The sequence below is a fragment of the Pseudoalteromonas umbrosa genome, assembly GCF_030125375.1.
Taxonomy (GTDB): Bacteria; Pseudomonadota; Gammaproteobacteria; order Enterobacterales; family Alteromonadaceae; genus Pseudoalteromonas; species Pseudoalteromonas umbrosa.
Genome location: NZ_JASJUU010000004.1, coordinates 228,568 through 286,238 on the forward strand (window position 1 = coordinate 228,568; position 57,671 = coordinate 286,238).

Annotated in this window: 57 protein-coding genes (2 of these 57 only partly in view); 21 read left to right on the forward strand and 36 right to left on the reverse strand. The window is 41.5% G+C overall.

Annotated features, from left to right (window positions below; translation table 11 throughout):
• A protein-coding gene (locus QNM16_RS15905) for a S9 family peptidase (RefSeq protein WP_417710051.1) crosses the window boundary here: on the reverse strand, positions 1-1,015 show its 5' portion. 1,025 nt of this gene lie to the left of the window's left edge; 1,015 of the gene's 2,040 nt are visible here — the first part of the coding sequence; it begins with the start codon at positions 1,013-1,015; the stop codon falls past the left edge of the window.
• A 395-nt stretch (positions 1,016-1,410) separates the two neighbouring features.
• On the opposite strand from QNM16_RS15905, the gene QNM16_RS15910 reads away from it, so the two are divergent.
• A complete protein-coding gene (locus QNM16_RS15910; RefSeq protein WP_284021430.1) occupies positions 1,411-1,554 on the forward strand; it encodes a hypothetical protein in 144 nt (47 codons plus the stop codon).
• 83 nt (positions 1,555-1,637) lie between these two features.
• Here QNM16_RS15910 and QNM16_RS15915 read toward each other — a convergent pair whose 3' ends face one another.
• The gene (locus QNM16_RS15915) at positions 1,638-2,066 is read right to left on the reverse strand and encodes a GNAT family N-acetyltransferase (RefSeq protein ID WP_284021431.1); all 429 of its coding nucleotides are present in this window, start codon (positions 2,064-2,066) and stop codon (positions 1,638-1,640) included.
• A gap of 10 nt (positions 2,067-2,076) precedes the next feature.
• Positions 2,077-2,697 (reverse strand): LysE family translocator, encoded by a 621-nt coding sequence (locus QNM16_RS15920; RefSeq protein WP_284021432.1) that lies wholly within the window; start codon positions 2,695-2,697, stop codon positions 2,077-2,079.
• 161 nt (positions 2,698-2,858) lie between these two features.
• Between QNM16_RS15920 and QNM16_RS15925 the strand changes: the two genes are divergently transcribed.
• The gene (locus tag QNM16_RS15925) at positions 2,859-3,068 is read left to right on the forward strand and encodes a GntR family transcriptional regulator (protein WP_284021433.1); all 210 of its coding nucleotides are present in this window, start codon (positions 2,859-2,861) and stop codon (positions 3,066-3,068) included.
• 39 nt (positions 3,069-3,107) lie between these two features.
• On the opposite strand, the gene QNM16_RS15930 is transcribed toward QNM16_RS15925, so the two are convergent.
• Positions 3,108-3,530, reverse strand: coding sequence for a GNAT family N-acetyltransferase (locus QNM16_RS15930; protein WP_284021434.1), 423 nt, complete (start codon positions 3,528-3,530; stop codon positions 3,108-3,110).
• Positions 3,531-3,540: 10 nt separating this feature from the next.
• Positions 3,541-4,161, reverse strand: coding sequence for a LysE family translocator (locus QNM16_RS15935; RefSeq protein ID WP_284021435.1), 621 nt, complete (start codon positions 4,159-4,161; stop codon positions 3,541-3,543).
• A gap of 96 nt (positions 4,162-4,257) precedes the next feature.
• Between QNM16_RS15935 and QNM16_RS15940 the strand changes: the two genes are divergently transcribed.
• Positions 4,258-5,643: an aminotransferase-like domain-containing protein gene (locus tag QNM16_RS15940; protein WP_284021436.1), complete on the forward strand. Its 1,386-nt coding sequence runs from the start codon at positions 4,258-4,260 to the stop codon at positions 5,641-5,643.
• Positions 5,644-5,677: 34 nt separating this feature from the next.
• On the opposite strand, the gene QNM16_RS15945 is transcribed toward QNM16_RS15940, so the two are convergent.
• The 7 genes from QNM16_RS15945 to QNM16_RS15975 form a co-directional block, all read right to left on the reverse strand.
• On the reverse strand, positions 5,678-6,034 hold the full coding sequence (locus QNM16_RS15945; RefSeq protein ID WP_284021437.1) for a RidA family protein: 357 nt from the start codon (positions 6,032-6,034) through the stop codon (positions 5,678-5,680).
• Positions 6,035-6,271: 237 nt separating this feature from the next.
• A complete protein-coding gene (locus QNM16_RS15950; RefSeq protein ID WP_284021438.1) occupies positions 6,272-6,484 on the reverse strand; it encodes a hypothetical protein in 213 nt (70 codons plus the stop codon).
• A 219-nt stretch (positions 6,485-6,703) separates the two neighbouring features.
• Complete coding sequence (locus tag QNM16_RS15955) at positions 6,704-7,333, reverse strand: hypothetical protein (protein ID WP_284021439.1); 630 nt, start codon at positions 7,331-7,333, stop codon at positions 6,704-6,706.
• Positions 7,334-7,494: 161 nt separating this feature from the next.
• A complete protein-coding gene (gene pbpC, locus QNM16_RS15960; protein WP_284021440.1) occupies positions 7,495-9,651 on the reverse strand; it encodes a penicillin-binding protein 1C in 2,157 nt (718 codons plus the stop codon).
• 50 nt (positions 9,652-9,701) lie between these two features.
• Positions 9,702-14,231 (reverse strand): alpha-2-macroglobulin family protein, encoded by a 4,530-nt coding sequence (locus tag QNM16_RS15965; RefSeq protein WP_284021441.1) that lies wholly within the window; start codon positions 14,229-14,231, stop codon positions 9,702-9,704.
• Positions 14,232-14,467: 236 nt separating this feature from the next.
• On the reverse strand, positions 14,468-15,340 hold the full coding sequence (locus tag QNM16_RS15970; protein ID WP_284021442.1) for an AraC family transcriptional regulator: 873 nt from the start codon (positions 15,338-15,340) through the stop codon (positions 14,468-14,470).
• Positions 15,341-15,488: 148 nt separating this feature from the next.
• Positions 15,489-16,541, reverse strand: coding sequence for an alpha/beta hydrolase (locus tag QNM16_RS15975; RefSeq protein WP_284021443.1), 1,053 nt, complete (start codon positions 16,539-16,541; stop codon positions 15,489-15,491).
• Between the two features lie 103 nt (positions 16,542-16,644).
• Between QNM16_RS15975 and QNM16_RS15980 the strand changes: the two genes are divergently transcribed.
• Positions 16,645-17,517 (forward strand): LysR family transcriptional regulator, encoded by an 873-nt coding sequence (locus tag QNM16_RS15980; protein WP_284021444.1) that lies wholly within the window; start codon positions 16,645-16,647, stop codon positions 17,515-17,517.
• Positions 17,518-17,521: 4 nt separating this feature from the next.
• Here QNM16_RS15980 and yacG read toward each other — a convergent pair whose 3' ends face one another.
• The 7 genes from yacG to nadC form a co-directional block, all read right to left on the reverse strand.
• Positions 17,522-17,761 carry a DNA gyrase inhibitor YacG gene (gene yacG, locus QNM16_RS15985; RefSeq protein WP_063361085.1) on the reverse strand — a complete coding sequence of 80 codons (240 nt, stop codon included), beginning with the start codon at positions 17,759-17,761 and terminating at the stop codon, positions 17,522-17,524.
• Between the two features lie 76 nt (positions 17,762-17,837).
• Entirely contained in the window at positions 17,838-19,514 is a 1,677-nt protein-coding gene (gene pilB / locus QNM16_RS15990; RefSeq protein ID WP_284021445.1) for a type IV-A pilus assembly ATPase PilB, read from the reverse strand.
• Positions 19,515-19,637: 123 nt separating this feature from the next.
• Entirely contained in the window at positions 19,638-20,243 is a 606-nt protein-coding gene (gene coaE / locus QNM16_RS15995; RefSeq protein WP_284021446.1) for a dephospho-CoA kinase, read from the reverse strand.
• 1 nt (position 20,244) lies between these two features.
• Positions 20,245-21,132: a prepilin peptidase gene (locus tag QNM16_RS16000; protein ID WP_284021447.1), complete on the reverse strand. Its 888-nt coding sequence runs from the start codon at positions 21,130-21,132 to the stop codon at positions 20,245-20,247.
• A gap of 36 nt (positions 21,133-21,168) precedes the next feature.
• Positions 21,169-22,404 carry a type II secretion system F family protein gene (locus QNM16_RS16005; RefSeq protein ID WP_284021448.1) on the reverse strand — a complete coding sequence of 412 codons (1,236 nt, stop codon included), beginning with the start codon at positions 22,402-22,404 and terminating at the stop codon, positions 21,169-21,171.
• 70 nt (positions 22,405-22,474) lie between these two features.
• Positions 22,475-22,948 carry a pilin gene (locus tag QNM16_RS16010; protein ID WP_284021449.1) on the reverse strand — a complete coding sequence of 158 codons (474 nt, stop codon included), beginning with the start codon at positions 22,946-22,948 and terminating at the stop codon, positions 22,475-22,477.
• A 247-nt stretch (positions 22,949-23,195) separates the two neighbouring features.
• Positions 23,196-24,035 carry a carboxylating nicotinate-nucleotide diphosphorylase gene (gene nadC, locus QNM16_RS16015; protein WP_284021450.1) on the reverse strand — a complete coding sequence of 280 codons (840 nt, stop codon included), beginning with the start codon at positions 24,033-24,035 and terminating at the stop codon, positions 23,196-23,198.
• A 167-nt stretch (positions 24,036-24,202) separates the two neighbouring features.
• On the opposite strand from nadC, the gene ampD reads away from it, so the two are divergent.
• Both ampD and ampE read left to right on the forward strand, forming a co-directional pair.
• Positions 24,203-24,766 (forward strand): 1,6-anhydro-N-acetylmuramyl-L-alanine amidase AmpD, encoded by a 564-nt coding sequence (gene ampD / locus QNM16_RS16020; RefSeq protein WP_284021451.1) that lies wholly within the window; start codon positions 24,203-24,205, stop codon positions 24,764-24,766.
• A gap of 5 nt (positions 24,767-24,771) precedes the next feature.
• A complete protein-coding gene (gene ampE / locus QNM16_RS16025) occupies positions 24,772-25,656 on the forward strand; it encodes a beta-lactamase regulator AmpE (RefSeq protein ID WP_284021452.1) in 885 nt (294 codons plus the stop codon).
• 17 nt (positions 25,657-25,673) lie between these two features.
• Here the strand turns inward: ampE and QNM16_RS16030 are convergent, their stop codons facing one another.
• On the reverse strand, positions 25,674-28,172 hold the full coding sequence (locus QNM16_RS16030; protein ID WP_284021453.1) for a PilZ domain-containing protein: 2,499 nt from the start codon (positions 28,170-28,172) through the stop codon (positions 25,674-25,676).
• Between the two features lie 140 nt (positions 28,173-28,312).
• Between QNM16_RS16030 and radA the strand changes: the two genes are divergently transcribed.
• Together radA and QNM16_RS16040 are read left to right on the forward strand one after the other, a co-directional pair.
• Positions 28,313-29,683, forward strand: coding sequence for a DNA repair protein RadA (radA, locus tag QNM16_RS16035; RefSeq protein WP_039611945.1), 1,371 nt, complete (start codon positions 28,313-28,315; stop codon positions 29,681-29,683).
• A gap of 9 nt (positions 29,684-29,692) precedes the next feature.
• Complete coding sequence (locus tag QNM16_RS16040) at positions 29,693-30,616, forward strand: hypothetical protein (RefSeq protein ID WP_284021454.1); 924 nt, start codon at positions 29,693-29,695, stop codon at positions 30,614-30,616.
• Positions 30,617-30,675: 59 nt separating this feature from the next.
• On the opposite strand, the gene QNM16_RS16045 is transcribed toward QNM16_RS16040, so the two are convergent.
• A complete protein-coding gene (locus QNM16_RS16045) occupies positions 30,676-32,013 on the reverse strand; it encodes a peptidoglycan DD-metalloendopeptidase family protein (protein WP_284021455.1) in 1,338 nt (445 codons plus the stop codon).
• Between the two features lie 151 nt (positions 32,014-32,164).
• Here QNM16_RS16045 and tyrS point away from each other — a divergent pair, with 151 nt between their 5' ends.
• A complete protein-coding gene (gene tyrS / locus QNM16_RS16050; RefSeq protein WP_284021632.1) occupies positions 32,165-33,364 on the forward strand; it encodes a tyrosine--tRNA ligase in 1,200 nt (399 codons plus the stop codon).
• Between the two features lie 38 nt (positions 33,365-33,402).
• Here tyrS and QNM16_RS16055 read toward each other — a convergent pair whose 3' ends face one another.
• From QNM16_RS16055 to folE2, 4 genes are all read right to left on the reverse strand, one after another.
• Positions 33,403-34,347 carry a cobalamin biosynthesis protein CobD/CbiB gene (locus tag QNM16_RS16055; RefSeq protein ID WP_284021456.1) on the reverse strand — a complete coding sequence of 315 codons (945 nt, stop codon included), beginning with the start codon at positions 34,345-34,347 and terminating at the stop codon, positions 33,403-33,405.
• Positions 34,348-35,055: a 5'-methylthioadenosine/S-adenosylhomocysteine nucleosidase gene (mtnN, locus tag QNM16_RS16060; RefSeq protein WP_284021457.1), complete on the reverse strand. Its 708-nt coding sequence runs from the start codon at positions 35,053-35,055 to the stop codon at positions 34,348-34,350. It lies immediately after the preceding gene.
• 117 nt (positions 35,056-35,172) lie between these two features.
• Positions 35,173-35,763 carry a DUF2726 domain-containing protein gene (locus QNM16_RS16065; protein WP_063361072.1) on the reverse strand — a complete coding sequence of 197 codons (591 nt, stop codon included), beginning with the start codon at positions 35,761-35,763 and terminating at the stop codon, positions 35,173-35,175.
• A 104-nt stretch (positions 35,764-35,867) separates the two neighbouring features.
• A complete protein-coding gene (gene folE2, locus QNM16_RS16070) occupies positions 35,868-36,788 on the reverse strand; it encodes a GTP cyclohydrolase FolE2 (protein WP_284021458.1) in 921 nt (306 codons plus the stop codon).
• Between the two features lie 262 nt (positions 36,789-37,050).
• Between folE2 and arcB the strand changes: the two genes are divergently transcribed.
• Positions 37,051-39,378, forward strand: a complete 2,328-nt coding sequence (arcB, locus tag QNM16_RS16075) for an aerobic respiration two-component sensor histidine kinase ArcB (protein ID WP_284021459.1) — start codon at positions 37,051-37,053, stop codon at positions 39,376-39,378.
• Between the two features lie 4 nt (positions 39,379-39,382).
• On the opposite strand, the gene arcA is transcribed toward arcB, so the two are convergent.
• From arcA to trmB, 5 genes are all read right to left on the reverse strand, one after another.
• The gene (gene arcA, locus QNM16_RS16080) at positions 39,383-40,108 is read right to left on the reverse strand and encodes a two-component system response regulator ArcA (RefSeq protein ID WP_063361069.1); all 726 of its coding nucleotides are present in this window, start codon (positions 40,106-40,108) and stop codon (positions 39,383-39,385) included.
• Between the two features lie 107 nt (positions 40,109-40,215).
• Positions 40,216-40,743, reverse strand: coding sequence for a YfiR family protein (locus QNM16_RS16085; protein ID WP_284021460.1), 528 nt, complete (start codon positions 40,741-40,743; stop codon positions 40,216-40,218).
• Positions 40,743-42,362, reverse strand: a complete 1,620-nt coding sequence (locus QNM16_RS16090) for a sensor histidine kinase (RefSeq protein ID WP_284021461.1) — start codon at positions 42,360-42,362, stop codon at positions 40,743-40,745. The genes QNM16_RS16085 and QNM16_RS16090 overlap by 1 nt, the downstream gene beginning before the upstream one ends.
• 145 nt (positions 42,363-42,507) lie before the next feature.
• Positions 42,508-43,545, reverse strand: a complete 1,038-nt coding sequence (locus QNM16_RS16095) for a methyltransferase (protein ID WP_284021462.1) — start codon at positions 43,543-43,545, stop codon at positions 42,508-42,510.
• A 72-nt stretch (positions 43,546-43,617) separates the two neighbouring features.
• Positions 43,618-44,343, reverse strand: a complete 726-nt coding sequence (gene trmB / locus QNM16_RS16100; protein ID WP_284021633.1) for a tRNA (guanosine(46)-N7)-methyltransferase TrmB — start codon at positions 44,341-44,343, stop codon at positions 43,618-43,620.
• A 125-nt stretch (positions 44,344-44,468) separates the two neighbouring features.
• Here trmB and mutY point away from each other — a divergent pair, with 125 nt between their 5' ends.
• A complete protein-coding gene (gene mutY, locus QNM16_RS16105) occupies positions 44,469-45,527 on the forward strand; it encodes an A/G-specific adenine glycosylase (RefSeq protein ID WP_284021634.1) in 1,059 nt (352 codons plus the stop codon).
• 38 nt (positions 45,528-45,565) lie between these two features.
• Positions 45,566-45,838, forward strand: coding sequence for an oxidative damage protection protein (locus QNM16_RS16110; protein WP_046356858.1), 273 nt, complete (start codon positions 45,566-45,568; stop codon positions 45,836-45,838).
• Positions 45,839-45,872: 34 nt separating this feature from the next.
• Here the strand turns inward: QNM16_RS16110 and ispB are convergent, their stop codons facing one another.
• Positions 45,873-46,847 carry an octaprenyl diphosphate synthase gene (gene ispB / locus QNM16_RS16115; protein WP_284021463.1) on the reverse strand — a complete coding sequence of 325 codons (975 nt, stop codon included), beginning with the start codon at positions 46,845-46,847 and terminating at the stop codon, positions 45,873-45,875.
• Positions 46,848-47,225: 378 nt separating this feature from the next.
• On the opposite strand from ispB, the gene rplU reads away from it, so the two are divergent.
• The 7 genes from rplU (at position 47,226) to galU (ending at position 51,704) form a co-directional block, all read left to right on the forward strand.
• On the forward strand, positions 47,226-47,537 hold the full coding sequence (rplU, locus tag QNM16_RS16120) for a 50S ribosomal protein L21 (protein ID WP_023399739.1): 312 nt from the start codon (positions 47,226-47,228) through the stop codon (positions 47,535-47,537).
• 19 nt (positions 47,538-47,556) lie between these two features.
• On the forward strand, positions 47,557-47,814 hold the full coding sequence (rpmA, locus tag QNM16_RS16125; protein WP_063361063.1) for a 50S ribosomal protein L27: 258 nt from the start codon (positions 47,557-47,559) through the stop codon (positions 47,812-47,814).
• Positions 47,815-47,943: 129 nt separating this feature from the next.
• Positions 47,944-49,089 (forward strand): Obg family GTPase CgtA, encoded by a 1,146-nt coding sequence (gene cgtA / locus QNM16_RS16130; protein WP_284021464.1) that lies wholly within the window; start codon positions 47,944-47,946, stop codon positions 49,087-49,089.
• Positions 49,090-49,140: 51 nt separating this feature from the next.
• Positions 49,141-49,632, forward strand: coding sequence for a type 3 dihydrofolate reductase (gene folA, locus QNM16_RS16135; RefSeq protein ID WP_284021465.1), 492 nt, complete (start codon positions 49,141-49,143; stop codon positions 49,630-49,632).
• 78 nt (positions 49,633-49,710) lie between these two features.
• On the forward strand, positions 49,711-50,085 hold the full coding sequence (locus QNM16_RS16140) for a DUF3718 domain-containing protein (protein WP_237136974.1): 375 nt from the start codon (positions 49,711-49,713) through the stop codon (positions 50,083-50,085).
• Between the two features lie 248 nt (positions 50,086-50,333).
• On the forward strand, positions 50,334-50,690 hold the full coding sequence (gene hpf / locus QNM16_RS16145; protein WP_063361059.1) for a ribosome hibernation-promoting factor, HPF/YfiA family: 357 nt from the start codon (positions 50,334-50,336) through the stop codon (positions 50,688-50,690).
• 138 nt (positions 50,691-50,828) lie between these two features.
• Positions 50,829-51,704: a UTP--glucose-1-phosphate uridylyltransferase GalU gene (galU, locus tag QNM16_RS16150; protein WP_284021466.1), complete on the forward strand. Its 876-nt coding sequence runs from the start codon at positions 50,829-50,831 to the stop codon at positions 51,702-51,704.
• 52 nt (positions 51,705-51,756) lie between these two features.
• Here galU and QNM16_RS16155 read toward each other — a convergent pair whose 3' ends face one another.
• Together QNM16_RS16155 and QNM16_RS16160 are read right to left on the reverse strand one after the other, a co-directional pair.
• A complete protein-coding gene (locus QNM16_RS16155) occupies positions 51,757-52,434 on the reverse strand; it encodes a site-specific integrase (protein WP_284021467.1) in 678 nt (225 codons plus the stop codon).
• Between the two features lie 129 nt (positions 52,435-52,563).
• The gene (locus tag QNM16_RS16160) at positions 52,564-52,827 is read right to left on the reverse strand and encodes a ribbon-helix-helix domain-containing protein (protein ID WP_284021468.1); all 264 of its coding nucleotides are present in this window, start codon (positions 52,825-52,827) and stop codon (positions 52,564-52,566) included.
• A gap of 13 nt (positions 52,828-52,840) precedes the next feature.
• Here QNM16_RS16160 and QNM16_RS16165 point away from each other — a divergent pair, with 13 nt between their 5' ends.
• Positions 52,841-53,236, forward strand: a complete 396-nt coding sequence (locus QNM16_RS16165; RefSeq protein WP_284021469.1) for a VOC family protein — start codon at positions 52,841-52,843, stop codon at positions 53,234-53,236.
• Here the strand turns inward: QNM16_RS16165 and recG are convergent.
• The 3 genes from recG to asnC all read right to left on the reverse strand — a co-directional run bounded on the left by recG (position 53,233) and on the right by asnC (position 56,573).
• Entirely contained in the window at positions 53,233-55,317 is a 2,085-nt protein-coding gene (recG, locus tag QNM16_RS16170; protein ID WP_284021470.1) for an ATP-dependent DNA helicase RecG, read from the reverse strand. The genes QNM16_RS16165 and recG overlap by 4 nt on opposite strands.
• Positions 55,318-55,325: 8 nt before the next feature.
• Positions 55,326-56,021, reverse strand: coding sequence for a tRNA (guanosine(18)-2'-O)-methyltransferase TrmH (gene trmH / locus QNM16_RS16175; RefSeq protein ID WP_284021471.1), 696 nt, complete (start codon positions 56,019-56,021; stop codon positions 55,326-55,328).
• 93 nt (positions 56,022-56,114) lie between these two features.
• On the reverse strand, positions 56,115-56,573 hold the full coding sequence (gene asnC / locus QNM16_RS16180; protein ID WP_284021472.1) for a transcriptional regulator AsnC: 459 nt from the start codon (positions 56,571-56,573) through the stop codon (positions 56,115-56,117).
• Between the two features lie 176 nt (positions 56,574-56,749).
• Here asnC and asnA point away from each other — a divergent pair, with 176 nt between their 5' ends.
• Positions 56,750-57,671, forward strand: the 5' portion of a protein-coding gene (gene asnA / locus QNM16_RS16185) for an aspartate--ammonia ligase (RefSeq protein ID WP_284021473.1). Its footprint extends 74 nt past the window's final position; 922 of the gene's 996 nt are visible here — the first part of the coding sequence; its start codon is at positions 56,750-56,752; the stop codon falls past the right edge of the window.

A 57,671-nucleotide genomic window follows, 5' to 3' on the forward strand; every position in this document is an offset into this window, starting at 1 on the left:
CATCATATTGAATAACAAAGTCACCTTTGCCAGCCCAGCGGTAATCCGCAACGGAGCGATCTAAGCCCTCAGTCAGTGACTTAAGCTTTTTATCTTTGATTGACAGTAAGGTTAATTGGTTATTTACGTAAGGCACTGGCGCATTGCCGCGACTAATAAATGCTAATTTATCGCCTTTAGCAGAGAAGGTTGGGCTGTATTCAGCTCCCGGCAAATCTGTTAGCTGCGTTAGTGTCTGGCTCTCTAGATTAACCTTGTACAAATCTGATTCTGTAGTTCGGTATTCCCATTCAGGATGTTGATCTGATGAGAAAACAATGTTTTGGTTATTTGGACTCCAAGCCAAAGGCCCACGGTGTTGAAAGTCCCCTTTAGTAAGCTGTCTTGGTGTACCGCCGTTAGCTGGTAAGACAAATACATGTTTGAAAGCTGGTTCAAGATAACCTCGTCCATCAGCTTGGTATCTGGCTTTTTCGAAAATTTTAACCGGCTCAGACCACTGGGCACCCTTTGGCTTGCTTGGTAATTTAACTGATTTTGCAAACTTAGATTTACCTTGGGGTACATTCATGGTGAACGCAATTTGTTCCCCGTCAGGTGACCACGTTATATCACCAATGGCTTTGGGTAGCTGAGTGAGTACAGCTTGTTTATCTTGCTCTATCCAATACACATGTAATTGGCGAGAGCCGCTACTATTACTGGTAAATGCTATTTTACTGCTATCAGGAGACCAACGAGCTTGGCTGTAGCTATATTGATCAGCAAAGAGTGGATAGTGACTCTTTTTCGCTATGTCATATAACCATAAAGTACGTTTTGGCACATCACGCATGATGTCATAGCTGCTGCGTTCATAAACAATTTTTTTGCCATCTGGGCTGATCTGTGTGCTGGCTGCATATTCAAGGGCAAAAATATCATCAGACTTAAATGTTGTAGTGCTTGCTGAGCTGTCTGTTGCTGCTAAGGCAAGCATCACGCCGCTGAGGGCGAGAGAAGTGATTGGCTTCATAAGTAGAACTTTTATTTTTAATTTTCTCTACAGTAAATTTGAATCGTCTGATTAACAAGCATTATGAGATGGGCTGACCCAGCCTGTGGTCGAATGAAGGAGATGGGATGATTTAAATCAATCTTAGCGTACTTTGGATTATTGCTAATTCTAAAGTATTGATTCAGCGGCTCACGTGCTCTGAACTCATCAAAACATACGGGGTAGCTGAAGTAGGGTCAAAATGACCTTTTATCATTATTAGGAATAGCACACTTTTTTGTTTTTTAATTAAACAGTTATTCCATATCAGTTAAATTTAAAAGGTAGTTTATTTGTTGATTTTTGGTTTTTTTGGGGTATTTTATTCCCGTCATTTAGATGGTGTATTAATTTAATTAAATAAGGAAATTATTATGAAACTAAATCTTAAAACTAAAAAACTAGCTAATTTATCTAATAAAACTGTAACTCAACAACTGACAGACAAAGTTGCAGGTGGTGCGGTGATTACAGGTTGTTACTTTCCATGCAAACCACAAACGAATACAGGTAAATAGGCACGTGCTGATCAAGACGCAATAAAGTGAGGTGCGCTGTGCGCACCTATGTATGAGTATACCTTGTATGCGGCTGTATAACTTTAACGCTGATCTTGTGATATGTAGGCTGCAGTGATATGGCGCTTCATTATAAAACCGGGAGATTGCACATCATCAAACCCAAATTGTTGATAAAGCGTATGGGCATCGTGTGTTTCCAGTGCAAAGCGTATAAGCCCTTGTAGTTTAGGATGTGTGATCACAGCATCTAGCAGCGGTTTGCCATGCCCCATTCTTCTAAAAGGTTCCAAAACAAATACATCGAGTAGATTTGCAAATGTTGCACAGTCTGTGACGACACGGGCAAATGCAATGAGCTGATTAGTTTGTACCGGTGCAAAACACAGCGAATTATCGATGGCTGTTTGTAACCTCTCAGCGGTTATGACCTTACTCCAATAGCTCCGTTCTGAGAAAAATGCATGAACTTGTTTTAATTGCGGTTGCGAAAGTCGATTGACAAGCTGCATCTTTAAACTCCTATTGCGAACTGAGGTGGATAAGTGGAAGGCAAGCGAGTAACAGACTGGCCATTGCATAGTTAAAACGCTGCATATGAGCGGGGTTTTGTAATTTGTTATTGAGTACCTTGCCAAAATAGATCCAGCTTAAACCACTGCCAAAGGCCACGATGTTGAACACCACAACACCGAGTATGGCTGAGTGCCAATAATAATCTCCAGGGAGTGTTAAAGCTGTCGTCAATGATAGTAAGGTCGCTATCGATTTTGGGTTAATAAGTTGAAAGAGCGCACCTTGTATAAATGAAAGCGGTTGTGCTTGTTGTTGTTTTTGTGAAGATTTGGTGTGTTTAAATGCAATTTTATAAGCCAGATATACGATATAGCCACTCGCCAACAACTTAAAGGTAAAGTGTAACGGCGGTATGGCCAACACTAAGTGACCGAGCCCCATCAGCATCATAATGTGAATGATGGTCATTCCTGCTCGGATCCCGACAATATGAGGAAGTGTTTTTTTAATGCCAAATTTTGACCCTGAATATGTCAGTAAAATATTATTTGGCCCGGGTGTAATTGAAGCGGTGAAACTGAAGAGTATCAGCGCAGGTAACAGTGTTGATAGTTCAATCAATGGCAAAATAACCTCTCATAATTGTATTGATACAATTTTACTTTTTGTTCCATATTTAATTATTGTCATAACTACAAATAGGCATCAATTTATTTATTGTTATAGGTACAATTTGGCACCCCCGTAAAGAACAATAGCTACGCTTAGCTGCCTCGCAACCAAAATACATGGCGTTAGCTGAACTCATTGAGCGGGCGGTTGAGCATAAACAGCTGGCATATGATCAGCGTCTTCCTGCGCAAAGAGTTCTTGCAGATCTTTTGCATATCACCCATGGCACGGTGACAAGAGCTTATGATTTATTGGAGCAGGCGGATATGTGCGAGCAAAATGAGGAACAGGCACTTATGTGTCAAAGACAAATAAGCGCGTGCTGATCAACACGTATTAAAGTGAGGTGCGCTGTGCCCACCTATTTAATAGACGGTCTTGTACGCAGTAGGGATGTGGCGCTCCATTAAAAACTCGGGAGATTGCACATCATCAAACCCAAATTGTCGATAAAGCGTATGCGCATCATGCGTTACCAGTGTAAAGCGCCTAAGTCCTTGTAATTTAGGATGTGTGATCACAGCATCTAGCAGTTGCTTGCCATGCCCCATTCCTCTAAACGGTTCCAAAACGAAAACATCGAGAAGATTTGCAAATGTTGCGCAGTCTGTGACAACACGGGCAAATGCAATGAGCTGATTGTTTTGTACCAGTGCAAAACACAGCGAATTATCGATGGCTGTTTGTAACCTTTCAGCGGTTATTCCCTTACTCCAATAGCTCCGCTCTGACAAAAATGCATGAACTTGTTTGAATTGTGATTGCGAAAGTTGATTGATGAGCTGCATCTTTAAACTCCTATTGAGAATTGAAGTGGATAAGTGGAAGGCAAGCGAGTAACAAACTGGCCATTGCATAGTTAAAACGCTGCATATGAGCGGGGTTTTGTAATTTTTTACAGAGCACTTTGCCAAAATAGATCCAGCTTAAACCGCTGCCAAGAGCCACGATGTTGAATACCACAACACCGAGTATGGCTGAGTGCCAATAATAATCTCCAGGGAGTGTCAAAGCCGTTGTCAACGATAGTAAGGTCGCTATCGATTTTGGATTAATAAGCTGAAAGAGCGCACCTTGTATAAATGAAAGCGGCTGTGCTTGCTGTTGTTTTTGTGAAGGTTTAGTGTGCTTAAATGCAATTTTATAGGCCAGATATACGATATAGCTACTCGCCAACAGTTTAAAGATAAAATGTAAAGGCGGTATGGTAAGCACCAAGTGACCGAGCCCCATCAGCATCATAATGTGAATGATGGTCATCCCCGCTAGGAGCCCAACAATATGAGGGAGTGTTTTTTTAACGCCAAATTTCGACCCTGAATATGTCAGTAAAATATTATTTGGCCCAGGTGTAATTGTAGCGGTGAAACTGAAGAGTATCAGCGCAGGTAACAGTGTTGATAGTTCAACCAATGGCAAAATAACCCCCTTTAATTGTATTGATACAATTGTTGCTTTTTGTTCCGTATTTAATTATTGTCACAACTAAAAATAGGCATCAATTTATTTATTGTTATGGATACAATTTGGCACCCTAGTAAAGAGCAATACCTACGCTTAGCTGCTTCGCAACCAAAATACATGGCGTTAGCTGAACTCATTGAGCAGGCGATTGAGCATAAACAACTGGCATATGATCAGCGTCTTCCTGCGCAAAGAGTCCTTGCTGATCTTTTGCATGTCACCCATGGCACGGTGACAAGAGCTTATGATTTATTGGAGCAGCGCGGATATGTTCGAGCAAAATTAGGAGCTGGCACTTATGTGTCAAAAAATAACAGCTTGCACTACGACATGCAGATAAGCGACTTGGCAGCCAGTGTTCAGCCTTTAATGGGCCAAGAAAGCATCATAGCGAGAGCAATGCAGTCTTTGTCGCAAAGTCAAACGGAGCTTGGGGAGCTACTGTCATACAAATTGAATGGTCTGCCTAGGCATCAAAAATTTTATCGGGATTGGCTATTGCAACGCGGCTTTGCCTGTGAACAACACGAAGTTATCTTCACCCAAGGCGCGCAGCAGGGGATTTACAGCTGTTTATCAGCCTTATGTGAATCTGGGGATCTCGTCTTACATGAATCACTCACGTATCCTGGTTTTTTTAGAGCATGTAAAAGCCTAAAGTTGCAATCTCAAGGGGTGCCTGTTAATTCGCAAGGTATCGATTTGGATAGGCTTGAGTCTATTTGTCAAAGTAACATGGTTAAAGCGATTTATATTACCCCAAATTGTCAAAACCCAACTAACGTGCAATATAGTGACGAAACATTGCAAGCGATACTGGCATTGAGTCGTAAATATCATTTTTTTATTCTCGAAGATGATGTGAACTATTGCTTACCAGAAAACTGGCGCTTGCCATTGTGGCAACAAGCACCGGATCGTGTGTTCTATTTAGCTAGTTTCTCAAAATATTTTAGTGGTGGCCTGAGAACTGGTTATATGTTGGCACCTCTGCTGTGGCAACAGCAGCTCATTGCAACAGTACATGCTCAATGCTGGTCTGTATCTATGACAAACTTTGAGTTGATGATGCGCGCACTGCAAAGTAAAGAGTATCAGTATGTGCAAGTGAAATTAGAAGAAGAGATCCGTTACAGACAAACTGCACTTGAAAAGGCCCTGATCCGATATGGCTTTGAAGCGGTGTTTTTTGGCTTGAATGTGTGTTGGTATCTACCAGCACATCTGAATATGCATTATGTCGCGGCGCAGTTTAAGGCTCAGTTAGTTGAGTTGCGAACACTGGACGTGTTTGCCTCGCCGAATGAGGTGTGTGAGATAAATGGTATTCGCTTTACACTGGGTGGGCCGACGACAAGAGCCGCCTTTGATGTTGCGATAACTCGCATTGATGCTGTACTAAAAGAGCTGCTGGTTCGTAATGATGTGGTGATATAAAAAGTTAGCCGACATATCGGCTAACTCATCAAGATTAGTCTTGTTTTACGGCTGCAACAACAGAGACTTCTACTAATAATTCAGGTCTTGCCATAGCCGCTTGCACACAGGCTCTTGCTGGTGCGTGTCCCTCTGGCACCCATGCATCCCATACCTCATTCATTTGCGCAAAATATTGCATGTCGCTGATATAAACTGTGGCGCTTAAAATATGCTTTCTGTCACTGTTCGCTTCTTCAAGGAGTGCATCAACCTTGTCTAACATGGTTTGCGTTTGCTCTTTGATCCCCTGCGTTGCGTCTTTACAAACTTGGCCACACAAATAAACCGTACCATTATGTACGACAATTCGACTCATTCGTTGGTTGGTGTGCTTGCGAGTAATACTCATGTTTTTACCCTCGGTAACGGGCAGACTAGAGGCCCTAATTTACTGACTGTTGCGAGGTGGAGCTATTTAAGGTGTAAATACTTATTAGCCACCTAGCGGTTTATATGGCTATGATTATATGGTAAGTCAGAGAGTTATTTAAGCACTAGAAATTGAATATTGTTAAGAAGTGATAAAAAGAGGTGCCATCAAGACCAAACGGAGTGAGCTGTTTGGTCTCATTTAATCAATGCTTTATCAGCAGTAGCAGGTAGGGATATTGGTGGTTGCCGTTGTTTTGCATTTTGACTCATCCGTTAGACACAGATATGGACCAAATGAAAAGTCTCTGCAAAATTGATCATGTGTGTATTGATAGCCACCAGCAATCGCTGGGGTTGCCTTGGCTGGTAGTGACTTTGCATCTGCAGTTAGTGATTTGATCTTCTTTTTATTAAGCTTCAATTTCATTTTTTGACCTTTTCCTTAGTTTAAATGATTGGTTTGTCTAATATTTAGACGGTGTTAAGCTATCGTGTAAGTAATCAATTTACAATTATTTATTTCATTTTTATTACATTCTGTGAGGCTGAGACGCAGAATAAATCGTTATCTAGAAGGCGAGGATAACTAGTGTAGGAACATGATTGACCAGCTATTTTCAACTGGTCAAATGCTTTATAGACATGTTTATACAGAAATCATTAATAAGCCAATGGCACAGATAATAGTTAGGCCAATAAAAATATTGGCGAGGTTACCTGTATCAGCTATCGGTTCTGGGACAAATTCGGGTTGGGGGATGTCTTGCTGCGTCATCCGGTAGTAAAACCCTTCACCATAACGTGCTTTTAAATCTTCTCGTGTAGTCCATTCAAGTTGCTCAGTCAGAAAAACCAGCACTTCACTGGTAACCATTTCTTTGTCAATTTGGCAGGTTTTTTGATGATTCAACACTTTATCAAATACCAGTGCTGCTAGGTCATTTCTCAAAGACATAACTTCGCACGCAGGATGATCAACCAGTAATTGCCATGAAGATACTTGTGTATGCCGATGTGCATTGCCAAGCAGCTCGGTGAGTTCATCACTAAATTCGTTAAACAATGGATTGTCTAAGCTGTCATCAGATGGAGTAAAAGGCGCTACTAGGCTGTTTAAAATTGACTGGTATGCAGCATGGAGCGCAGATTCTCTCTCTGCGCGAATGTCATCTGATTCAGTACTTAAATTTTCGAGTTTTTGTTGATACGCCGCTTCAATTGCTTGTTTGTCTGAAGTTGGCGTCAATTCTAATTCATTCCAAGGATCTGTCGACACGGTTTAGCTCACCTTTTTCAATCTGTTAGTTTACGCTGTCATAATTTATGACATTAAGACTACAGTCATGAGGTGAGTGTAGCAGACTCACCTTACTTTTCTAAACTAGAGGCGATGGGTTGTGTGGTGATTTTCGGTAAATCCACAAAACAAGCGTTAAATTAAGGGTGAATATAGATGGTTTGCTTATCACATTGTGACTGCACGCAAGCAGATATTGTTGTCTCGCCTAAATATTGGTTGAGTGCGATTTCGGGTTTTTCGATGGGTTTGTGGTTAATAAACCAGCTAACCTGATCTGCATGCGTTGACGTTAATGGCAGTGCACCGATCTGCGAACGATAGTAATGCTGGCCGCTGCGCACCGATGTAATGGCAATCGTATGGTGTGAAGCTGAATCCAAATGGTGAGTGTGTTTACTGCCCATCCAATGGCTGAGCTTTTCTGGCCAGCTGAGTGTGGTCGTGAAGTCACCATAAATATCCATACTTGGGGGGGTCATTTGGTTAATTGTCATTGCTTGATGTTGTGAGTCACATTTCTCTTTTGGAATATGTGCAAGCGCTAAACCACTGGGCCAGCAAATCAGCGTGTGGGTGACAGAATCAGGTTGGACGAGCTGTTGACGGTCAGGGGGCAATAAGTCAAATGCGTCGAACATTAAAGGTGCGGCTTGTGTGGCACCCAGATAACCAAGCATCGGGCTTGCATCTGGACGACCAACCCATACCGCAACGGTAAAATCATGGCTTACGCCAACTGCCCAAAAGTCACGATAACCATAACTGGTGCCTGTTTTCCACGCTATTTTACGACGTACTGAGGGTACGACACGATCTGGCGCACTCTGTGTACTGAGCATTTGAAACGTTATCCAGCTACTTTGCGGGCTTAGTATTTGCTTGCTTGTAATTGTGCTTGGTTCATGACTGAGCACTTTTAGTGGGGCGACGCGTCCTTGACTGGCCAATGCGCGATACAGTTTTGCCAGTGTTAATAATTGTGTGCCTGTGCCGCCTAACCCAACAGATAAGTTAGCATGTTGATGGGTGAGGTGAATACCTGCACTGGCAAGGTTTTGCTCAAAGCGGGCAGGCGTAATGCGATTAAGAAGTTGAATAGCTGGCACATTTAACGATTGCTGCAATGCGCGCTGGGCACTGATTGGCCCGCTAAAAGTGCCATTTAGGTTTTGCGGCTTATAACCATCAAAATCAGCAGGTATGTCACTTAACAAGCTTTGACTATGAATAAGGCCTAAATCTAAAGCTTGAGCATAGATAAAGGGTTTCAGAGTTGACCCCGGTGAGCGCGTTGCGCGTACCATATCAACGTGCGCAAAGCGGCTCAGATCACTGAAATCGACAGAGCCTTGGTATGCGCGGATCTCAGCGCTGGGATTATGCAAAATGACCAATGCAGCAGATGCTTTGTGCGGCAAGCGTTGACTGGTTTGTTGCAGCAGCGAGGACAAACGTTTTTGCAGGGCATAGTCTATTGTGGTGTGCAGTTTGTGTGCATTTGGGTAGCGCATTTTTAAATAACGGCTTAGTAGAGGTGCAAGGACTGCTGGCCTGCTAGGTTGAAGGTTTATCTGTTCCTGTACCATTAGGCTGTGTTGCTCAGTGCTGATTAAGCCTCCTTGATAGAGGCGTGTCAGTACTTTATTGCGCATCGCGATTGCACGCACAGGATATTTATCTGGACGGTATTGTGAGGGTTTTTGCGGTAGTACAACCAACAAGGCGGCCTCATTTTTAGTGAGCAACAGTGGAGACTTGCCAAAATACTTATTGGCCGCTGCAGCAACGCCCTCGATATTGCCGCCAAATGGAGCCAAATTGAGGTAAAAAGTGAGGATTTCCTCTTTGCTGTAATGCCACTCAAGTTGTATTGCTCTGGCTATCTGGTGCAGCTTACCAGCAATGGTTCTTGAATGTGGGTCGATAAGGCGTGCAACCTGCATGGTCAACGTTGAGCCGCCAGATATCACCCGACCATATCTGACCCATTGCCCTGCTGCGCGTAATAATGAAAACGGATTGACGCCATAGTGACTATAAAACCAGCGATCTTCATAGTGTAGCAAGGCCTGTAAATAAAAAGGGTGAACCTCTTTGGGTGTGATGTGATATCTATGTACACCTTGCTTGTCGCCAAAAGAGCGCAAAGTTTGCTGATTACTCGCCGTGATGAGGGTTGCTGGACCATCAGGATAGATAGAGGGCAAGGGATTATTGGTATGCCAAACAATCGCACCCATCACAATAAGTAGGCAAGTATAAGCTGCAATGAGTAGTGTTTTTTTAAAGGTCATTTGGCATCAATAATTGGCAGTGGAGAGCGCCCATATCTGGGCGCTTGAAGTTACCTTTCGACAGTGAGTGTAGATGGAAATTGACTATAGAGCACATGTTTTTGCGGTTTATACATCGATTCCATGAAGCTGGGTGGGTTGGCATAAATGCCCGGTACTTCTGCACGCAGCAAGTAGGCAAACTGTTGCCTTGGTCTATCATCACTATACCTATGATACTGCTGGCGCGGTTTCAGGTCGGTGACAGCGACATATCTATCATGACGATATTCTTGGTGCTCAATTTGGCTCAGTACTACGCCTTCAGGGAGTAATTTTTGAATATCTAAATCTTGTAGCAAAGCTGGGTTTTCAAGTACAAATCCTGCAGGGATCCTATCTACAATCATGGCATCATGAATGCGTTCTTTACTTTCCACATCGAGTACCACTAGGACGCGATCACCTACTTTTAAAGATACTTGTTCATCAATCGGCTTGCCATCAAGCGTAAACCAGCGCCTTAAGAAATGCTTCATTTTAACGGTATTAAAAGGGTTAATTTGGTTAGCGATAGCAGGATTAAAATCTAGGTAACCGGTATGCAGCTGCTGTACATGTAATGGACTATTAGTGGTATTTTCTAACACCAGCCCTGCTGTAAGCGGGTGCGTTAATAGCCCTTGATGCTCAATTGTATTGCCATTAATCACCACGCTCAGAGGTTGTTGATTTTGCTCATCAATGGCAATGGCTGAGCGCAATAATGCCGCTTGTTCCTGTGTACTGAGCCATTGCTTATTGATGGCGAGAGTAGGTAAAGAGGTTGCCAGTGTATTTGCAATACGGCGTGCTTTGCTTTGTATACCTCTTAATTGCGCCATTTGATTCAAAGCGATAATAGCCATGGCATCGTCACGCACTTGGCTGCCATAATCGTAGATATAGTCGTCGACTCTGGCTTGCGCATCAAATTGGTTGAGTAGCGCAGATGCTTGTGCAATAGCGCCAGTATTTGCCAGTGCAGCGGCAAATTGTATCAAACTCAATTGCGATGGGAATGTGCTAATTTGCAGTGCTTCGAGGTCACTATAACTGAGCTTTCCAAGGCTACTCGATAGGTAGGCCGCATAAGTTGTCGCGGCTATGGCGGCCTCGGGTTGTGAGGTCAAAGTATTTACAAAATCGCCCCTTGCGTAGCGTAATACGCGATATTGGGCTTCTTGAAGCATGTCTCTTGGTACAATTTCTGGGTATTGTGCACTGACTTGAGTGAGAAAATCAGTGATATAAACGCTCAGCCAAGGAGATTCTTGACTGTAACTGCCCCAAGTACCAAACCCGCCGGTGGTTTTTTGCATGGTTTTTAATCGGCTCACAGCGGCACTGAGGTAGTCTTGGCTGCTGGTTAATTTGCTACTTTGTTGCAGAGCGCTTTGCTGAAATTTATCAAGTTGCGGGTTCTGTAAAATAAAAGGCCAGGCCTTACTGGTGGTTTGCTCAGCGCATCCGTATGGGTAGCTATGCAGACCTGATGCAAATTGCGCAATATTAAGAATAGGGGTATGGCTGATAAGCAGTTTGCCTTCTTTGCCGCCAATAATTTTTAGGCCATCCCAGTTGGATATGTCTGCCGTTAACGCCTCATTTGGCTGTAATTGCGTGTTTTTAGCTTGGGTTACCCAAGGCTCGATGTAGCCAACAGGCACCCGCCAACTGCGCTTTACATCCAAGTTGCCTCCAGTGACATGGAGAGTAAATGTAGCGATGCCATCTGGATTATTAGCTTGGGTAAGAATGGCAGCTGTTTTGCTCCAATGTTGCCCCTCATCTAATGTCACAGTATGTGTCGTTTGCTCTGAAATTGTCACATGATTATCAACGCTGAGAGCCACATTTAATGTTTGAGTTTGACCACTTAGGTTATGAATATCCAATGTGACGGATGACGCATCACCTGGCACCAAAAAACGTGGCACACTGAGCTCTGCCACCAGTGGCATTCGGATTATTTGATCTTGTACGAGTTGACCTACTTGGCTGTCGTTAAATGCGGTAACAATAAGTTGCGCTTGTCCGTTATAGTCTGGCAGTGTGAGTTCAACGAGGGCTTTGCCCTGTTCTAATCGCACAGGTCGTGACATTAATTGAATGGTTTTACTTTCGACCAAGTCATCGTTCCGGTTGGTATTATTTTCAATACTGTCACTGCCAAATCTGGATTGTGCAAACGGGTTAGGGCGCGGATCGTATTGTCGAGAGTAGAGATCGATAATGTCGCCACTGTAGCGGCGCTGTGCAAAAAAGTAATCAAACGGGTTTTCTGGTTTAAAGCGGCTGAGATTAATGATCCCTTTGTCAACCATAGAGACGGTTACCCAAGTTGAACCTTGATCTGTTAAACCATCTGCTGTCACTGGGATCTGTAATGTTTGCAGTGGCTCAACATGATCTGGGAGGTCGACTTTTAGCTGGATCTGACGCGCGCTTCTTTCTAGAGGAAGTGGTATCACGCCTAAATAGCGTTTAGGAGCACCTTGCTGCTGACCAAATACGGTGGCAGTGACATACAGATCATGGCGACTCGGTAGCTTGTTAAGTGGAATGGCAACTTGGTTTTGGCCTTTTTTTACAGCAAGCTTTTGTGACCAAATAACTTGATCGGACTCAAGGGTCACCATGAGCTCGCCACTGATGGGAGAGGTCATAGTCAGTGTCGCTTGCTCACCCGTGTTGTAAGCTTTTTTATTGAGAGTGAGTTGCAGGTGCTCTGGCTTAACAGCATATTGCCCATAGCCTCGATACCAGCCAGCATAGAATTCATAGTGAGTTTTACTCCCTGTGTTTAGATCTGTGGCTTCAAGGCGGTAATTTCCCCATTTAACCGGCAATTCGATGCGAGCGATATCGGCATTTAAATCAATAACACTCTGATGCTCCTGTCGCCATCTATCTTGCTTTTTGCGCTGCCATCCGATGCCTTCTTCGTACATCCAGTAGTAGTTGCCCTGATCATAATAAAGCTCTAATTTGACGCTACCAGTAGAGAGAGTTTGGCCATCTGCGGAGAGTAAAGCGATTTCAAAGCCTGCATCTGAGCTGTATTTAACGTTTTTGCTTAGCGGTTTGATCCCTGGAATTGTACTTTTTCGCCAGCTAGTGAAAGTACTTGTGCGTTGCACAGCTGCGCCACCGGCTTCTTGCAGGGCAATAAAAACTTGGGTCTTTATCGGGCTTTTAATTTGCCCCGCACGGGGTGTGCTTATTTTAACTTGTGCTTCGCCTTGCTTAGAGAGTCGTTTATTTTCGAGAGACTTATAACGACCAGATAAATAAAAATCTTGGCCGACAACAAATGCTTTGTAAGGGCCTGTATAGTGCCTTACTGGCTGATGGTTTACATCTGTTTTAAACGTATTTCCCGCAGCTGGGCTACCAAATAAGTATTTACCATTTAATGTGAGGGTATTTTCTTGGCCAGCGAAAACAAAGGGAGCTTGTTCTGTTACCTTGAGGTCCATACGTTCAGGCACGAACTCTTCCAATTGAAAGGTCATCTCAGCGATAAAATTGTGGGCGCTTGGGTCAAGTTTAACGCCAATCGTGTAACGACCTGTTGGCCAGTCATTGGCGGTTTTGAGAGACTTGCTGAAAAAGCCGGCTTCTTGAGCATGCAAAGTTTCTGTAAGTATTTGCTCTTGGCGTGAGTTTTTGACCGATAGGGTCAGTGTCTCAATATTGGTTTTATGGCCATCAAAGTCGCGCAGTAAGATGTTGATAGGCAGGCTGTCTCCAGGTCTTACGAGATCTCGATTACTATAAATAAAGGCTTCGGTTTCTTGATATAAGCGACCGCCAAGCTGATAGGCTGACAGATCAAGTGGCACTTCTTTAAGTGGTAAAATGGCCAAATGGGGAGTGCTGTCGTCTCCTTCTAATTCCGCAACAACTATGTCGTTTTGCGCTAAGGAGACTGTAAAGTCAATGTTGCCTTGTGCATTTGTTGTACCCTGTCGTATGAGCTCGTGTTTACGATAAATACTGACTTTGGCACCTTTCGCGCTGCGGCCATTTGCTAAATAATTGACGCTGAATGTGGCATGATGCTTTTGTACTCTTGCTTGAATGCCTAGCTCTGTTAGGAGCATATGCTTTGCTTGCAAGTCACCAAATTGACCAGCTGCTTTGAGTGTCACAATATACCATCCCGATGGTAAATTTTTTGGAATAGGCAATTTCGCTGAGTGTATTTTATCTTCTTGCCCTGCAGGTAAGGTATAGCGGTCAGCAAAGACACTTTCGTAACTATAACTCAATCTATCTAATGAACTTGGATAGATTTTATCGTTTAAATAGTAACCTTGTAAGAAATCATGGGCACTGGTGATATGTAAAATTTCAATATCGACTTCACGGGTATTTTTGTAACTAATGGGGAGCGCTTGTGTGCTACTTTTTGGTACCAATGGTCCCGAACCGACAATTGCAATTTGAGGTGTTTGCCGCTTTTTAGACTCGGCTATCGCGGCGTGATGCCAGCCAATAGTGACAAATAATAAAGAGATGATTAACCAGCTGGTATACACACTCCCTGCGTTCATGATTTTCCCCTAACAATACTGATATTAAATAAGTTTACGCAACTTACATGAATATAGCGTGATTATCATATTAATATCGTATACGAGTAAAGGATTAGTACAAAGTTATCAGTGATTTAGTGATTTTTAGCGCGAAATTTATACTGTATAGCGAAAATACTGGTGCCCGTGCGTCTAAATCATAAAAAAGGATGTATATCAGCCACAGGTATAGGTGGCTGATATGAAAATATGTTTTATGCGACTAAAAAATTAATGCGAGTAAGTAACTCTTGCGGTGCGGTGTCTTTTAAATCGTTTAAATACTCTTCAAATGGCGGGAAATTAGCAAGCTCAAATTCGCTCTGGGGAAGCCATTGGCCGTATAGCCAGTTGTAAGGTTTTTCCAGTTCTGTGTAATCACCTTTAAATAGAATGCTGACTGTTTTTCCTGCAGGGATAGTCAGGCGTTCAAAATCATGCTGCTCTGGCAGCTTATTTTTATCGACTGCTATACAGGCCATAGATTTGAGATTGGCATGGGGCACTGACTCAGGATCATCAAAGTAAATGCCAAAAAAGCGCGTATCTTGGTCAATTAAATTTGCTTTTGCAGCCATAACCGATAGCTTTTCGAATGCTTGGCCAATTTGCATGTAATCACCGTGATGATTTAAGCCAATTAATTCAATAGATTCAATGTTTTGTTGTTCAACTGTATACATGGGGTGATACTCCTTCGAAGACGTTGGGTACAACGCAGTGACCTCAAGCGTGGCATAAGCACGTCGCTGGCGATATTGATTCGGTGTTTCGCCATAATGCTTGGTGAAGGCTCGGTTAAATGCCTCAACGCTGCCATAGCAAACTTGCTTAGCGATTTGCTGTTGATTTAAGTCGCTGCGAACTAGATAAGTTGCCGCCTTCAACATACGCATTCTTCTCACTGTGACATTGATAGTCTCTCCCGCATATTCACGATAAATACGATGAAAGTGATAAGCAGACATACAGGCGATATCTGCCAATGTATTCACATCAAGTTCTGAACCTGCATGCTCGTATAGATAGTCGATAACTCGGAGCATTCGGTCTTCGTAGTAATGTTGTGTACTTAACTTGTGTTTCATCTATCGCTACTCGTTACGGTTAAGTGTTGCAATGCGTCTAGTTGATTTTGACGACATGGCTAAAGTAGCGCAAGCTGGATTGATAATGTTTGCGAATTTTGGCGATGAGGAAAAATAGGGGCCCGACATGGGAACCCCTCAGGAAGGATTACAAACGTGTATTGAAAAACGGCAGCATATGGTGCTCTAAACGCTCAAGTGCTTTATTACTGTGGCCACCCGGGAACACTTCAAAGTGAATGGGCACCTTGTTAGCCTCTGCTTTTTCTTTGAGTGCAAGGACACCTTCAGTGATCCAGATATAATCATCTTTGTTACCCACATCGATACGTACAGAGCTGAGCTGCTCAACAACAGAAGGGGTTGAATATAGTTCTACCAGCTCTCCAAACCCTTTGTACCACAGCGGTTTTTGAGATGCGTCAACGCTGTAATGCACACCAAAAGGCTGTCCTGAATGACCAGCAAAGGCGCCTGCATAAGCCATTAAGTATGCGCTGTAGCTATTTTCTTGACCATTGTTCCAAATTTCACGACCTTGGAAAGAGGCGAATTCAGCTTTCATAACTGCTTTAGGATCTTTTGTTGTCGCGAGCTTTTGCTTAAATGCTTGGTAGCGCTTAATCGCTGCCTCTGAAGTTAGATATGATTTAGCCATGCCTTTTTCATCAAACATGCCAGGGCTTAATGCGTATACATGTGAGAATAAGTCAGGGTGTTTTGCTGCAAATCGAAGCGCACCCGTACCGCCCATTGAAAACCCAGCGATCCCGCGATGTTTAGCTTGGGCTTTAGTGCGATAGGTACGATCTACCCAAGGTAATACTTCTTTGATGACGTAGTCGCTAAAATTACCATGGACTTCTGAATTGACGTAAAAGCTGCCTCTGAGCGGTGTGTTGCCTTCCAACATAACAATGATCATCTCTATGTTTTGGCCATTTTTTTTATGGTTTTCTAGCATGGGTTCAATACGCGCACTGTATTTTACTGGCCAACTATAGGCGCCTAATAAATATAAGACAGGGTAGCGTTTGTCGCTCTCGTGGTAGCCATCAGGCAAATAGATATGAATATCACGGGTACTTTTGGTGCCAATTAAGCTGTTTTCCAATGCTTTTGAGTGAAAAGGTACGTTGATGATTTCGGCTTTAAGTGTACTACTGGTAAATATAAGCAGTAAAAATATTAGTGTTTTCATTGTTATGACTCCTGCTGATAAAGCTTGCAGTTAAGTTACAATGTGCCTAAATTAATAACAAATATAAAAATAGATTGATTTATATGTAATGAATATAAATTGGATGGATATAAAAAAGCTTCACTATGTGGTGACCGTGGCGCAGGAACTTAGTTTTAGTCGAGCAGCATTGAAATTGCATATGTCTCAGCCACCTTTGAGTCAACAGATCCGCCAAATAGAAAGTCATTTAGGCATGGCTTTATTTGAGCGCTCAACCCGTTCGGTGAGCTTGACGCCTTTTGGGGTGACATTTGTTAAAAAAGCCCAGCGTGTATTAGCTGCGCATGCAGAACTCGGTGAGTGCGTGCAAAGCTTTCAAACGGGTAAGCAGCAGCCGATTAAGCTAGGCTGTATTGGTTTAGCATTTGAAGCGCTGGTGGCAAGTAAGATGACTGTGTTATCTGACCAATCTCCTAAATTAAATTTGGCATTGGAAGAAGGGACAAGTGCAGAATTGGTAGCACGATGTCAATCTGGACAATTACATGGGGCGATTATTCGCTTGTTTGACCCAGAATTACCTGCAAATGATATTCACTATTTATGCAGTGAGAAATATGTCTTTGCCTGTCCCAAGCAGTGGCAGCTAAACCTGACAAAGACATCGATAAAAACCTTTAGCGGCAAGCCATTTATTCACTACCCGAAGGCATTACAGCCTAAATTATATGAGACGATAGCAGCGGCGTTCACTCAGGCAAAGGCGACAATGAATGTTGTACAAGAAGTCAAAACCAAGTCAACGACTCTGTCTTTGGTGGCGGCGGGGATGGGGTTTGCGATTGTGCCTCAATCTATGCAGGGCAAATATGCATCTCAGGTTGATTTTATTGAGATAACTGAGCACTTGCCGAGTGTGGACTACTTTCTCTATTGCCAAGATTGGCAAGTGCATGAGCGAATGACATGTTTATATGAGCTGCTCAGGGCTTAATGCACTATTTAAAAAAGTCATCTTCGTTTTTCGCGAGCATTGCCTCAATGTCTTCAATGAGCGCTTGTGGGTCAGGCTGGGCAAGATCTGTACTTTGCACGGGACTAGAAATTTTATTGTTTTCTTCAGACCACTCACCTAAGTCGATAAGTTGACAGCGCTTAGAGCAAAATGGACGGTGCGGGCTTTGTGCCGACCAGATCACCTCTTTTTGACATGTTGGGCATTGGACAGCTGTTGGCATAATAGATACTCATGGTGTGATAGACCAGTATAGTTTACTGCTTTGCAGCAAACTATACTAGTGAGTCTGAACGTAATTAATAGTTTGTTACGCGGTTGATTTCAGCTAAAGAAGTCACGCCGGATGCCGCTTTTTTCAAACCAGATTTACGTAGATTATCAAAACCTAATTTATCCGCGAGTGCAGCAATTTCCAAAGAGTTCGCCCCCTCCATTATTTTATGCGACATTTCAGGAGTAATTTTTACCACTTCATATACCCCGACACGGCCTTTATATCCGTCGGTGCAGTGGTCGCAGCCTTTTGGTGCATATAGAGTAAGGTCTTTAACTTGTTCTTCAGTAAAGCCTTGTTTGAGTAACTCTTCTTTTGGTAACTCTTCCGGTTCCTTGCACTTTGGACAAAGGCGTCTTGCTAGACGCTGAGCGATAATTAAGCTTACAGAACTTGCCACGTTATAGGCTGGTACACCCATATTGAGCAATCGTGTGAGTGTTTCTGGCGCTGAGTTGGTGTGCAGAGTACTCATTACTAAGTGACCTGTTTGGGCTGCTTTGATAGAGATCTCAGCCGTTTCTAGATCTCGGATCTCACCTACCATGACCACGTCAGGATCTTGTCGTAAAAATGCTTTAAGCGCGTTAGCAAAAGTCATATCGGCTTTTGTATTGATCTGAACTTGGTTGATCCCTTCAAGGTTAATTTCAACCGGATCTTCCGCGGTACTGATATTGCGCTCGGGCTTATTTAAAATATTGAGGCCAGTATAAAGAGATACGGTTTTACCTGAACCTGTGGGGCCGGTAACTAAGATCATGCCTTGAGGCTGCTCAAGGGCGTTTAAATACAAGTCTTTTTGTTCAGGTTCATAACCCAGTACATCTATTCCCAATTTAGCAGCAGAGGAGTCGAGTATCCGCATTACGATTTTTTCACCCCACATGGTGGGAAGAGTACTGACACGAAAATCGATGCTTTTGCGCTCGGATATTTTGAGCTTAATACGACCATCTTGCGGCTTTCGTTTCTCAGCGATATCTAGGTGAGACATAACTTTGATACGGGCTGATAAACGACTTGCTAAGGTATTAGGAGGACTTGCCATTTCATGCAAAATACCATCGATTCGAAAGCGCACTCGGTATTTTTTCTCATAGGGCTCAAAGTGCAAATCTGAAGCGCCCTTTTTAATCGCATCCATGAGAATTTTATTGATGTAGACAATAATCGGCGCATCGTCTTTTTCTTCATCTTGCTGCTGTGACGGCGTCTCATCTTCTACATCTAAACTAGCAAACTCTTTAAATTCGTCTTCACTGAGTGACAGACCTGAGCTGGAGTCAAAGAGTTGATCTATTTTCTGTTCTAAAAGTTTGTGATCAACAACCACGATTTCGCATTGTAACCCGGTACTGAACTCGAAGTTTTCAAATGCGCCATAGTCGGTTGGATCTGAGGTTGCGATAAACAGTTTGCGATCTTTTTTGACTAAAGGAAGAAGGTAGTGTTGCCTGATTAACTTTTCTTTGATCAGATCTTTGGGTACATTTTCTACATCAAAACCATTGAGATCAAAATATGGCACGCGGAACAAATCAAGGCATTGTTCAGCTAATTCCTGCCCAGACATGCCGCTACATAAGCAAATTAGCTCAGCAGTGGTCGTTGCCTCGGATTGCTTCGCCTTTATCTGATCTGGCGTAATTCTACCTAAGGTAATGAATTTTCTCAGTAATGGAGAGTGATGTTCCATAATGTCCTTTAATACTTCAACAGCTTACACAAATGTAGCAAATAATCAGCAACTGCGCCCTCACAAAGCGAGCGCAATTATAATCATTCTAGAGAATGATATAAAATTCAACAAATAAAGTGTTTAATTGGTTTTAGATGCAGCTAAAAAAGTTTGATGCAAGTTATCTAGTTCGATTTGAACTTCAGTTAATGGTCGGTTGTTATCGATAATATAATCAGCTCTAAGGCACTTATCTTCCCGGCTCATTTGTGCGGCAATGATATTTTTGACTTGCTCTTGCGAGACCTTATCTCTAGCGCTAGTACGTGCAATTTGAACGTCGTTAGGTACATCAATCAATAATGTTTTATTGCATAGTTTTTCTAACCCATTCTCAAACAATAAGGGAGCGCATAAAATGCAATAAGGACTTGCTGCGTTTGCCAACTCTGAGAGCATCTGTGCTCTAATAAGAGGGTGTAATAACTCGTTGAGCCAGGTTTTTTCAGTTTCATCATTAAAAATGATATCGCGAAGTTTGGCTCTATTCAGTTTACCATCCGGTGATAAAATACTGGGGCCAAATCGCTCTACAATGCTGTTTAATCCAGTCGTCCCTGGCATCACGACTTCTCTTGCTACAATATCGGCATCAACAACATCAATGCCTAAACTTTCAAAATGGCGTGTCGCAGCAGTTTTTCCGGCACCGATGCCACCGGTGAGACCTAATATCCAAGATGACATGTTATACCCCTAGTAAATTCAAGTACCAACTTTTTAACGATTCACCATAAAAGAGGCATAACCAGCCTGCAATGGCTAAATAAGGTCCAAATGGAATAGGGGTGGCTTTGTCTTTGCCTTGCACACTTAATTGAACGCTGCCTATAACAGCACCGACGACACTAGAAAGCAAAATAATGGTAATAATTGCTTCCCAGCCAAGTAACGCACCAAAAATGGCCAACAGCTTGAAATCACCGTAGCCCATGCCCTCTTTGCCGGTGAGTAATTTAAATAACCAGTAAACACTCCACAAACTGAGATACCCAAGAGTTGCGCCCCACAAAGCGTCGACTGGGGCTATGGTATAACCTAGTGCTGCACTTAATAAAGCGAGCCATAACATGGGTTGGGTGATTTGGTCAGGGAGCAACATTTTATCAATATCAATGAAGATTAGCGCAATCAGGCCCCAAGTTATAAGGATGTATAACAGCGATAGAGAAGTGGCACCAAAATGCCAAGCGACCCACAGTGAAGATATGGCGGTCAGCATTTCAATACTCGGGTATCTCGCTGAAATCGGTGTATCGCAATATGCACAGCGACCTTTTAAAAATAACCAGCTCAGCACTGGAATATTATGCTGTACTTTAATTTGCGTGTTGCAGCTGGGGCAGGTCGACCTTGGGGTGATTAAATTAAATGGTTTAGAGTCGTCTTGCGCACTTTTATTGGGCTCTTGTTGTCCAAGAATTACCTTACACTCGGTTTTCCACTCGGTTTCCATTATTACAGGAAGGCGATAAATAACGACATTTAAAAAGCTGCCAATACAGGTGCTTACTAAGCCCACTGACAACAAAAAAAACCAAGGTTGTTGCTGCATTAAATGCCAGACATCTTGCATAGTAATACTCTTATTATTATTAAACAGTGAGTTTGATTAGATAACGCTACCTAATTGGAATATGGGTAGGTACATGGCGATAATTAAGCCGCCAACTAAAACGCCTAGTATGGCCATTATAAGAGGCTCAAGCAAGGTAGATAAGCCATCAACAGCATCATCTACTTCTTGTTCGTAAATACTGGCCACTTTGCCAAGCATACTATCAAGCGCACCTGATTCTTCACCAATGGCTACCATTTGCACTACCATATCTGGGAATATTTTAGAGTTACGCATCGCCCAATTCATTTGGTTGCCTGAACTGACTTCGCCTTTAATGTCTAAAATTGCGTTTTTATATATCACATTACCAGCGGCACCTGCAGCCGAATCAAGTGCATCAACAAGCGGCACACCTGCTGCAAAGGTAGTTGATAGTGTACGTGCATATCGGGCTACCGCGGCCTTTCTTAAGATTTCTCCAATCACTGGGAGTCTTAAAATCATACGGTCGTTGGCATGTTTTACGTTTTGATTGCGAATGAGCATCTCTTTATACAGATATCCACCACCGCCAATGGCGAGTAACATGATCCACCAATACTCTTGCATAAATTCGGAAATACTGATCACCATACGAGTAAAAGCGGGGAGCTCTGCGCCAAAACCGTTGAAGATGTCTTCAAACTGAGGCACTACAAAAATGAGTAGGATAGAGGTGACAATTAATGCCACGGTTATAACCGCGATAGGGTAAAACATGGCTTTTTTTATTTTTGATTTTAAGGCTTCTGCTTTTTCTTTATACAGAGCGACGCGGTCAAAAATGCGGTCAAGGGCCCCAGATTGCTCACCTGATTGGATTAAATCACAATATAATTCGTCAAAATAACGGGGGTGGGCACGCAAGCTTTTTGCTAAAGGTTGACCGGCTTTGACTTCATCAGCAATAGAGCCGACGAGCTTACTGACGCTTTTATTTTTTGCACCAGAGGCAATCATATCAAGCGACTGTACCAAAGACACACCAGCTGTCAACATTGTGGCGATTTGCCGAGTAACAATCGAGATATCTTTTGGGGTAATTTTTTGTACGCTTTTCATGCCAAACAAGGGCTTTGGCTTGCGTTTTACTTTGGACGGAGTAATACCTTGTTTACGCAACTGTGCTTTAACTAGGGCAACGCTAGTTCCGGTCATCTCACCTTCGAGCTTTTTACCTCGAGCACTAACACCCACCCAGACAAAGGTATCTATTTTCGCTGCATTATCTTTAGAGGAGAGAGCCATAAAACCTGTTCACAAAAAAGAAGTAAAGGGCTAACATTAATGTTAACCCTACAAAAATTAAAGCTTTCTATTAGTTGGTTTTACTTGCACTACATGTCGCTGGGAACCAATTTGAATTCACAGCATCGCCAGTGTACGTCGCCGCACATGACCAAGAGTGAATCGAGAATGCGCCACCAGTAAAGCTTGTTGCTTCTGCTGCAGTATTAGCTGCTGTATTTGGTGTTAATGTTAGTGTGATAGCCACTAAGTCACTGTCGCCCGCAATGGTAATTTTACCTGCAGCATCTACTGCGACTGATTTAACATATTGACTTGCTGTTGCGGTGCCTACGTCGTCACAAGTTGTCGGAGCAACTTTAAGTTGTGCTCTTTCTTCAATACACGCTTTTGGCATGGTCGAAGCCGCTAGCATTTCAGTAACTTTTGCGCGATTAACATAGTCTGTGTAAGCAGGCAGGGCTACAGCTGCTAAAATACCGATGATTGCAATTACAATCATTAATTCTATGAGGGTAAAACCACCCTGTCGTTGTTGCGTCATGATGTGTCTCCTAAGGGATGTTAGACCCGGTGGCCGTGTTTACTTACACCAGGATTTTTAAATCAGTTTAATGGCATTGGCTGATTCTAAATTAAAATAAAAGCCATATTCAGTATGTAACTTTTTTAATTATAAAGAATTAATCTAAATCATTAATTTAATTCTTTTTTATTAAAAATGCTTTGTAAACAAATGTCAATATTAAAATAACACATTTAGTTACATTTAAATTACATGCTCGATTATATTATTCAAAGCGCATCGATAAATCGATGCTGTGCACATGCTTAGTAAGCGCACCACTTGAAATATAATCGACGCCTGCTTGTGCATACTGCGCCAAAATATCTAATGTCATATTACCCGACACTTCTAGCTTTGCTCTACCTGAGGTTAGTCTAACGGCGTTTTGAATGTCCTCAACGGTAAAATTATCCAGCATAATGATGTCACTGCCTGCATTGAGTGCTTGTTCAAGCTCATTTAGGTTTTCCACTTCTACTTCTACTGGCTTATCTGGGTGGGTGCTTTTAGCCTGCTCGACAGCTTTATCAATGCCACCGCATGCAGCTATGTGATTTTCTTTAATTAAAAACGCATCGAATAAACCGATACGATGGTTTTTACCACCGCCACATGTAACAGCATACTTTTGTAATGCTCTTAAACCAGGAATGGTTTTTCTTGTGTCTAGTAGCTGCGTACGACTTCCGTCAAGAGCTTTTACATAGTGCGCTGTAGTTGTCGCGGTGCCCGATAGGGTTTGTACAAAGTTCAAAGCTGTACGCTCTGCGGTCAAAATAGCGCGAGCAGACCCTACTGCGGTAAAAATTCGTGAATTGGCCTTAAGAGTATCACCATCATTGGCGAGCACAGTCACCTCAACGCTAGGATCTACCTGTTTAAAGACTTCTAATATGAGGTCTTTACCACAAAATACACAGTCTTCTCTGGTAATCACATAAGCATTAGCTTGCTGTTGTTCAGGAATTAATGCTGCGGTGATATCACCTTGTTCAGCGGTTTGATGGTTAAGGTCTTCATCGAGTGCACTTTTAACAAGTTGCGAAATAAGTTCTGATTGCATAGGTAGATCATCATTGTTTTTACTACCTTAAATTCTACTTTGATTAACGCAATGAAACAATTTTCTTTAACAAAAGTCTGTATACTTTTGCAAAATAAATTTGCCATAGTGCTTGGAAGAAATTCTTGTTATGGTAGATACGATGCAATTTAAAATTAATTTTTTATATGGAAAATCAACACCAATGGCTTAATTATGCCAACCAGAGACCTTCACCGCATTACGATGAGCGACCCGTTAACTGTGATGTTGATTTATTAGTCATTCATAATATTTCCTTACCAGCAGGTCATTTTGGCACTTCTTTCGTTGATGATTTGTTTATGGGGAGTATTAATTGTCACGCGCACGAAAGTTTTGCGTCTTTAGAAGGGGTTCGTGTTTCAGCGCATTGCTTTATTCGCAGAGACGGAACGGTAACTCAATATGTGCCATTTACCAAAAGAGCATGGCATGCGGGGGTGTCGAGTTTTGATGGGCGCCAAAGGTGTAATGATTTTAGTATTGGGATTGAGTTAGAAGGGACAGATAGCACTCCTTATACCCAAGCACAATATGATGCATTGGTGAAAGTAAGCCAATCTATCATGACGCAATTTCCAAAGATAACGCCTCAGCGCATTGTCGGACACTGTGATATTGCCCCGACACGCAAAACTGATCCCGGTGAGGCGTTTGATTGGCAGTACTATTTAAATTTATTACAACGTGAATTAAGAGTAATAGAGTAAAAATCATGATATTAATTTCGATATTAGTGGCATTGATCGTTGAGCGTCTGGGGGCTAAGTCAACTCGGTGGCAAATTGACTATTATTTAGCTCAGTATCAAACATTGAGCTATCAAAAAGGTGCAGGTACTTGGTTATTTAAATCCAGTATTGGCGCGGTACTGTGGCTGATGTTACCAGCACTGTTAGTCGCATTTATATATAGTTTGTCTGATTTTGTTTTATGGCAGTTGGCACTCAATGTTATGGTCTTATTGGTGTGTTTTGGCTGCGCAAAATACCGTAAATCATATAAAGGGTATCTTAATGCTCTTGCTCGAGATGATAATGAAGCGGCAACCCTGTATGCCTTGCAAATGGGACAGACTAGAACAGAAGATGAACCCAATGGGGAAACGTTTGGCCAGACATTGGCATGGATTAACTTTACGCACTATTGTGCAGTGATGTTTTGGTTTGTGCTGCTTGGTGCACCTGGCGCAATTATGTACGCGGTTACCCGTGCGGTCGTTGAGGTGCTAAGAGATGAAGTCAACGGTGAGCCTACAGACAGTGACAAAAGGTGCATCGAGCTGATGTCACCCCATTCACAGCGTTTTTCTTTGTTATTTCATTGTTTTAATTGGCTACCAGCTCGCCTTGCTGGGTTTGGTTATCTGATTATTGGTAACTTTTCTAAGGGTACGGGAAGCTGGCTTAAATATTTGTTAGATTTTAAAACTTGTAACCGGCAAGTAGTCACTGAAACGGCGTTAGCGGCTGAGCAGATTGAACAGCAGTACTTCGGATGCACTTATGAAGCAGCTTGTATGATGCGATTAGTAAAACGAAATGTACTGTTTTATTTGTTTTTAGTCGCTGCATTGACCTTATTCGCTGGACTTAATTAATTTTGAGACTTGGCTGATTAAAAGTGTTTAGTCAGCCATTCTTTTTTGCGTTGCTGCATTCTTTCAATGAGATGTGGTTCCAAGTCTAATACTGGCATCATCACGTCTGTCACATCGATGACATCACACACGCCATTCACTGACCACAGTGCTTCTTCCAGCCCTTTGGCTTTATGGAGAGCATAGTGACTAACATAGCGCAGTTCATTGGCTAAATGATCCATATCAGGTCTACCGGTCTTGGAGACATACAGGTGGCAAATAAACAACATGCCATTTTTAAGTGCTTTTTTTGCAAATAAAAACAGTTGTTCAATTGGTTCTCCAAAAGGAATACATTGAGATTTAACCCCATGATTTGGCTCATTGATTTGCTTTTCATCAAAATGAATGAAAAGGGTAAATCTGAGTGGTTTATCTTGGCGTGACTTTTCTCTTAAAAGCTCACTTAGAGGATCTGCTACATAACTACTAGGGAACAGCTTATCTGGGAAGAGGAGTTCCTGACCGTTGTGGTGTACTAAGTGAGGAAGCAAGATATTGTGCAATGGTGACGGGTATAAGCCGTGTCCCACAGCGCCAATTTCCATGTGAGATGACTTTTTGTGCAAATACAAGGGAAGTTGGCATATGCTTTTTGTAACCATATTCCTCAAAGCCGTAGAAAGTCCGGGTATTTTTGGGGCCTCTTCGCTTGGCTGCAGTTTATCTTTGTTGTTTTCAATTAATGCAGTGAAAAACTCCATGGCGGTGTGCGCGACCCCCGCGACCTGCTTTACTTTGAGGTTAATGATGGTATTGGACTTACTGACTGCCATAATTTCATATCTCAAACCAGACAATGCGTGTTGTTTGGTGATTTTTTGCAGATCAGGTAAGTCCAGCGTAACAAGATCGCCCTTTGTCACGTCAACGGCTTGTTCGATTTCAATTTGTAGCCCCATGACGGAAAAATCTCTGGTATTCCCGCTTACGGAGAGTGTCTCTGAGAGGTGTAAGGTGACACCTGTGCGGTATAAAAATCGTTTGTGTGATCTCAGGTTTACGTATTCTAAAGCGACTTTTTCTAGATGAGGTGGGTTTTTCGATTTGCCATGGCCAAACTCTTTTAAGCGATTAATGCTCTCTTGAGAATAGGATAACTTATTGCAATGTGATTTGTGTTCAGCAGTGGTAATTTCTGTGAGTAGCATCAAATGGTGCACAGGCTGAATCATACCTTGAGCGCGAGGGGGCGGGCGCTTGTTGAGCTTCTCAACGTTTTTCCCTGCACTTTTTGGCAAAGATAATGGAATAAATGCATCTTCATGGTGGCTGGGCATGAGCTGCACTTTAAATACACGCCAACTTTCTTTTTCGCTGCCAAACCCCAAGAACAAGTTTTTCAGTTCTGGTTGCTGCTCTAACTCCCAGTCAAATGCCGAATAAAAGTATATTTTACCGCTATTTGAATGGGTAAATGTATAACAGTAAGCCTCTTTCACAGGTGCCGATTGTAGTAGCATCTTTTGTAGGCGTTTATTATTAAATACACTATATAAGCAAGAGGTTTTGCGTTCGTCCTCAAAGTAATAGTTAATAAACGCATTGTTTTCGTTGGTGAGGGTCATGCTGGGTAACAGCATATTATTGATACGACTAAAAAAGACAAACAGCGAGCTTACTCTGGGTAAGTAATATTGCTCATAACCTTTGCACACCACCGCGTCCATGGTATTGTCTAAATTAATTTTGTAGCGTCGTTTGTTACCGTGAATAAAGCTTTCTAAAAACTCATCAAACCCAGAGTTATTTTCGACGAAAGTTCGCTTTAAACGAACGTAATTGTAATCCGCATTAGACTCTTCTACTGCGACGACCTCATATTGAATGCCTTCTTTCAAGCCTAGTTCGAAATCTTGTTCTAACCCAACTAGACGAAGCGTAATTACATTTTTAGCCTGTACATGATAATTTTTTCCCAGCTTTATTTTGGCACCACTTAACGAAATATCTGAAGTACTTGCGGGGATAGTCGTGCCGCTTTTCAACTCAACCGTGATTTTGATTGAGTAGTTCATGCGCTCTTCTATGCGACTTTCATAAGATGCGAAGCGGATCAACTGTGCTTCATGCTCAAAAACGATCTCAGGCTTTACATCCTCTTGGTCCTGCGCATTCTTTTGCATGACTTTGTAATTGTTGTCAGTATGCATGACGGCTTCATATACTGCCATTGTATAGCCCCCATGCTGGGCAACTTCTCGTTCAAATACGCTGATCGCTAGGTCGTCCATGAAGTGCTGTTTGCCGTCATGTTCGTAGGGCTTAACATCTCCTGATACTTGCCCACGTAAATCAATAAAGCGTGCAACGGGCTGTGAGAGACGCGTCATCTCCATTTTTAGTAAAAATTGATCTGGTTTGCTCAGATGTGATGTTTTTTGTTTGAAGATAAAATCAAAATTTGGATCGCCTAAATCTCCTTTTAGGTCATTAATAAGGTCTTGATGTAGTTCTAGTTTATCTTCACTCATAGCCGTTCGCAGTTTGTCCGTAGACAGTGTCTCTTTGTTATTATTTCAGCCTTCGCCAATTTTATGTCAGTATAGCTACATTCTTAACTTATAAGCTTAACTGGGTTTTCCATTTAAGCAATAACTATGCCTTGATTTATATGGGAAAAAAGAAAACCGCATTTGTATGTAGTGATTGTGGAGCGGAATTTGCTCGTTGGCAAGGGCAATGTTCTGAATGTAAAGCCTGGAACACAGTAACAGAGTTTCGTGTCCCTTCTGTGAAAGCTGCGCCACGCAGTGCTGGGACCACTGGTTATGCAGGTGTTGTAGAAGCAAAAATACAGACATTAGATGAAGTAAATCTAGAATCTTTACCAAGATTTTCAACGGGTTTTAAAGAGTTTGATCGCGTTTTAGGTGGCGGGGTCGTGCCTGGTAGTGCCATCTTAATTGGTGGTGAGCCTGGGGCCGGTAAAAGTACACTGTTATTACAGACTATGTGTTTGTTAGCGCAATCGATGCCAACTTTATATGTGACTGGTGAAGAATCATTGCAACAAGTTGCAATGAGGGCTAAGCGTTTAGGGCTGCCCACAGATAAATTAAAGACACTGGCGGAAACCAATGTTGAGACGATTTGTCAGTTAGCATTGAGAGAGAAACCAGCCATCATGGTAATTGACTCTATTCAGGTTATGCATATGACTGATGTACAGTCCGCGCCGGGTAGTGTCTCTCAAGTACGTGAAAGTGCGGCTTATCTAACGCGTTTTGCGAAGCAAAACCAAGTGGCAATCATTATGGTTGGCCATGTAACCAAAGATGGTACATTGGCTGGTCCAAAAGTGTTAGAACACTGTATTGATTGTTCAATATTACTTGAAGGCAGCAGCGATAGCCGCTTTCGGACACTGCGCGGAAATAAAAACCGCTTTGGTGCGGTGAATGAACTCGGGGTCTTTGCAATGACGGGACAGGGCCTCAAAGAAGTCAATAACCCGTCGGCTATTTTCTTGAACCGAGGAGAAGAGCAAACACCGGGTTCGTTGGTGATGGTAATTTGGGAAGGCACTCGGCCATTGTTGGTTGAGGTACAAGCATTGGTTGATTACTCTCAGTTAGCCAACCCAAGGCGCGTAACTGTCGGTTTAGAACAAAATCGTCTTGCTATGTTACTGGCTGTTTTGCATCGTCATGGCGGCTTACAGGTCGCAGATCAAGATGTGTTTGTCAATGTAGTTGGCGGCGTGAAGGTGAATGAAACTAGCGCAGATTTGGCTTTGATCACGGCATTGGTCTCGAGTTTTAAAAATTATGCATTGGATAAGCAGCTAGTTGTATTTGGCGAAGTTGGCTTAGGTGGAGAGATCCGCCCTGTGCCAAGTGGTCAAGAAAGGTTACGAGAAGCGGCGAAACATGGCTTTAAACGTGCTATTGTACCAGTGGCTAATAAACCGAAAGAAGATATCGAAGGCATGGAAGTGATTGGCGTTTCCAGCTTAAACGATGCATTACAAGCGCTATTTTAAGGAATTACTATGAATAAAGCGGCTCTCACAGGTGTAGCACTTGCGGTTGCAGGTGGTGTGATTGGTGTTAACTGGTATGCAAACAAAACTGCCAGCGATGTTGTGGCACAGCAAGTAAAGCAGTTCTCAGAACAAACAGGCTTTGCAGTAAGCTATCAAAATGTTGATTACAGTTTGCTTAGCAATACCGTTGTATTGGAAAGCATCTCGTTTAAAGAGCAAGACGGTGAGCACGCATTAATTGATATTGAGCGCTTTTCTCTTAAGGGCTATGAAGAAGGAAAAGTGAGCCCATTAACAGAGTTACAAATCACAGGCTTGTCCTTGGCTCGCGAATTAAAATCGGTTTCTGCTCCCGTAATGCCCAGTACGTTGCTCAATGCGAAATACAATTTGAATTCGACCATGCGTTATGAAGATAGCACAGGCGACAGTCAATTTGATTTTTCCGTGTCAGCTGACCAAGTTGTGAACTTTGCCATGGATATTGCATTGTCTAATAGTAAAGACTTAATGGATTTACAAACTGATATTCAGCAGATGCATAGTCAAGGTGAGATGTCTTTAGAAGCTGAATTGCAAATGCAGAGTAAAATGCTCAGTGCATTACAGTCTTTGCAACCAGTGGATATGTCTTTTTCATTAAAAGATGAAGGTGAACTCAAAGCGTTAGTTGATGAGTTATTAATGAAAAATGGTTTAGATCATGAGCAGCTTAAAGCAATGCTTGCGATGCAAATGGAACATGTACCGGCCAGTGAAAATGCCAAGCAGGCAATCCAATCATTTGTTGCAGGGCTTTCATTATTAGAAATCAGTATGCAGTTTCCAGAGGATACTAGTTTTATGCAGCTGGGCATGCAGCTTCAACCACTTGCTGGCAACCCGCAAGCGCTGGAAGAGTTTCTCAAGCTGAAAATAGTGGGTAGATAACAAATAGCGAAAAGCAAAAAGGCGAGGTATACCTCGCCTTTTTTGTGTTTTAACTTTGTTTACTTGTCATTTAGAGCAAGCATTAGCTCTCGTTTACGCTCTAGTCTTACCAACATCTGTTCAGCAAGTGGTTTAAACTTAGCAAGCTCTTGCTTAGGTAGTGGTAATGACTTAGGTAATTTAACCGTTCTCGGATTGCGGTGTGTACCGTCAACCAAAAATTCATAATGTAAATGAGGACCTGTTACACGGCCTGTCGCACCCACAGTACCAATTTTTTGACCCTGCTTAACTTTTTGTCCAGACTTTACATGTAGCTTATGCAAGTGAAGATACTTAGTCGTGTATTGGCTACCATGCTCAATAAACACATAATTACCGTTAAGGCGGTTAAAGCCTGCTTTGGTAACGCGACCGTTACCCGCTGCAACTACTGGGGTACCTACTTTTGCTGCGTAGTCAATACCTCTGTGAGGGCGTACTTGCTTGGTAACTGGGTGTAGTCTGCGAGGATTAAAGTTAGAACTTATATATTTAAAGTTTACCGGTGCGCGCAAGAAAGCTTTTTTCATACTGCGACCTTCTGGTGTATAAAATTCACCATTGGTGTGTCGAATCGCCGTATAGCGGTCACCTTGGTTCATAAATTCTGCGGCGATGATTTTGCCATTACCAATTTCTTCACCATCAACATAGTGAGACTCATAGACCAAAGTAAAAGAATCGCCTTCTCGAATATCGTTGGCAAAGTCGACATCCCAACCAAAGATATTGGCAAAGTTCATGATTTGTCTTTGTGTTAGGCCTGCTGAAATACCTGCAGTCCAAAAGCTTGAGCGGATCTTTCCGCCTGCCGTTTTTTCGCGTGTTTCAATTTCTTTGCTGGTGATTTGTGTCGCATACTGACCGTTATCGTTTCGCGTCACGTACAGTGTGTCAGTTTTTGATAAAACGTACTTGAGTTGAGCGAGGTTGCCTTGTGCATCACTTGCGAAACTGAGTGTCTCACCAGGGTGGATTTTTGTCAGTTTACGGGTTTCTTCATTGGTATTGACTAGGTTATGGAGAGTCTGAGCCGAGTATCCCGCGCGTTTAAATAAGACGGCAAGGCTATCACCTGAACGTACTTTATGGTCAACATAGTCATAACTAATTGTATTTTCTTGCTCTTCAGGCTTTTCAACCTCAGCACTTAGCGTCGTTAATTGCTCAGGCTGTTGCTCTTCTACTTTGATTGGAAGCTCATAACGCTTGCCAACTTCTAATGCATCATCTTTATGATCTTTAGATGCGGTGGCTTTTTCAGAGGGCAGCAAAGCTATCCCAACCATCGCAGCTAGCAAGCCGGCAATAAGCATTTTGTGTTTTTTGGGAAGCTTATTTACTGCAGGTACCATAACGTGCCTTTTTCGCTGTCAAGAAATTTTATGAATAATAGTGCAGCATATACGTAATAAAGCGTTAATACCAGTATTTTGTGCATTTAAACTCCGTGCAATATAGGCTAGAATCGAGCGATAAACTGAATATTGTGTTGGAGTGATAATGGTGGACATTGAAACTGCATTTGCTGAAATAAAGCGCGGTGCAGAAGACATATTGATTGAAGATGAACTGAAAGAGAAATTAAAGTCAGGGAAAAAGCTGCGTATTAAGGCTGGATTTGATCCAACAGCGCCTGATTTGCATTTAGGCCACACAGTACTAATTAATAAATTAAAAACTTTCCAAGATTTAGGTCATGAGGTCATTTTCTTAATTGGTGATTTTACCGGCATGATTGGTGACCCAACTGGTAAAAATGTCACTCGTAAGCCACTTACTCGTGAAGACGTACTTGCTAATGCAGAAACGTATAAAGAGCAGGTATTTAAAATTTTAGATCCTGAAAAAACGACGGTCGCGTTCAATTCTCAGTGGATGGAGAAATTGAGCAGTGCGGACATGATTAAGCTTGCATCACGTCAAACTGTGGCTCGTATGCTAGAGCGTGATGATTTTAAAAAGCGTTATGCTGGCGGTCAGGCAATTGCTATCCATGAATTCTTATACCCACTAGTTCAGGGTTGGGATTCTGTTGCATTAGAAGCGGATGTTGAGCTTGGTGGTACGGATCAACGCTTTAACCTATTGATGGGCCGAGAGTTACAAAAAGAAGAAGGCCAAAAGCCGCAAACAGTTCTGATGATGCCTCTGCTTGAAGGTACTGATGGTGTGCAAAAGATGTCAAAATCTCTAGGCAACTATATTGGTATCACAGATGCACCAACGGAAATGTTTGGTAAAGTCATGTCGATTTCAGATGATTTAATGTGGCGTTACTATGAGCTATTAAGTGCTAAGTCTTTGTCAGAGATTGAAGCGTTAAAAGAAGAAGTGACAGCTGGTCGTAACCCACGTGATATCAAAATTGATTTCGCAAAAGAAATGATTGCTCGCTTTCATAGTGAAGAAGACGCTCAAGCTGCTCATCAGGACTTTATTAAGCGTTTCCAGAAGAATGCATTGCCAGACGATATCCCTGAGGTATCAATTAGCATCGAAGGCGACACCACGTTTATCGCTAACTTATTAAAAGAAGCGGGTCTTGTGGCGAGTACGTCAGAAGCCATGCGTATGATCAAACAAGGTGCAGTGAAGCTCAATGGTGAAGAGAAAATCACGGATACTAAGTTAGAAATCGCTAAAGGCAGCTGTGAGATTTACCAAGTTGGTAAACGTAAGTTTGCTAAAGTAACGGTAAACTAACTGTCAGGCTAGATAACCAAGTAGCGGCTGCTACTTGGTTATATCAAATTAATTGCAAACCAAATTAAAACAGTCAACCCCAACCAAAACAACCGCATACTGCTCAACAATTTAATCATTTGCTGTATGTCATTTATCTCAGGCTGCCTATCACTACCAATCCGGATGTTGTCAAAACGCTCGTTGTTGTAAAACCTTGGTCCTGCAAGTTGCACATTTAAGTTGGCTGAGAATAATGCGAGTACCCACCCGGAATTCTTATTAGCGTAATGTTGTGCATAGTGTTTTAAATAGTGGTTTGTCTTCGAGAGGTTTTGTGTGAGTGCCATGATAAGAGTAAAGCTGCGAAGTGGTAGCCACTCTAAAATATAGATTGCGCGTTGTACCGGTCGCATAAACGGGTGCTTGATGCTGAATTGTTGTCGCCAGCTATGGTCGGATAGCAATAAAAGTTTATAAACTAAGGCAAGATAGGGCCCTGCGACAATATAAAAAATTAGGATTAGATAAAAGTGGCGTACGGTATTCAGTGCCAGTGAATCCAGACTGGCTTTGACTACCCCGATTTCGGATAGCTTGTCAGTATCCCTATTGGCTATACTGGTTAAAAGTTGCTTGGCGGATCCTTTTTGTCCTAGGGATAAAAGCTTTGCTATGCGCTTAGCGCGTCCTTCAAAGTGAGTATCTAGACATAAAAAGAGGATTAGACCGCCAAACCATTGAGGGTAGAAAGAAATATATGACAATGCATAAAGTAAAACGACAATGGTAATGATGGGTAAAAAACAGGCTAATGCGCCACTGAGGGAGTGATGCGCGTCAGAGTTTTTTTGCCGTACTACCCGTCTCGCTAAATTACTTGTAAGCAGAGAAAACAGTGTATTGGGGTGGTAGAGTTTTGATAGCTGTAAGCTAAAAGCACATAGCACTGCTAGGCAAAAGATAAGCAAGCCCTCTTGGGCTTGCAGTAAAGCGAGTGTCACTTACAGAGTTACCTTCTGTAGCTCTTCAAGTAAAGCGACAACTAGCTTTGAAGAGTTAACTGAAGCAACTTCTAAGTATTCATCAAAAGACTGCGGTGACTCTTTGCCTGCAATATCAGACAATGAGCGGATCACAACAAATGGGGTATTTAATACGTGGCAAGCCTGCGCAATTGCCGCGCCTTCCATTTCAACTGCAAGCATGTTTGGGAAATCTTGGCGGGTTTTTTCAATACGCACTGGGTCGCACATAAATGAATCACCGGTACAAATTTGACCCACCATGGTTTGAATATCACCTACAGCATGAATGCTGGCCTCGGATGCTTTGATAAGAGTTTGGTGAGCTGCAAAGCCTGCTGGCATTTGCGGTACTTGTCCCATTTCATAACCAAATGCAGTGACGTCAACATCATGGTGACGAACTTCACTTGAGATCACTACATCACCGACATTCAAAGAAGGCTCAAAACCACCAGCAGAACCGGTATTAATGACACAGTCAGGCTCAAAGTTGTCGATAAGTAGTGTCGTTGCCACTGTTGCTGCTACTTTACCAATTCCTGATTGTACAAGTGTTACTTCATGGCCACCAAGCTCACCAGTAAAAAATGTGAACCCGCCTTTAGTTAGTGTTTTAGGAGATTGCATAGTGTTACGTAAAATTGTAACTTCTTGCTCCATCGCACCGATAATGCCAATCTTCATAATTAATCTCTTTGTATTTTAGTTACTGCTCATTATATACATTCTTATTTTGAAAGCATTATTTTGGTGGCAAAACAGTAAAAGTTGCTGCTGAAATATCCAGCAGCAACTAAGAGGTTAGATTTCAGCAAGCTGTGTGCTAGCTGCTTTTGCTTGAGATGGAGATAGAACAGCTGGTTTGTTGTTACGATTGCGTACCGGTTTGGTCTTGTCAGGTTTTTGGCCTAATTTAAATAAGATAGCTGCACGCACCTCTGGACTTTTATAACCAGACTTTATCTTCATTCTAATGTGTGGGATACCCGCAGATTCCAACGCACCACTGACAAACCAGTCTTTTTGTGCCTTATGTCCATTTTTATTTGAGTTATTTACTAAATCAACGGCTGCAACTATGTTTAGAGTGCTTTTATCGACGAGTACGTAATCTAGCTGTTTGTTCTGCGCTTTTGTAATTGCAGAGCGACGTGCTTTTTTAGATAGACCAGGTTTACATTCAATCACATCAACTAGCTTTACACGGCTAACAATTTTGTATCTATCGCCGACGGCGCGTTCGAGAAGTTGTAAAAAAGAAGCTTCGACAGTGGTGAAAACCGATTCTTTTCGATTAAACGGATAAGGATTGCCACCCACGTCGGTATATTTTGAAATTACGATAGAGGCAATAACTACGAGCGCTAAAATAGCTAAAAGTGTTAATTCCATAAATCACTCCACGACAACAATTTGACTTTGATAATTTATAAGCAAAGAGTGTGCCGAAAGTGATGTTATGGCGTTAAAAAAGGTATTTAACGCCGATTATATGATTAAGCTTTATAGCCTTGCTCTACGCCTTTGACCGCGAATGCTACTGCATCGTGAGCATGCAGCGATTCATAGTGATTAATTTTGACGTAAAAGTCTTTGTAGTCTTGCTTATCAAGTAGTGCTTTGAGTTTTCTCGCTGCGTCTTCACAGAACATTAAGTTTTGACCATTTAATCTTGCAAACTCTTGTTCGTCTTCTCTTTTAACTGCTGCTTGAACAGGGGTTTTAAGTTCTTGTTCTGCAATATCAATTAAGCCCTTAATATCAAACTCTTTTACATCAGTTGGTAGTTGCACCTTAATATTAGCAATAGAGCGTTGTGAGTGTGGTGTAGCCAGGATCCCTTCAGTTGTACCAAGCCAAGCATGTACACTCTCGTGGTCTAATGGTTGACCAGAAAACTTTTCCTCAAATGCATTTTGGATAAGCTGCCTTGCTAGTGCTGCAGAGCAAGGGCAGGTCGAAGAATAGGTGACATCAACAGCCAGCTCAATGCTAAGTGCTTGCTCTTTAATAGTGGCGGTAATAGTCACAGGGTAGCTCTTCCAGCCTTGTTTGCCGCTTAGTAATGAAGCTCTGCGTAAAGGTAGCTCAAAATTAAGGACAACTTTTGCCGCATTACTGAGGTCTTTGTGTGTTGTCACAAACTGGTCAAGTACAGCAGCTAATGTAATTGGTGTCAGTGTTTGTTCACAAGAAAGTGTATCTAAAGCTAAAAACAACCGAGACATATGAATGCCCTTTGCATCAGGCTTGTCTAAGCTGACAAAGGCATCGGCCTTAGCATTAACTGGGATCTCATTGAGGTCTTTACTCGCTAACTGCAGTGGTAGTTCGATATCACCCATTCCTACCCAATCTAAAGTTCCTGTTTGCAACGCATCTGCACTGTGCGCAATGTCCGGCATTGAAGTTGGCATTTAAACTCTCTTTAATCACGACATCAAAAATGCTGTTATATTACACTAAAACGAGTTTTTTTTCTGTGGATATTCTCATTTTGAATAAAGAAAATGTCATATATTGTGCAATATTTGATACATTATCACATTTTTTGTAAGGTTAATTGTGTTCGGTATTTTGCTAAGCATTTGAGATTTTTCAACAAAGTTACTCTCCTAGGTTGCTCGCATATGTGCTCAGCTGAGGTATAATAGCGGCGTTAACAAGGTGACTATTATTATGCTTGATTCTTCATTTGGGTCTTGGGCTCGAATTCTCTCTAATTTGGTTCGAAAATACGGTGAACGAAAGGCTGGTGCCATTGCTTATGTACTAGTGCTGATTGCCTCATTAGTTTTGTCCTGTATGTTTTTTTATGTTGCACTGGGTTCAGTGACGTTAGTCAATGTTTTATCAGTTATGGTGTTTGCAGCGTTAACGTCGCCATTACTGATATCTGTTGCTGTATTTGCAATTCGTCAATTGGAAAGCTCAAAAGAATATTTAGAGTCTGCAACACAGCAAGAGAAGCTCTTGAACCAGACTTTAAAGGATAATATTAATCGTCTTAACAATGAAATTGATGAACGGAAAATGGCGCTGCATGCCAAGCATCGTGCAATCGCTGAGTTGAGGAATGAAATAACAGAACGTCGCAAGGCAGAACAAGAGCTCGCGCAGCAGAGTATGTTATTACGCTCTATTGTGGACTCATCTCCTGATCTATTTTATTACCGTGACGAACATGGTGTTTTCGCAGGCTGTAATAAAAAGTTTGAACAAGTTATTGGTATAGATAGTGAAGGGCTAATTGGTAAAACCGCAGATGAAATCTTCGCTGATCAAACCACACCCAAAGTGCTTGAAACAGATACACAAGTAAGTGCCACTCAGCAAACGCTGTCTTTGGATGTTGAGTACCCAGTAAAGGATGAAAACCGCTGGTTTGAAATGCGAAAACTGCCTTTCATTAACGATGAAGGGGAGTATATTGGCTTGCTTGCATTTGGGCGTGATATAACAAGCCGTAAAGAAGCGGAGCAAGCGTTAGAAACTGCTTATAAGGATAAAGGAAAGTTTATTGCCACTTTGAGCCACGAGCTTAGAACACCACTTAATGGTATTGTTGGCTTAACCAGAATGTTGCTTGATACTGAGCTGACACAGCAGCAAAAAAGCTGGTGTAATACAGTATTTTCGAGTGCGGAAACACTAGGGAATATCTTCAATGACATCATAGACCTAGATAAGATTGATAGGGAACAGTTAGATATTGCAACTGACAGCATAAATGTTTCTGATTTTATTAATGACGTGGTTAATTTCTCTGATTTGATTGCTGGGCAAAAAGGTTTGGAATTTAAGATCCAACGTTCAGGCGTTTTGGATGTCTATGCACTTTTAGACCCAACAAGGTTACGCCAAGTGTTGTGGAACCTTATTAATAATGCAGTAAAGTTTACTCATCGTGGTAATGTGACATTAGAGTGCCGTAGAGAGAACCGTGAAAGCGGTCCATGGCTAAGTATGAGTATAATTGATACTGGGGTTGGTATTTCCGCTGAACAGCAGGACAGGATCTTTGAAATGTACTACAAGGCGCCAGATGCAGAGGGCAACAATGCAATTGGCTCTGGAATTGGCTTGGCGGTTACAAAAGCTCTGGTTTTGGCGATGAAAGGCTCAATTTCTGTAAGCAGCTTACCAGGTCAAGGTAGTCGCTTTGATGTTGAAATCCCCTTGGAGTTGTGCACTGCACCAAATCAGCAAAGCTATGCAGGAAGGGAGTTATATATATTACTAGTTGAAGATGTTCCACTTAACGCTGAAATTGCGACAAACCTATTAGAACAACGCGGACATGAAGTGATCTGGGCTGAAACCGGTGAAGACGCTCTATCGCTTGTACAAACAGAAGATGATTTAGACCTTATTTTATTGGATATGCAGCTGCCCGATCTGAACGGTGATGAAGTAGCAAGACAGATCCGAGCGGATAGTCATTTTGATTCACTTCCAATCGTCGCCTTAACAGCAAATGTGCGTAGTGCAGAGCAAGAGTTGAAAGGGATTAGTATCCAAGGAGCATTAGCAAAGCCCATTAACACCACTAAACTTGATAAGATGTTGGCTGAGTTGTTTGGTATTGATAGTGTCAAAGACGATGCGAATGCTCATCAACAAAATACGATTGAAGTGTTAGAAATAGAGCGAAACCTACTCGATATAGAAACGATCACAGACTTTGTTGCATCAATGGGAGTCGATACTTTTAAACGCAGCTGTGAACTCTTTGCTAAGCTTAACCCGACATATTGCGATGAGTTAAGGGTAGCCAATAAAGGTGGAGATGTGGCTGAGTATGGCTCTGTAGCGCATAAATTAAAAGGTGCTGCTGGGTCTGTTGGCCTTAAGTCTGTTCAGCAACATGCTAAGGTCATGGAGACGGAATGCGAGGTTGTGTCTTGTGAAGCTCGTGATCTTTGGTTGGAAGAACTGGAAGAATTAATAAGAGAAGGGCAGGGTGCCCTTCACTCATTAATTGCAAAACTCGCTGAAAACTCTTAGCGAACTATGGTTGAGTGCTATCGATTTTACCGATGAAACGGTAGCCTTCACCATGAATCGTGCTTATAAGCTCAGGGGTGTTACTGTCAGTTTCGAAGTGTTTACGAATACGACGAATAGTAACATCAACAGTACGGTCGTTTGCGCGTAGCTCACGGCCTGTCATGTGTTTGATAAGCTGTTCGCGGCTGAAAATGCGACCCGGAGAGTCAAGCATTAAACGAAGAGCTCTATATTCACCTTTTGGTAGACGCTTAGATTCACCCGTTGGTGAAGTCAAACAGCGACTATTTTCATCTAGTTCCCACCCGTTAAAAGTGATCACACCATTGCTGTCAATAGCCGACTCTTCTGGTGTTGAACCTGTACGTGAAATTAAGTTACGTACACGAATAGTTAGTTCACGAGGGTTGAACGGTTTTGTGACATAGTCATCAGCACCGATCTCTAAACCTAAGATTCTATCGACATCGTTATCACGACCTGTTAAGAAAATTAAGCCTACATTTTTTTTCTGGCGTAACTCACGAGCTAAGATTAGGCCGTTTCTACCAGGAAGGTTTATATCCATGATTACACAGTTGACATCGTCGTTTGCTGTCAATTTTTCATGCATATCATCGCCATCAATGGCTTCAATTACCTTATGACCTTCGGCTTCAAATAAACTAACGAGGTTCAGTCGAGTTACGTCTTCATCCTCAACAATTAGAATGACTGGCGTTTGCATTATTAATTAACCTTTTCGGAATGTTTTATTTACAAAAACTTCGGTGTTATATAATAAAACCGAATGTTAACGATTATAGGAGTATATTCAATTGTTAACAAGTAAAATCAGTCAGGATAGAACTTAGAAACTGCGAGTAGTCTAGAGAGCACTTTAAAATTATGTTGCGCTACTTCTTGCCTGTTAATATATAACCGAATTTTACTCCCTTCTTGGACCAAGGAAGCAATCCCACCCCCTTCTAAAAATTCGATACTTTCGCCTACAGTCACCATATTTAAGGTAATTGTATCGGTCCAAGTGGATAGTATATCATCTTCCATTGTTTCATCAATGTATGTGATATCACAGCGCTTGGAAAGTTCCCTAAAAGGGTCAGAAAGATTAACTTTTATTATATCTATGGGTTTACCTCTTATTTTTAAGTTATTATTTTTATTTAAAATAGCTCCCGGACCATGATTTAAATCATAAAAGCAAAATCTGGTTACTTGCTTATTTTTTTGTTCTGGAAAATCGATTAACTTTGCCATTTGATATAAAAAAGCAGATCGAATTTCATGAGGTGATTTAGCGTCAACGTTTAAACTACAAAAAATAAAAATAAATGCAGCTATTAGGTACATTATTTTCATTAAATTACCCCTTTTAGAGGCAAGGTTATAATAAACTTAGTACCTTTTTTATTATCATCAGAAAGGGTTATAGTTCCGCCTAAAGCTTGTGTGATCAAATTATAAACAAGGTGCATGCCGAGGCCGCTACCGCCTTCTCCACGCTTGGTGGTTACAAATGGATCAAAGATCCGTTTTTTGACGGCGTTAGATACACCGACACCATTATCTTGGTAGATAATTTCTAAAGTCTGATGATGTTGCTCTACATGAATATGAATCTGATTATCTTTAAGATCTAAGAAGCCGTGAATAAGCGAGTTAGATAGAAGTTGCTCAAAAACTTGCTGTAATAGTCCAGCTTTAGTTCTAACGTTCAACTGCTCAGAGCAAGAGAGTTGCCAAGTCACATTTTTTATATCGATTTCAGCACGCATACTGCTGATAATGGCATTAAATAGCTTGTTGATATTGACTTCTGAGCTGACCTCTACATCTTGGCTGACTGCTACCTTTTTAAAGCTGGATATGAGTTCAGCGGCGCGATTTAAATTGCGGTAAATTAAATCGAGGTTCTCAATGCCGTCATGAATAAAACGTTCTAATTGCTTTGAAGTGAGGGTTTTTTGTTCAAAAGCTGCGTTTATATCTGCAAGCTTATCTCGCAATAACGTTGAACCCGTCACACCCAGGCCTATAGGCGTGTTAACTTCATGGGCAACGCCTGCGACCATTTGGCCAAGCGAAGCCATTTTTTCATTCTCAACAATTTGATTTTGGTACTGATGCATTCGTTCCAACGTGTTTAGAAGCTCTTGGTTTGCTTCTCTGAGCGCGATAGTCCGCTGATTAACCTTTTCCTCTAAGTTTTGATTGAGTTGTTTTATTTCAAGTTTATCAGCTTGATGGCGAGCAAGCTGGTTTTGGGTCCGCGCGAGCATAATATTCAGATTATTTGCGAGCATATTAACTTCTTCGATATCACTTTTGGTCGCTCTTGCAGAGTAATTGTGGTTTTTAGAAACATCTTGAAGCATGATCGATAGTGAGTCTATTGGGTTGGCAATCCGCTTCTGAATTGCACGTGCAACAAACAAAACCAAAATAAGTACGATTAGTGTTAGTGCAATGTCGACCAATATCTTTTGATTTATGTATTGTGAGAGGCGTTCCAAGCCGCCTCTCACGTAGACATACCCTTCTACTTTCCCTTCGTATTCTACAGGAATGATCAGTTCAACGTAGTCTGTCGATACCTTAGGTTCTTTTAGTGCTTCAATTTCATTTACTTTTAGAGGCACTGGAGGCGTTTTACTTGCGTTGTAACTGGTAAAAAAGACAGGTTTGTTGGTCACATCATCAATTGCATAAATATGAATGTTTTTAACTAGTTCGACTTTGTTAAAGGATTTGAGACGTTTTTCTTCAGTTTTTCTGTCATCAAAAATAAGGGTGATCTGAGCGTTAAAAGCGATGATTTCAGCAATCATTTGTAGCTTATTTACGATCAGCTTTTTTTGCTCTTTAACATCGAGGTAGGTTGAAATAGATATGGAGAGTGAGAGCGACAAAGCTGTTACTAACATAACAGCACTTATCAAAACTTTTCTTATACTTGTTTTTGTTGCGTGTTTTCCCATTGTGCGCTCATAGGTGGACCTCTTAACAGCTAACCTTAGTTTAGCAGCTTAGTTAAGTAAGTTAACAAAAAAGCAGACAATTCCCCTGATCTTATCGTTAGCATTTGGGTTGAAGGCACATTTGGCTGGCGTACAAAGCAGAGTTTTATACTTTCTGTGCCTGATATACCGCGAACTTTGTATTTTTAATTTCTGTTTTAAAGTGTGCAAAGTGCTGCTCAATGATGGGCGGATATTTTAAAAAACTGTTGGCAACGATTTGTAAATTAGCGCCTTTTTTCATCATATGCTTTGCATTTGCTAAAAATGTCTCAGCGATACTGTAGTCTGTGCTCAGGCCAGTATGAAATGGAGGGTTACTGACAATCATATCAAATTTAGTTGTTACTTGCGTTAGTCCATCGCTCAGGATGAACTGCCCATTATGACCGTTTAGTTTTAGTGTTTGTTCACTGGCATACAGTGCTAGTGCACTGACATCTAAACAGTACAAGGATAAATTGGGTTGCGTATTTAACATGAAGGTTGCTATCAATCCTGCTCCACAACCAAAATCAAGTACATCACCTTTGTTGGGGATTGTTAAATGGTTAAGCAGTAACTCTGTACCGACATCAAGCTTGCCATGATTAAAGACGCCAGGCACACTGATAGCAGCAAAGTTTTTCTCTGCTACCTTAACATTGAAAGTATGGTGGTAATTGGCAATATCAAAGCTGTCTTCAGCAGTAAGCTCGTTGAATTCGTATAGGATACAATGTTTAGCACTGTCTAATTTATAACTTGCTTGTGCATAGGGTTTAAGTTGTTTTTCAACCGATTTTACACCGCCTTTATTTTCCCCTACAACTAATAATCGAGTTGCTTCACCAAGGTTTGCTCTAATGTTAGTTAACATCATATTTGCCTCAGGTTTAGATTTCGGATAGTAATAAATTACCAAATCTAAGTTATCTATATTAGGCAAGCTATGATTAACAAAACTGGTCACGTTTTGGTATTTGGTGGCAGCAAGGTGGTCGGCAAAGTTATAACTAAAAGCGTAAATTTGCGCTGTGGGATTTACCTTAGTTAACTCAGACAAAAAACCATCATCATTATGATTAATAACTAGAACTTTTGCGCCATGGAGTTCCTCTTCATTGCGAAGTAAAAGTAGGCTAGGATTTGATAGTTTTTGCATGATGTATCTCAGGTAATTATCTAGTATCGATATGAAGTAAAAGGGGCAATCAAGCCCCTTATTAGAGCTTTTTTAAGCTATGCGCTCAAACATTAGATCCCATACTCCGTGGCCCAGTCGATGGCCGCGTTGTTCAAATTTTGTCAGAGGTCTAAAGTCTGGTCTAGGTACATAGTCATTGTTTTCAGACTGGTTACTATATCCTTCTGCTTGTTGCATGACTTCCAACATATGCTCTGCATAGTTTTCCCAGTCAGTTGCCATATGAAAGACACCGCCTACTTTTAATTTAGCTCTGATCTTCTGTGCAAATTCGGTTTGCACAATACGACGTTTGTGGTGACGCTTTTTATGCCAAGGATCTGGGAAGAAGAGCTGTAATTTACTCAAGCTACTATCAGGGATGCAATCAGCTAGTACTTCTACTGCATCGTGCTCGAAAACACGTAAATTGGTTAAGCCATGTTCATCCGCTTCCATCAGACAAGCGCCGACACCCGGACGGTGAACCTCAATGCCAATAAAGTTTTGGTCAGGATTATTTTTAGCCATCTCAACCAGTGATTTACCCATACCAAAGCCAATTTCTACAACTACATCATTGTCGTTGCCAAATATTTCACTGAAGTTGAGTAGGCCTTGGCTGTGCTCAAGTCCAAGAGTTGACCAGCACTTTTCTAGCGCTGCTGCTTGACCTTTAGTTAGGCGACCTTCACGTTTTACAAAGCTGCGCACTTTACGGATGTATTTACCTTCTTGCTCAGCCTGCTCTAGTGCTTGTTTACTCGATTCGTTCATTGTCATCATCTGCGGTGTAAAAATTGGGCGCACATTATCCCTGTTCACGCGGATAAGTACAAGAGCTTGACGTTTTTAAAAACCTTCTTACACTGGCGCGTGAAGCAAGTAGATTGAGAATAAAGATGCCCGTTGACCGTCAAACAGCAAATTGGTTTGCAACACAAGTTGTAGATTGGTACCACGTCCATGGCAGAAAAACATTGCCGTGGCAAATAGATAAGACCCCTTATAAAGTGTGGGTTTCTGAAGTTATGTTACAGCAAACACAGGTTGTAACCGTGATCCCATACTTTGAACGCTTTATGTCAAGATTTCCGACAGTGATTGACTTAGCTGATGCGGATGAAGATGAGGTATTGCACCATTGGACTGGCTTGGGGTACTACGCGAGAGCTAGAAATTTACATAAAACAGCTAAAATTATTCGCGATAAATATCAGGGCAAGTTTCCTGAGACTTTTGAGCAAGTTGTAGATTTGCCAGGTATTGGGCGTTCAACTGCAGGGGCCATATTGTCACTTGCTCTGGGACAGCATCACTCTATATTAGATGGCAATGTCAAAAGGGTATTGGCACGCTTTTTTATGGTAGAAGGTTGGTACGGGGTTAAGAAGGTTGAGAACCATTTATGGGATCTGACCAAGGCTGTTACGCCTTCAGGTGATGTCCGTGAGTTTAACCAAGCAATGATGGACTTGGGAGCAAGCCTTTGCTCGCGTTCTCGGTTTCAATGTGAACCGTGTCCGTTGGTCGATAAATGCATGGCTCATAAGAACAATAGAGTAAAAGAGTTTCCAAATTCGAAGCCCAAAAAAGAGAAGCCTAAAAAAACAGCCTATCATTTAATGGTAAAAGTCGATGATAAAGTGTTAATGGAAAAGCGTCCAAATAGTGGTATTTGGGGAGGGTTATTCGGTTTCTTTGAATTTAAGGAACTAACTGAGCTGGAGACTTTTTTAATTCAGCAAGGAGTTGATGCGACAACCCGTACTTTAGAGCCATTTGTTCATATATTTACGCATTTTGAACTGACGATTACCCCTATTTGTGTTGAGTTACAGCAAATTCCTGATTGTGTCCATGATAATCAATTACTTTGGTATGATGTTAGTCAGCCACCTGAAGTAGGGCTTGCGGCACCAACGAAAAAGTTAGTTAAAGTATTAAAGGCAATGGGTTAAACTGTTTCCATTAATAAAGATAGAGAATAGGTGAGAAAATGGCACGTACAGTTTTTTGTCAAAAATTAAACAAAGAAGCGCCAGGTTTGGATTTTCAATTATATCCAGGTGAAGTAGGCGAGCGAATTTTTAATAATATTTCAAAAGAAGCTTGGCAGCAGTGGCAACACAAGCAAACAATGCTGATTAATGAAAAGCACTTGAACATGATGGACCCAGATCACCGTCAACTTCTAGAAGAGCAAATGGTCGGCTTTTTATTTGAAAACAAAGAAGTTGAAATAGAAGGGTATAGACCACCTGAAAAATAAAAAAGCTGCCTAGGCAGCTTTTTTTATTTTCTTGTTAATACTCTCTATCTACAGAAAGTTTTGCCAATGCAATAAGCGCATCTTTAAACTGTGATTCTGCTAAGACGCTTAGTTGTGCTATTGCTTTTTCTGATTCTTGCTGGGCTTTTTGCATGGTTTTGTGTAGTGCTTGAGTGTCTTCAAGTGTCTGCAAAATATCAGACAAATTATCAATACCATTGCCGGATTCTATTGCTTCTCTAATCTGTACGACTTGAGTATCTGACCCAGATTTCATTGCGTAAATAAGCGGTAACGTAGGTTTGCCTTCAGCTAAATCATCACCGATGTTTTTGCCTAGTAATTCCGCGTTGGCGCTGTAATCAAGTACATCGTCAACTAATTGGAATGCAGTACCTAAGTGCATCCCATACAGCTTTAAAGCTTCTTTAACAGCTTGCGGCTGTTCGGAGACAACGGCGGGCAGCATAGTCGCAGCTTCAAATAATTTAGCAGTTTTACTATAAATTACCTGCATGTAGCTTTGTTCTGTGGTGTCAGGATCGTTGCAATTCATTAATTGCAGTACCTCACCCTCAGCAATAATATTGGTCGCATTGGCTAATATTTGCATTACTTCCATATTATTGAGGCCAACCATTAACTGGAAAGAGCGTGTATAAATAAAATCCCCAACAAGTACACTTGCTGCATTACCAAATTCAGCATTTGCTGTTGGTTCACCACGTCTTAAGTTAGATTCATCGACGACATCATCATGCAATAGGGTTGCCGTATGGATAAACTCGATTATGGTTGCTAAAGTGATATGCTTATTTTGGGCTTCAGCTTCAAGTGCCTTTGCAACCAATAATGTCAACATTGGCCTAATGCGTTTTCCACCGCTATTGACAATATACAAACCCAATTGATTTACCAACGCAACATCAGACTGCATTTGTTCGAAAATAAGTTGATTCACAGAGAGCATATCTTGCTCAATCAATGATTGGATAGTCTTAATATCCATAGTATACCGTGCTAAAGCCCCTGTTAGAGATAAACGCCGCAGATTGTACATTAAAATTTCAGTCGACTCGAATTTTATGCGTTATAGAGATATAAAAAATAGAAAATAGACTAAACCTTGACCGCTTTGAGTTTAATGTATACGCATTTGGGACTTGTCAAGTATTTTGGTTTAAAGTTTTTGCTGTAAAAAATAGTTTAGCAATCCGAACTTTTTAGCTAGAATAGGCAAAAATGAATTAATGCTCTCAAACAAGTCAATTTTTATTCATTATTTTGTCTTTAGGGTATTGCGTGGAGTTCGACATTAGCGTAAACTTCGCGCCCTATTGAAGAATATTAAGTTGCGTCGATTTGAGGGCGCACAACGGAGTTAATTATGTACGCGGTTTTCCAAAGTGGTGGTAAACAGCACCGTGTGACTGAAGGTCAAACAATTCGTCTAGAAAAATTAGACGTTGAGACTGGTGCATCAATTGAATTTGATTCAGTACTTCTAGTTGCTGATGGTGAGAAGATCGAGATCGGTGCACCATTCGTAAATGGCGGTAAGGTAACAGCTGAAGTTGTTTCTCACGGTCGTGGCGAGAAAATTAAGATTGTTAAGTTCAGACGTCGTAAGCATTCTCGTAAGCAGATGGGCCACCGTCAGTGGTTCACTGAAGTTAAAATCACTGGCATTAGCGCTTAATTTTTAGAGGTACAGAAAGATGGCACATAAGAAGGCAGCTGGTAGTACTCGTAACGGTCGCGATTCAGAAAGTAAACGCCTAGGTGTTAAGCGTTTTGGTGGCGAGTCAGTTTTAGCGGGTAACATCATTGTTCGTCAACGTGGTACTAGATTCCACGCTGGTTCTAACGCAGGTATCGGTAAAGACCACACTATCTTCGCAAAAGCAGATGGTAAAGTAGTTTTCGAAACTAAAGGTCCTTTAAACCGTAAATACGTTAGCATCGTTGCTGAGTAATCGGTAAAGATTGATAAAAACCCCGCTTAGGCGGGGTTTTTTGTTTTTATAGCTACATATTATTTATCAGCAGCTAAGCGTACCTTGCTATAATAGCTGTTGCTATTCCAATCCAGTAAGAGAGTAACCATGAAGTTTGTCGATGAAGTAGAGATCCGTGCTGAAGCCGGCGATGGCGGAAGCGGTGTTGTTTCGTTCCGTCGAGAGAAGTTTGTCCCAGATGGTGGTCCAGATGGCGGTGATGGTGGCGACGGCGGCAGTGTATTTTTAGAAGCCGATGAAAACCTCAATACTTTAATTGACTACCAATTTGAAAGATTCCACCGTGCAGAACGTGGTACAAATGGTCAAGGTCGCAATTGTACGGGTAAAAAAGGTACTGATTTAGTGTTGAAAGTACCTGTGGGTACTCGAGTTACTGATGTGGACACGCAAGAGAGTCTAGGTGATTTAACTCGCCATGGCCAAAAGTTATTAGTTGCTAAAGGTGGTTATCACGGTTTAGGTAATACACGCTTTAAATCAAGTACAAACCGAGCTCCAAGACAAAAAACATTAGGTACGCCAGGTGAAGTCAGAAACTTAAAGCTTGAGCTAATGTTATTAGCTGATGTTGGATTGCTTGGTTTACCTAATGCAGGTAAATCAACTTTTATACGTAGTGTATCTGCGGCTAAACCAAAAGTTGCTGATTATCCGTTTACGACTTTAGTTCCTAATCTTGGCGTCGTCAGACCTGAAGCCAATAAATCTTTTGTTATCGCTGATATTCCGGGATTGATCGAAGGTGCTTCAGATGGTGCAGGCCTAGGCATTCGATTCTTAAAACATTTAGAGCGCTGTCGAGTACTATTACACGTAGTAGATGTGATGCCGATAGACGGAACCGACCCTGTTGATAATGCATTTGCGATTATCAATGAGCTGCATCAGTATAGCCCTAAACTTGCGGAAAAACCTCGTTGGTTAGTACTTAATAAAATTGACTTATTAGCTGAAGATGAGTTGGAAGATGTGTGTGAGCGTATTGCTCAAGAGCTTGATGCTAATGAAGTTTACCGTATTTCAGCTGCAAATAAATTTAACACTCAGCAATTGTGTTACGATATTCAAGGCTTGTTAGATACCTTACCAAGAGATAAGTTTGATGAGGAACAACAGGAAGAAGTTGAATTCAAGTGGGATACTTATCATCGTCAGGCAACCCAAGAGAATGATGACTGGGATGACTGGGATGAAGATGACTACGATGTAGAAGTTATCTACGAAAGATAATTAAGGGCCGTGTGGCCCTTTTTTAATACAAAATAATTATTGGAGTATATTGTGGTTATATCAATGATAGCGGCTATGGCAAAGGATCGAATAATAGGTGATGACAATAAAATGCCTTGGCATCTACCTGCTGATCTGCAGCATTTTAAAAAAATTACGTTAGGTAAACCTGTGATTATGGGGCGTAAGACATTTGAATCGATTGGTCGTCCGTTGCCTGGTAGAAGAAATATTGTTATTACCAGAAATGCTCAGTATCAAGCTGAAGGTATAGAAACTGCATCTTCTACCGAAGAAGCGCTTGCTTTGGTAGATAAAATAGACGAAGTCATGATCATTGGAGGTGGAAATATTTACAAACAGTTTCTACCATTATGTACAAAGCTGTATTTGACATACATTGATCTGGATATTGAAGGGGACACTCGATTTCCTGAATACACCTCTTCGGGCAATTGGGTAGAAGTGGAAAGTGAAGTCCACGAGCCAGATGATAGAAATAAATATCGTTATAAGTTCGTAACTTTGAATAAAGGATTATGACTTTGTTGCTAACAGTTGTGTGTGTTGCTACAATAGTGTTTGTCCTTATGTAATAAAAAAGTGCTAGGTGAATTGGCAATGAAATTTGTACCTGTTTTGTTAAGTGTTTGTATTGGTTTGGGCGCGTTTTCTTTTAGTTCTGAGACTAAAGCAAACGATCAATTGGCTGTTACATTATGCGAGTACATCGCTGTTGATGATAAAGGTCGAGTTCGTAAAGCGCTGAAAAGTTCACGTGTAAAAGTGCGTAACATTTTTGGTTCAATCCAATGTAATGGCAATAATATTCTTCGCCATGCAATTGCAAGTAATGCTGTTGAGACGGGCAAGCTTATTGTCAAAGGTTTGCCTAAAAGTGCACTTTCAGACGGTGCAGACATTGCTTGGGCTGAAAGCAATGGACATGGTGCTTCACCGCTAATTGCAGAAATTAAGAAAAGAGCTGGTTTATAATTTAGCACTTATTCTTACTGTAGAAAAAGCTCCCATTTTGGGGGCTTTTTTAGTATCTGTAGACCTCCTCAAAACTTAATTATTGAATAATAAAACCAAGCGCTTTATGAGTGCTAGATACCAATGTTGCAATATGACCTAAATCAAATAGATAACTACATCATGACATTTTTCTTAATTTAGACCTTGAGAATTGGAGGGTCTGCTCCAATACTTATTTATAGGGTAAATAAAAAAAGGAAGATCCTATGAAGATTAATCTTTCTGGTCATCATGTTGATATGACAGATGCAGTGAAACAACACGTACAAGAAAAGTTTTCAAAAATTGCCAACCATTTTCCTTCGTTGTTGTCACTAGATATTATAATCAGCAAGGAGCATAAAAAGTTCTACACGGAAATAAGTACAAATTATGCTGGCTCACGGATTTCTGTAAAGGGCGAAAACGACGTGATGTATCCAGCCATTGCTAACGCTGCAAAAAAATTGGATGCATCATTGAAGCATAGAAAAGGGCAGTTAAAAGCCAATAAACATGAAAAACCGGTTAGTACAACACCGCCCATTGCACACGAAATAATACAAGAAATGAATCTGAACTAACTTTTGAGGCCCTATTTTGGGCCTTTAATATATTCAACGTATCTTTGGGCTTTAATTTTTAACTAAACATTTCATTGAAATACTTTGTAATATAAAATTAGGGTCTAAGTAAAATTTACAATTCAATAGCGAACTTATATGAAAGCAGTGATACCTGTTGCGGGCTTGGGAACCCGCATGTTGCCGGCAACAAAGGCAATCCCAAAGGAAATGTTACCTATAGTGGATAAGCCACTTATTCAATATATCGTAAAGGAGTGTGTATCTGCTGGAGTAAAAGAAATCGTGCTTGTTACTCACTCTTCAAAAAATGCGATTGAAAATCATTTTGATACAAGCTTTGAGTTAGAAGCAACGCTTGAAAAGCGTGTAAAAAGAAAGTTATTAGATGAAATTCGTTCGATTTGCCCTGAAGACGTGACAATTATGCACGTTAGGCAAGGTGAGGCCAAAGGACTTGGACATGCAGTCTTGTGTGCAAAGCCTATAGTTGGTGATGATGATTTCATAGTTGTATTACCTGATGTGATTTTAGACGAATACAGTGCCGATCAGCGTAGCGAAAACTTAGCTGCCATGATTAAACGCTTTCAAGAAAATGGCAGCAGTCAAATTATGTTGGAGCCAGTACCTTATGAGGATGTCAGCAAATATGGTATCGCTGATATTAATGGTGTTGATTTATCGCCAGGACAAAGTACTGCTATCAAATCTATGGTTGAAAAACCTAATCAAGAGGAAGCGCCATCAAACTTAGCTGTAGTTGGGCGTTATGTCTTATCTAATAAAATTTGGCCGTTATTGAAAAAGACGCCTGTAGGTGCAGGAAGTGAGATCCAGCTGACAGATGCCATCGATATGTTAATGGAAACAGAAACCGTTGAGGCATTTCATATGAGTGGTATATCTCACGATTGTGGCGATAAGCTAGGCTATCTGAAGGCGATTGTTCAGTATGCTATGAAAGATGAAACGCTTGGCAATGAGTTCATTCAGTACATCAAATCATTATAAATAATAAAGTAAGCAGACTCTTTTAGAGTCTGCTTAAGACTAGACTGTGCGGTTAGTGGCGTTCGGTAAATCTTTTCCAAGTAATGTTGCTGTTTAACACTCTGACAGGCTTTACGACTCTGGCTAACAAGTCAACACTCGGTGCCTCAACGATTTCTCCGTTTTCTTTCAAGCCAAGCAAATAGCTCATAGCAGAACGATTCCCTAACTGAATCGCAGAAATATATATTTGCTGCTCAAAGTTCAATCTCAAGCTACTAATTGCAGTTTTAAGACCTTGTTGATCAATATTTGGTAGACCGCATTTTTGCAAGTAACCTAAACGCTCACCTTCCCCAGAAAACCAGATCCGAACTTTTTCACTGTAACGATTTGATTTAGATGGTAGATCGAATAGTAACCTATCATGTCCTAACTCTTTCACAAGTTGAATGTAGTGTTCCAATCCCGCATGCCATAACGCGCTATGGATTGGCACTATTCTAGGCTGTATCTTTCCATGAGTATGAAATTTAAAGGTATGGATTGACTCTATGGTGTCTATATCATTTAAAGTGAGGTTGCCAAGCTCATCGCTATAAGCGCCAGTATAGTAAGCGAGTAACGGAAGCCAAAAGTGCCAATGTTTAGGTTGTTCTCGTTTGAGCTTTTCATCGCCATAAATATAGCCATTAAATAGACTATATAGCTCCATGTGGGTAAAGGCGCGTCTGCCAAACTGAGGTTTCATAAGTCAGTGCTTTAGCTATTAAATATTTGGTAGACAAGTCTATAGCGTTTAATTGTAATGTGAAAGGACTATAAAAATTATTTATAAATCCTTATGTAGTAGTGGGTTACTACCATAGCTATCTATTTATTATGTACAATTTTCTAAGTAGGTGAGGCAAGATATTCGTAATAATGAAGCTAGGTTAGTTACTTTCCCATGTCTTTCAATAGACTCCTGATGCAGGGTGGAAATAAACTGTGCAAGTGTGGTGTGCTCTTGTGCTGCGATTTTTTCGAGTATCAACCAAACCTTATATTCAAGTGCTAAGCTCGTGACAGCCCCTTGTATACGAATAGACTTTTTAGTGACTTGATATAATTCAGGTGTTTGAGATGCGTAAAGTTCGCACATATAGGGAGCTCCCATGGCTAAAATGATACATTCAATGATTCGAGTACAAGACTTATCAAAATCAGTGCAATTCTATCACGAACTTTTTGATTTAGAGGTAAAAAGGCAGGTAGATTTTGATGACTTTTCGCTCACTTATTTAGCTAATAAAGAGACCTGCTTTGAGCTTGAGCTAACATATAATCATGATAACGAAAAAGCATATGAACTGGGTAATGGGTATGGTCATTTGGCTTTTTGTGCTGAGGATATTGAGTCAATATGGCGTATAGCAAGTTTGCATGACTACTGTCCGTCAGACATTAAATCACTGCATCATAAAGGCAAATTAGTGGCGCGATTCTTTTTTGTTGCAGATCCCGATGGTTATCAAGTCGAAGTAATTGAAAGAAATGAAACATATTTTTAAGCCATTGCGAATTCACCTCGGTTTCCCATCCAACGTAGGATCAAAGGGTCTACACTATCTTGGTATTGATTGAGTAATGAAAATGCAAGCGCACGAATACTGGGTAGCATATGTTTATCACGAGTTAAATCTGCAACTTTTAAATCAACAAGTCCTGTCTGCTTGGTACCAAGTACCTCACCCGGCCCTCTTATTTCTAAATCTTTTTCAGCAATGACGAACCCATCATTGCTATCTCTGAGCACGCCCAGCCTTTTCTGAGCTGTGTTAGACAGTGGTGCGTGATATAGCAGTAGGCAATGAGAAGCTATGTCGCCACGTCCGACCCGACCTCTAAGTTGGTGTAGTTGAGCAAGTCCAAGGCGTTCTGGGTTTTCAATAATTATTAGGCTGGCATTAGGGACATCAACGCCCACTTCTATCACGGTTGTTGCAACGAGTACATGATACGTACCAGCTTTAAAGTCTGCCATGATTTGTTGTTTTTCTTGGGCTTTCATACGGCCGTGCACGAGTGCTATTTTCAACTCTGGCAGTAATTTGGTCAGCTGCTCTGCCGTATCTTCCGCGGCTTGACATTGCAGCACTTCAGATTCATCAATGAGGGTGCATACCCAATAAACTTGCCTACTTTGTTCGAGACATGCGCTTTTGACTCGCTCTATAACTTCATCGCGGCGGGTATCTGGCACTGCAACGGTTGTAATAGGAGTTCTACCAGGAGGGAGTTCATCTATAACTGAAGTCTCCAAGTCTGCATAGGCTGTCATGGCTAGCGTACGCGGGATAGGTGTCGCCGTCATCACCAACTGGTGTGGGTAGCAATCGCCAAATTTGCCTTTTTCTCTAAGTGATAGACGCTGATGTACGCCAAACCTGTGTTGTTCATCAATAATGATAAGCGCTAGATTTGAGAATATCACCTGTTCTTGAAATAGGGCGTGTGTGCCTACCACCATTTGAGCTTGTCCAGAGGCGATTTTTTCAAGCGTTTCTTTGCGTTCTTTTCCTTTGGTTTTTCCACCTAGCCAGCATGTTTCAATTCCTAATGCAGTAAACCAGTTCGTGAAGTTGAGCGCGTGTTGCTCTGATAGGATCTCTGTAGGGGCCATTAAAGCAACTTGATAACCTTTTGATATTGCCGTTAATGCGCTAAGCGCTGCGACTAAGGTTTTACCTGAACCTACATCACCTTGTACTAGGCGAAGCATCGGCTCTGGCTTTTGTAAATCCTGCTTTATCTCACTGACAACTCTGCTTTGTGCATTGGTTGGCTTAAATGAAAGCTGGGCCAAAAACTCAGTTTCTAATGGGTTACTAGGCGCCAGTGCAATTGCTTTGACGGCTTGGCTTTTTTTCCTGAGCTTTAATAAGCTTAAGTTTTGTGCCAGCAGTTCTTCAAAGGCAAGGCGCTGTTGTGCAGGGTGCTGTCCTAATTCCAATTGGCTTAAATCAACGTCGTGTGCAGGCGAGTGTAACAACAGTAGCGCGTCTTTGAGGCTTAATTGATTAGGCCTGAATTGAGCTGGCAAATGGTCTTCAATATCATATTTTTGCAGTAATTTTACTGCTTGCTCTGCAATTGCTCGTATGCTGAGCTGCTTAAGCCCTTCGGTTGTTGGGTACACTGGGGTGAGTGTGTCATCGGCAGCGTTATTATCTTGCAGCGTATCCTTGATACTATACTCAGGGTGTGCCATTTCAAGGCCTACTCGACCACGGCGAGCCTCACCAAAGCAGCGCATGATTTTACCAGGCTGCATGGCATTTTTTTGTGCCGCGGAAAAATTGAAAAAGCGCAGTGTGAGCCTGCCTGTACCATCGTTAATTTGGCATACAAGCATACGGCGTTTACCAAAAGTGATGTTTGCCTGCTCAATCTCTCCTTCTACACTGACGTGCATATGCGGCATTAATGTCGCGATGGAATAGGTTTTTGCTCTATCTTCGTACCGTAATGGCAAGTGAAATAGCATATCTTGAACACTTGCTATACCTAATTTAGCTAACTTCTCAGCAGCTTTAGGACCAACACCTTTTAAATCTGTAATGGGGTAATTAGCTAAATTAGGGGCTGACATGAGTATCCTTACTTTTTACTAAATTTGAGCGTATTCCAAAATGCATCGTCAGCGATGATTTCGCCATCTTCATCTAATTCGGGGTAGGGAAGCCCTTTTTCATTACAGCGGTTTGCAATAATTGGGTGGCATCCTTCAAAAAGGAGTGTGTGCTTTACTTTCGGGTCCAACATGCCTTTACGCTGGTACATGCCTGCTTCCTCGCGTTGCCTTTGCGCTTCGTAGAGAATGAGCGCTGCCGCAACAGACACATTTAATGACTGTACCATGCCAGCCATTGGAATGACGATATGCTGGTCAGCATGCTCAAGCGCCCTATCGGATATACCTAAACGTTCTTGACCAACAATCACAGCAGTTGGTTTGGTGTAGTCAATTTCTCTAAAGTCGACGGCGGTATCACTTAAATTGGTAGCAAGTAATTGGATCCCCGGGTTTTGCTCTCTGATTTTGGCAACAGCTTGGTCGATATCATCGTGCATTTGCGTGTCGACCCAATTTTTGCTGCCACCAGAGGTGTTGTTGGTTAAGCGTCTTTGATCTTGCGGCCATACGGCGTGAACATAGTGACAGCCAACAGCATCAGCTGTTCGTACGATAGCGGATAGATTATGGTGTTTGTGCACTTCATCGAGGCACACAGTCAAATCCGTTTGTCGTTGTTCCAATATTCGTTTTACGCGCTGAAAGCGATTTTCTTTCATCAAGGACTGCTCTTAAATACAATATTGTAGCCATTATACCAAAATAATCACTGTATAAGTACACACCTATTTGACCTCAAAATTAACTAAACTCTATGGTTGTATCTCACGCATAATTGGTGCTTGCAAAGAGATGAGTGTCTCGGTTGATTGAATGGCCTCAATCGATTGTATTTTATTGACAAGCACATCATGCAAATGGTCCATAGACTGACTTAAAACCTTGATAAAAATACTGTAGTTACCAGTTGTATAATAGGCTTCGACAACTTCCTCAAAACTTTCTAATTGTGCAATAGTTTCTTGGTAATCTCTCGCATGCTTGAGGTTAATACCAATAAAGCAACACACATCATAGCCAAGTTTTTTTGCATTGATGCAGACTTTCGTCCCTGTGATGATCCCAGCTTGCTTCATCTTTTCGACACGAACATGAATCGTACCTGCACTCACAGAAAAACGTTTTGCCAATTCGGCATAGGGAATTCTGGCGTCATTCATTAGCGCCTGCAAAATGGATTTATCGAGATTATCGATCTGATAATTTTCCATGGTTATTGTTACCTGAAATTATTGATTCCTTAAATATATAGCACTTTTTTTATTGTTTGAAGTTGCTTTTCAGTATTTTTGTTTTTGAATATTGAATTTTATCTAAAATTTGTTGACGATGGATATATCAGATAATTAATACACAGAATCATCAAAAATTTGGAATGGGGATCAACATGAAAGCACAATACTTAAAAACACAGCAGCAAATCGCTCGCGTAAAAAGCATTTTTTCAGCACAGTTAACTGAGCAACTAGGCTTAGTGGAAGTACAAGCACCTATACTGGCAAAGGTTGGGGATGGTATTCAAGACAACTTAAGCGGTACTGAAAAAGCGGTATCAGTGAAAGTGAAAACGCTTGCTGACAGTGAGTTTGAAGTTGTTCATTCTTTAGCTAAATGGAAGCGTAAAACGTTGGGAGATTATGGTTTTGAGGTGGGTGAGGGTTTATACACTCACATGAAAGCACTGCGCCCAGATGAGGAGCGTTTATCGCCTATTCATTCAGTGTTTGTTGATCAGTGGGATTGGGAAAAAGTCATTTGCGGTGATTCACAACGTAACCTTGCTGCACTGAAAGAGACTGTTCAAACACTATATCAGTGCATCAAGCACACTGAGAAAACCATTTCTAAAGAGTTTGGTACAGACGTGTTTTTACCTGAGAAAATCACATTTGTTCATGCCGAAGAGCTAAGAGCTATGTACCCTGACTTTACAGCAAAGCAGCGGGAAAAAGCGATTGCTCAAGAATATGGCGCGGTATTTTTAATTGGTATTGGTGGCGAGCTAGGTGATGGTAAAATCCATGATGTACGCGCGCCGGACTATGACGATTGGTCAACGGCAACATGTGAAAAATACCAAGGTCTAAACGGTGATATTATTGTTTGGAACTCGGTTCTTGAAGATGCATTTGAGATTTCATCAATGGGTATCAGAGTGTCACCTGATTCTCTGGCACACCAGTTAGAGGTAAGTGATGCGCAAGAGAGACTTGAATTTGATTGGCACAAAGCGCTGCTTGCAGGTGAGTTACCTCAGACCATTGGCGGTGGCATAGGTCAATCTCGTTTAGTGATGCTGTTATTGCAAA

What these genes read in the sequence shown, in the direction of transcription:
- QNM16_RS15910 (WP_284021430.1), top strand. Translation starts at nt 1,411, where the DNA reads ATGAAACTAAATCTTAAAACTAAAAAACTAGCTAATTTATCTAATAAA.
- QNM16_RS15915 (WP_284021431.1), bottom strand. Translation starts at nt 2,066, where the DNA reads ATGCAGCTTGTCAATCGACTTTCGCAACCGCAATTAAAACAAGTTCAT.
- QNM16_RS15925 (WP_284021433.1), top strand. Translation starts at nt 2,859, where the DNA reads ATGGCGTTAGCTGAACTCATTGAGCGGGCGGTTGAGCATAAACAGCTG.
- QNM16_RS15930 (WP_284021434.1), bottom strand. Translation starts at nt 3,530, where the DNA reads ATGCAGCTCATCAATCAACTTTCGCAATCACAATTCAAACAAGTTCAT.
- QNM16_RS15940 (WP_284021436.1), top strand. Translation starts at nt 4,258, where the DNA reads ATGGATACAATTTGGCACCCTAGTAAAGAGCAATACCTACGCTTAGCT.
- QNM16_RS15945 (WP_284021437.1), bottom strand. Translation starts at nt 6,034, where the DNA reads ATGAGTATTACTCGCAAGCACACCAACCAACGAATGAGTCGAATTGTC.
- QNM16_RS15950 (WP_284021438.1), bottom strand. Translation starts at nt 6,484, where the DNA reads ATGAAATTGAAGCTTAATAAAAAGAAGATCAAATCACTAACTGCAGAT.
- pbpC (WP_284021440.1), bottom strand. Translation starts at nt 9,651, where the DNA reads ATGACCTTTAAAAAAACACTACTCATTGCAGCTTATACTTGCCTACTT.
- QNM16_RS15965 (WP_284021441.1), bottom strand. Translation starts at nt 14,231, where the DNA reads ATGAACGCAGGGAGTGTGTATACCAGCTGGTTAATCATCTCTTTATTA.
- QNM16_RS15970 (WP_284021442.1), bottom strand. Translation starts at nt 15,340, where the DNA reads ATGAAACACAAGTTAAGTACACAACATTACTACGAAGACCGAATGCTC.
- QNM16_RS15975 (WP_284021443.1), bottom strand. Translation starts at nt 16,541, where the DNA reads ATGAAAACACTAATATTTTTACTGCTTATATTTACCAGTAGTACACTT.
- QNM16_RS15980 (WP_284021444.1), top strand. Translation starts at nt 16,645, where the DNA reads ATGGATATAAAAAAGCTTCACTATGTGGTGACCGTGGCGCAGGAACTT.
- yacG (WP_063361085.1), bottom strand. Translation starts at nt 17,761, where the DNA reads ATGCCAACAGCTGTCCAATGCCCAACATGTCAAAAAGAGGTGATCTGG.
- pilB (WP_284021445.1), bottom strand. Translation starts at nt 19,514, where the DNA reads ATGGAACATCACTCTCCATTACTGAGAAAATTCATTACCTTAGGTAGA.
- coaE (WP_284021446.1), bottom strand. Translation starts at nt 20,243, where the DNA reads ATGTCATCTTGGATATTAGGTCTCACCGGTGGCATCGGTGCCGGAAAA.
- QNM16_RS16000 (WP_284021447.1), bottom strand. Translation starts at nt 21,132, where the DNA reads ATGCAAGATGTCTGGCATTTAATGCAGCAACAACCTTGGTTTTTTTTG.
- QNM16_RS16005 (WP_284021448.1), bottom strand. Translation starts at nt 22,404, where the DNA reads ATGGCTCTCTCCTCTAAAGATAATGCAGCGAAAATAGATACCTTTGTC.
- QNM16_RS16010 (WP_284021449.1), bottom strand. Translation starts at nt 22,948, where the DNA reads ATGACGCAACAACGACAGGGTGGTTTTACCCTCATAGAATTAATGATT.
- nadC (WP_284021450.1), bottom strand. Translation starts at nt 24,035, where the DNA reads ATGCAATCAGAACTTATTTCGCAACTTGTTAAAAGTGCACTCGATGAA.
- ampD (WP_284021451.1), top strand. Translation starts at nt 24,203, where the DNA reads ATGGAAAATCAACACCAATGGCTTAATTATGCCAACCAGAGACCTTCA.
- ampE (WP_284021452.1), top strand. Translation starts at nt 24,772, where the DNA reads ATGATATTAATTTCGATATTAGTGGCATTGATCGTTGAGCGTCTGGGG.
- QNM16_RS16030 (WP_284021453.1), bottom strand. Translation starts at nt 28,172, where the DNA reads ATGAGTGAAGATAAACTAGAACTACATCAAGACCTTATTAATGACCTA.
- radA (WP_039611945.1), top strand. Translation starts at nt 28,313, where the DNA reads ATGGGAAAAAAGAAAACCGCATTTGTATGTAGTGATTGTGGAGCGGAA.
- QNM16_RS16040 (WP_284021454.1), top strand. Translation starts at nt 29,693, where the DNA reads ATGAATAAAGCGGCTCTCACAGGTGTAGCACTTGCGGTTGCAGGTGGT.
- QNM16_RS16045 (WP_284021455.1), bottom strand. Translation starts at nt 32,013, where the DNA reads ATGGTACCTGCAGTAAATAAGCTTCCCAAAAAACACAAAATGCTTATT.
- mtnN (WP_284021457.1), bottom strand. Translation starts at nt 35,055, where the DNA reads ATGAAGATTGGCATTATCGGTGCGATGGAGCAAGAAGTTACAATTTTA.
- QNM16_RS16065 (WP_063361072.1), bottom strand. Translation starts at nt 35,763, where the DNA reads ATGGAATTAACACTTTTAGCTATTTTAGCGCTCGTAGTTATTGCCTCT.
- folE2 (WP_284021458.1), bottom strand. Translation starts at nt 36,788, where the DNA reads ATGCCAACTTCAATGCCGGACATTGCGCACAGTGCAGATGCGTTGCAA.
- arcB (WP_284021459.1), top strand. Translation starts at nt 37,051, where the DNA reads ATGCTTGATTCTTCATTTGGGTCTTGGGCTCGAATTCTCTCTAATTTG.
- arcA (WP_063361069.1), bottom strand. Translation starts at nt 40,108, where the DNA reads ATGCAAACGCCAGTCATTCTAATTGTTGAGGATGAAGACGTAACTCGA.
- QNM16_RS16085 (WP_284021460.1), bottom strand. Translation starts at nt 40,743, where the DNA reads ATGAAAATAATGTACCTAATAGCTGCATTTATTTTTATTTTTTGTAGT.
- QNM16_RS16090 (WP_284021461.1), bottom strand. Translation starts at nt 42,362, where the DNA reads ATGGGAAAACACGCAACAAAAACAAGTATAAGAAAAGTTTTGATAAGT.
- QNM16_RS16095 (WP_284021462.1), bottom strand. Translation starts at nt 43,545, where the DNA reads ATGCAAAAACTATCAAATCCTAGCCTACTTTTACTTCGCAATGAAGAG.
- trmB (WP_284021633.1), bottom strand. Translation starts at nt 44,343, where the DNA reads ATGAACGAATCGAGTAAACAAGCACTAGAGCAGGCTGAGCAAGAAGGT.
- mutY (WP_284021634.1), top strand. Translation starts at nt 44,469, where the DNA reads ATGCCCGTTGACCGTCAAACAGCAAATTGGTTTGCAACACAAGTTGTA.
- QNM16_RS16110 (WP_046356858.1), top strand. Translation starts at nt 45,566, where the DNA reads ATGGCACGTACAGTTTTTTGTCAAAAATTAAACAAAGAAGCGCCAGGT.
- ispB (WP_284021463.1), bottom strand. Translation starts at nt 46,847, where the DNA reads ATGGATATTAAGACTATCCAATCATTGATTGAGCAAGATATGCTCTCT.
- rplU (WP_023399739.1), top strand. Translation starts at nt 47,226, where the DNA reads ATGTACGCGGTTTTCCAAAGTGGTGGTAAACAGCACCGTGTGACTGAA.
- rpmA (WP_063361063.1), top strand. Translation starts at nt 47,557, where the DNA reads ATGGCACATAAGAAGGCAGCTGGTAGTACTCGTAACGGTCGCGATTCA.
- cgtA (WP_284021464.1), top strand. Translation starts at nt 47,944, where the DNA reads ATGAAGTTTGTCGATGAAGTAGAGATCCGTGCTGAAGCCGGCGATGGC.
- QNM16_RS16140 (WP_237136974.1), top strand. Translation starts at nt 49,711, where the DNA reads ATGAAATTTGTACCTGTTTTGTTAAGTGTTTGTATTGGTTTGGGCGCG.
- hpf (WP_063361059.1), top strand. Translation starts at nt 50,334, where the DNA reads ATGAAGATTAATCTTTCTGGTCATCATGTTGATATGACAGATGCAGTG.
- galU (WP_284021466.1), top strand. Translation starts at nt 50,829, where the DNA reads ATGAAAGCAGTGATACCTGTTGCGGGCTTGGGAACCCGCATGTTGCCG.
- QNM16_RS16155 (WP_284021467.1), bottom strand. Translation starts at nt 52,434, where the DNA reads ATGAAACCTCAGTTTGGCAGACGCGCCTTTACCCACATGGAGCTATAT.
- QNM16_RS16160 (WP_284021468.1), bottom strand. Translation starts at nt 52,827, where the DNA reads ATGTGCGAACTTTACGCATCTCAAACACCTGAATTATATCAAGTCACT.
- QNM16_RS16165 (WP_284021469.1), top strand. Translation starts at nt 52,841, where the DNA reads ATGGCTAAAATGATACATTCAATGATTCGAGTACAAGACTTATCAAAA.
- recG (WP_284021470.1), bottom strand. Translation starts at nt 55,317, where the DNA reads ATGTCAGCCCCTAATTTAGCTAATTACCCCATTACAGATTTAAAAGGT.
- trmH (WP_284021471.1), bottom strand. Translation starts at nt 56,021, where the DNA reads ATGAAAGAAAATCGCTTTCAGCGCGTAAAACGAATATTGGAACAACGA.
- asnC (WP_284021472.1), bottom strand. Translation starts at nt 56,573, where the DNA reads ATGGAAAATTATCAGATCGATAATCTCGATAAATCCATTTTGCAGGCG.